The 57,671-nt window shown below is 72.3% G+C and carries 43 protein-coding genes, 6 tRNA genes and 1 riboswitch (1 of these 50 running past the window's edge); of the genes, 32 read left to right on the top strand and 17 right to left on the bottom strand.

The genetic code is table 11. The features are described from left to right. On the top strand, window positions 1-753 hold the 3' end of the coding sequence (gene purL, locus ACZ499_RS00245) for a phosphoribosylformylglycinamidine synthase subunit PurL (protein WP_468670582.1). It extends 1,497 nt beyond the left edge of the window; only the last 753 of its 2,250 coding nucleotides appear in the window; the start codon falls outside the window, past its left edge; the stop codon is at window positions 751-753. 440 nt (window positions 754-1,193) lie between these two features. On the opposite strand, the gene ACZ499_RS00240 is transcribed toward purL, so the two are convergent. Then, a complete protein-coding gene (locus ACZ499_RS00240; RefSeq protein ID WP_468672024.1) occupies window positions 1,194-2,654 on the bottom strand; it encodes an MFS transporter in 1,461 nt (486 codons plus the stop codon). Between the two features lie 209 nt (window positions 2,655-2,863). Between ACZ499_RS00240 and ACZ499_RS00235 the strand changes: the two genes are divergently transcribed. The 4 genes from ACZ499_RS00235 (at window position 2,864) to purM (ending at window position 7,430) form a co-directional block, all read left to right on the top strand. Beyond that, complete coding sequence (locus tag ACZ499_RS00235) at window positions 2,864-3,526, top strand: TetR/AcrR family transcriptional regulator (protein ID WP_468670579.1); 663 nt, start codon at window positions 2,864-2,866, stop codon at window positions 3,524-3,526. A 191-nt stretch (window positions 3,527-3,717) separates the two neighbouring features. Continuing rightward, window positions 3,718-4,518, top strand: a complete 801-nt coding sequence (locus tag ACZ499_RS00230) for a maleylpyruvate isomerase family mycothiol-dependent enzyme (RefSeq protein WP_468670577.1) — start codon at window positions 3,718-3,720, stop codon at window positions 4,516-4,518. Window positions 4,519-4,759: 241 nt separating this feature from the next. Next, a complete protein-coding gene (gene purF, locus ACZ499_RS00225) occupies window positions 4,760-6,286 on the top strand; it encodes an amidophosphoribosyltransferase (RefSeq protein WP_067162366.1) in 1,527 nt (508 codons plus the stop codon). Window positions 6,287-6,332: 46 nt separating this feature from the next. Beyond that, window positions 6,333-7,430, top strand: a complete 1,098-nt coding sequence (purM, locus tag ACZ499_RS00220; RefSeq protein ID WP_468412415.1) for a phosphoribosylformylglycinamidine cyclo-ligase — start codon at window positions 6,333-6,335, stop codon at window positions 7,428-7,430. A 107-nt stretch (window positions 7,431-7,537) separates the two neighbouring features. Here purM and ACZ499_RS00215 read toward each other — a convergent pair whose 3' ends face one another. Together ACZ499_RS00215 and ACZ499_RS00210 are read right to left on the bottom strand one after the other, a co-directional pair. Next, on the bottom strand, window positions 7,538-7,801 hold the full coding sequence (locus tag ACZ499_RS00215; protein WP_385545377.1) for a DUF3073 domain-containing protein: 264 nt from the start codon (window positions 7,799-7,801) through the stop codon (window positions 7,538-7,540). A 281-nt stretch (window positions 7,802-8,082) separates the two neighbouring features. Then, window positions 8,083-9,186, bottom strand: coding sequence for a Leu/Phe/Val dehydrogenase (locus ACZ499_RS00210; protein WP_468670574.1), 1,104 nt, complete (start codon window positions 9,184-9,186; stop codon window positions 8,083-8,085). 176 nt (window positions 9,187-9,362) lie between these two features. Here ACZ499_RS00210 and ACZ499_RS00205 point away from each other — a divergent pair, with 176 nt between their 5' ends. Both ACZ499_RS00205 and bldC read left to right on the top strand, forming a co-directional pair. After that, entirely contained in the window at window positions 9,363-10,205 is an 843-nt protein-coding gene (locus ACZ499_RS00205; protein ID WP_468670572.1) for a DUF8083 family protein, read from the top strand. Between the two features lie 543 nt (window positions 10,206-10,748). Further along, window positions 10,749-10,955, top strand: a complete 207-nt coding sequence (bldC, locus tag ACZ499_RS00200) for a developmental transcriptional regulator BldC (RefSeq protein ID WP_003949541.1) — start codon at window positions 10,749-10,751, stop codon at window positions 10,953-10,955. 360 nt (window positions 10,956-11,315) lie between these two features. On the opposite strand, the gene ACZ499_RS00195 is transcribed toward bldC, so the two are convergent. The 3 genes from ACZ499_RS00195 to hrpA all read right to left on the bottom strand — a co-directional run bounded on the left by ACZ499_RS00195 (window position 11,316) and on the right by hrpA (window position 15,872). Next, entirely contained in the window at window positions 11,316-11,537 is a 222-nt protein-coding gene (locus ACZ499_RS00195) for a DUF6274 family protein (RefSeq protein ID WP_468670569.1), read from the bottom strand. 246 nt (window positions 11,538-11,783) lie between these two features. Continuing rightward, window positions 11,784-11,858: transfer RNA gene (locus ACZ499_RS00190), tRNA-Asp, on the bottom strand. A gap of 93 nt (window positions 11,859-11,951) precedes the next feature. Further along, the gene (gene hrpA, locus ACZ499_RS00185) at window positions 11,952-15,872 is read right to left on the bottom strand and encodes an ATP-dependent RNA helicase HrpA (RefSeq protein ID WP_468670564.1); all 3,921 of its coding nucleotides are present in this window, start codon (window positions 15,870-15,872) and stop codon (window positions 11,952-11,954) included. Window positions 15,873-15,975: 103 nt separating this feature from the next. Here hrpA and ACZ499_RS00180 point away from each other — a divergent pair, with 103 nt between their 5' ends. The 3 genes from ACZ499_RS00180 to ACZ499_RS00170 all read left to right on the top strand — a co-directional run bounded on the left by ACZ499_RS00180 (window position 15,976) and on the right by ACZ499_RS00170 (window position 18,270). Then, window positions 15,976-16,341, top strand: a complete 366-nt coding sequence (locus ACZ499_RS00180; RefSeq protein ID WP_468670560.1) for a hypothetical protein — start codon at window positions 15,976-15,978, stop codon at window positions 16,339-16,341. Window positions 16,342-16,675: 334 nt separating this feature from the next. Beyond that, complete coding sequence (locus tag ACZ499_RS00175) at window positions 16,676-17,440, top strand: DsbA family protein (protein ID WP_468670557.1); 765 nt, start codon at window positions 16,676-16,678, stop codon at window positions 17,438-17,440. Continuing rightward, window positions 17,437-18,270: a cytochrome c biogenesis CcdA family protein gene (locus ACZ499_RS00170; RefSeq protein ID WP_468670554.1), complete on the top strand. Its 834-nt coding sequence runs from the start codon at window positions 17,437-17,439 to the stop codon at window positions 18,268-18,270. The genes ACZ499_RS00175 and ACZ499_RS00170 overlap by 4 nt, the downstream gene beginning before the upstream one ends. Window positions 18,271-18,314: 44 nt before the next feature. On the opposite strand, the gene ACZ499_RS00165 is transcribed toward ACZ499_RS00170, so the two are convergent. The 3 genes from ACZ499_RS00165 to ACZ499_RS00155 form a co-directional block, all read right to left on the bottom strand. After that, a tRNA-Phe gene (locus ACZ499_RS00165) sits at window positions 18,315-18,388 on the bottom strand. 24 nt (window positions 18,389-18,412) lie between these two features. Continuing rightward, window positions 18,413-18,487, bottom strand: a tRNA-Asp gene (locus ACZ499_RS00160). Between the two features lie 39 nt (window positions 18,488-18,526). Then, window positions 18,527-18,599 (bottom strand) — tRNA-Glu (locus ACZ499_RS00155). Between the two features lie 156 nt (window positions 18,600-18,755). Here ACZ499_RS00155 and ACZ499_RS00150 point away from each other — a divergent pair. The 12 genes from ACZ499_RS00150 to ACZ499_RS00095 all read left to right on the top strand — a co-directional run bounded on the left by ACZ499_RS00150 (window position 18,756) and on the right by ACZ499_RS00095 (window position 31,460). Further along, on the top strand, window positions 18,756-19,106 hold the full coding sequence (locus ACZ499_RS00150; protein WP_385545356.1) for a metallopeptidase family protein: 351 nt from the start codon (window positions 18,756-18,758) through the stop codon (window positions 19,104-19,106). After that, window positions 19,103-19,609 carry a fluoride efflux transporter FluC gene (locus ACZ499_RS00145; protein ID WP_468670550.1) on the top strand — a complete coding sequence of 169 codons (507 nt, stop codon included), beginning with the start codon at window positions 19,103-19,105 and terminating at the stop codon, window positions 19,607-19,609. The genes ACZ499_RS00150 and ACZ499_RS00145 overlap by 4 nt, the downstream gene beginning before the upstream one ends. Continuing rightward, window positions 19,606-19,968 (top strand): fluoride efflux transporter FluC, encoded by a 363-nt coding sequence (locus ACZ499_RS00140; protein ID WP_468670548.1) that lies wholly within the window; start codon window positions 19,606-19,608, stop codon window positions 19,966-19,968. Before ACZ499_RS00145 ends, ACZ499_RS00140 begins: the two co-directional genes overlap by 4 nt. Window positions 19,969-20,141: 173 nt before the next feature. Next, window positions 20,142-20,696, top strand: coding sequence for a hypothetical protein (locus ACZ499_RS00135; protein ID WP_468670547.1), 555 nt, complete (start codon window positions 20,142-20,144; stop codon window positions 20,694-20,696). A 230-nt stretch (window positions 20,697-20,926) separates the two neighbouring features. Then, window positions 20,927-23,185 (top strand): DEAD/DEAH box helicase, encoded by a 2,259-nt coding sequence (locus tag ACZ499_RS00130; protein ID WP_468670545.1) that lies wholly within the window; start codon window positions 20,927-20,929, stop codon window positions 23,183-23,185. Window positions 23,186-23,417: 232 nt separating this feature from the next. Continuing rightward, complete coding sequence (locus ACZ499_RS00125; protein WP_468670543.1) at window positions 23,418-26,396, top strand: FG-GAP-like repeat-containing protein; 2,979 nt, start codon at window positions 23,418-23,420, stop codon at window positions 26,394-26,396. A gap of 87 nt (window positions 26,397-26,483) precedes the next feature. Further along, on the top strand, window positions 26,484-28,061 hold the full coding sequence (locus ACZ499_RS00120; protein ID WP_468670541.1) for an amino acid permease: 1,578 nt from the start codon (window positions 26,484-26,486) through the stop codon (window positions 28,059-28,061). Window positions 28,062-28,174: 113 nt separating this feature from the next. Next, window positions 28,175-28,247: transfer RNA gene (locus ACZ499_RS00115), tRNA-Lys, on the top strand. A 226-nt stretch (window positions 28,248-28,473) separates the two neighbouring features. After that, window positions 28,474-28,983, top strand: coding sequence for a helix-turn-helix transcriptional regulator (locus ACZ499_RS00110; RefSeq protein ID WP_468670538.1), 510 nt, complete (start codon window positions 28,474-28,476; stop codon window positions 28,981-28,983). A gap of 242 nt (window positions 28,984-29,225) precedes the next feature. Next, the gene (locus tag ACZ499_RS00105) at window positions 29,226-30,098 is read left to right on the top strand and encodes an MmyB family transcriptional regulator (protein ID WP_468670536.1); all 873 of its coding nucleotides are present in this window, start codon (window positions 29,226-29,228) and stop codon (window positions 30,096-30,098) included. Between the two features lie 143 nt (window positions 30,099-30,241). Continuing rightward, window positions 30,242-31,309 carry a PhlD gene (locus tag ACZ499_RS00100; protein WP_468670534.1) on the top strand — a complete coding sequence of 356 codons (1,068 nt, stop codon included), beginning with the start codon at window positions 30,242-30,244 and terminating at the stop codon, window positions 31,307-31,309. Window positions 31,310-31,386: 77 nt separating this feature from the next. Then, window positions 31,387-31,460: transfer RNA gene (locus ACZ499_RS00095), tRNA-Met, on the top strand. Window positions 31,461-31,554: 94 nt separating this feature from the next. Here ACZ499_RS00095 and ACZ499_RS00090 read toward each other — a convergent pair. Beyond that, on the bottom strand, window positions 31,555-32,361 hold the full coding sequence (locus ACZ499_RS00090; protein WP_468670531.1) for a GNAT family N-acetyltransferase: 807 nt from the start codon (window positions 32,359-32,361) through the stop codon (window positions 31,555-31,557). A 55-nt stretch (window positions 32,362-32,416) separates the two neighbouring features. Between ACZ499_RS00090 and ACZ499_RS00085 the strand changes: the two genes are divergently transcribed. From ACZ499_RS00085 to ACZ499_RS00065, 5 genes are all read left to right on the top strand, one after another. After that, window positions 32,417-33,187, top strand: coding sequence for a MerR family transcriptional regulator (locus tag ACZ499_RS00085; protein ID WP_468670529.1), 771 nt, complete (start codon window positions 32,417-32,419; stop codon window positions 33,185-33,187). Between the two features lie 31 nt (window positions 33,188-33,218). After that, window positions 33,219-33,512 carry a hypothetical protein gene (locus ACZ499_RS00080; RefSeq protein ID WP_468670527.1) on the top strand — a complete coding sequence of 98 codons (294 nt, stop codon included), beginning with the start codon at window positions 33,219-33,221 and terminating at the stop codon, window positions 33,510-33,512. A gap of 106 nt (window positions 33,513-33,618) precedes the next feature. After that, complete coding sequence (locus ACZ499_RS00075) at window positions 33,619-34,767, top strand: PP2C family protein-serine/threonine phosphatase (RefSeq protein ID WP_468670525.1); 1,149 nt, start codon at window positions 33,619-33,621, stop codon at window positions 34,765-34,767. A gap of 155 nt (window positions 34,768-34,922) precedes the next feature. Next, a riboswitch (cyclic di-AMP (ydaO/yuaA leader) is annotated at window positions 34,923-35,071 on the top strand. A gap of 9 nt (window positions 35,072-35,080) precedes the next feature. Further along, window positions 35,081-36,160, top strand: a complete 1,080-nt coding sequence (locus ACZ499_RS00070) for a M23 family metallopeptidase (RefSeq protein WP_468412478.1) — start codon at window positions 35,081-35,083, stop codon at window positions 36,158-36,160. 109 nt (window positions 36,161-36,269) lie between these two features. Further along, window positions 36,270-37,214, top strand: a complete 945-nt coding sequence (locus ACZ499_RS00065; RefSeq protein WP_468670522.1) for an aldo/keto reductase — start codon at window positions 36,270-36,272, stop codon at window positions 37,212-37,214. A 39-nt stretch (window positions 37,215-37,253) separates the two neighbouring features. Here ACZ499_RS00065 and ACZ499_RS00060 read toward each other — a convergent pair whose 3' ends face one another. The 4 genes from ACZ499_RS00060 to ACZ499_RS00045 form a co-directional block, all read right to left on the bottom strand. Then, entirely contained in the window at window positions 37,254-38,660 is a 1,407-nt protein-coding gene (locus tag ACZ499_RS00060; RefSeq protein ID WP_468670521.1) for a PrsW family intramembrane metalloprotease, read from the bottom strand. Between the two features lie 55 nt (window positions 38,661-38,715). Beyond that, entirely contained in the window at window positions 38,716-39,495 is a 780-nt protein-coding gene (gene trmB / locus ACZ499_RS00055) for a tRNA (guanosine(46)-N7)-methyltransferase TrmB (protein WP_468412484.1), read from the bottom strand. Window positions 39,496-39,536: 41 nt separating this feature from the next. Further along, the gene (gene lhgO / locus ACZ499_RS00050; protein WP_468670518.1) at window positions 39,537-40,745 is read right to left on the bottom strand and encodes an L-2-hydroxyglutarate oxidase; all 1,209 of its coding nucleotides are present in this window, start codon (window positions 40,743-40,745) and stop codon (window positions 39,537-39,539) included. 70 nt (window positions 40,746-40,815) lie between these two features. After that, entirely contained in the window at window positions 40,816-42,231 is a 1,416-nt protein-coding gene (locus ACZ499_RS00045; RefSeq protein WP_385545805.1) for an MFS transporter, read from the bottom strand. A 723-nt stretch (window positions 42,232-42,954) separates the two neighbouring features. Here ACZ499_RS00045 and ACZ499_RS00040 point away from each other — a divergent pair. Both ACZ499_RS00040 and ACZ499_RS00035 read left to right on the top strand, forming a co-directional pair. Then, window positions 42,955-45,066: an asparagine synthase-related protein gene (locus tag ACZ499_RS00040; protein WP_468670515.1), complete on the top strand. Its 2,112-nt coding sequence runs from the start codon at window positions 42,955-42,957 to the stop codon at window positions 45,064-45,066. A gap of 441 nt (window positions 45,067-45,507) precedes the next feature. Further along, window positions 45,508-48,693 carry a BTAD domain-containing putative transcriptional regulator gene (locus ACZ499_RS00035; RefSeq protein ID WP_468670512.1) on the top strand — a complete coding sequence of 1,062 codons (3,186 nt, stop codon included), beginning with the start codon at window positions 45,508-45,510 and terminating at the stop codon, window positions 48,691-48,693. Here ACZ499_RS00035 and ACZ499_RS00030 read toward each other — a convergent pair. Together ACZ499_RS00030 and ACZ499_RS00025 are read right to left on the bottom strand one after the other, a co-directional pair. Further along, the gene (locus ACZ499_RS00030) at window positions 48,677-50,629 is read right to left on the bottom strand and encodes a sigma-70 family RNA polymerase sigma factor (protein ID WP_468670510.1); all 1,953 of its coding nucleotides are present in this window, start codon (window positions 50,627-50,629) and stop codon (window positions 48,677-48,679) included. The genes ACZ499_RS00035 and ACZ499_RS00030 overlap by 17 nt on opposite strands. Before the next feature lie 151 nt (window positions 50,630-50,780). After that, window positions 50,781-51,632, bottom strand: a complete 852-nt coding sequence (locus ACZ499_RS00025; RefSeq protein WP_468670507.1) for a TetR/AcrR family transcriptional regulator — start codon at window positions 51,630-51,632, stop codon at window positions 50,781-50,783. Between the two features lie 323 nt (window positions 51,633-51,955). On the opposite strand from ACZ499_RS00025, the gene ACZ499_RS00020 reads away from it, so the two are divergent. Together ACZ499_RS00020 and ACZ499_RS00015 are read left to right on the top strand one after the other, a co-directional pair. Continuing rightward, entirely contained in the window at window positions 51,956-53,386 is a 1,431-nt protein-coding gene (locus ACZ499_RS00020) for an NAD(P)/FAD-dependent oxidoreductase (protein WP_468670505.1), read from the top strand. Window positions 53,387-53,488: 102 nt separating this feature from the next. Continuing rightward, window positions 53,489-55,141, top strand: coding sequence for an ATP-binding SpoIIE family protein phosphatase (locus ACZ499_RS00015; RefSeq protein ID WP_468670503.1), 1,653 nt, complete (start codon window positions 53,489-53,491; stop codon window positions 55,139-55,141). A 19-nt stretch (window positions 55,142-55,160) separates the two neighbouring features. Here ACZ499_RS00015 and ACZ499_RS00010 read toward each other — a convergent pair whose 3' ends face one another. Beyond that, a complete protein-coding gene (locus tag ACZ499_RS00010; protein WP_468672021.1) occupies window positions 55,161-56,426 on the bottom strand; it encodes an MFS transporter in 1,266 nt (421 codons plus the stop codon). A gap of 164 nt (window positions 56,427-56,590) precedes the next feature. Here ACZ499_RS00010 and ACZ499_RS00005 point away from each other — a divergent pair, with 164 nt between their 5' ends. Beyond that, a complete protein-coding gene (locus ACZ499_RS00005) occupies window positions 56,591-57,166 on the top strand; it encodes a MarR family winged helix-turn-helix transcriptional regulator (protein ID WP_385545786.1) in 576 nt (191 codons plus the stop codon). Window positions 57,167-57,671: the final 505 nt, after the last annotated feature.

The raw sequence follows: 57,671 nt of genomic DNA, 5'->3' as shown, positions 1-57,671 counted from the left end.
GCCTCCGGCGCGAAGCCCCTCGCCATCTCCGACTGCCTGAACTTCGGCTCGCCCGAGGACCCGGACGTGATGTGGCAGTTCGCCGAGGCCACGCGCGGTCTGGCCGACGGCTGCCTCCAGCTCGGCACCCCGGTGACCGGCGGCAACGTCTCGCTCTACAACCAGACCGGTGACACGGCGATCCACCCGACGCCGGTCGTCGCCGTCCTCGGTGTGATCGACGACGTGAACCGCCGTACGCCGATCGCGTTCGCGCAGGAGGGGCAGCTGCTGTACCTCCTGGGCGACACGCGGGAGGAGTTCGGCGGCTCGGCGTGGTCCCAGGTGATCCACGAACACCTGGGCGGGCTGCCGCCGCGGGTGGACCTGGACCGGGAGAAGCTCCTCGGCGAGATCCTCATCTCCGGCTCGCGCGACGGCATGATCGACGCGGCGCACGACCTGTCCGACGGCGGTCTGGTCCAGGCCGTGGTCGAGTCCTGCCTGCGTGGCGGTCACGGCGCGCGCCTGGTCGTCCCGGACGGGCTGTCCGCCTTCACGTTCCTGTTCAGCGAGTCGGCGGGCCGCGCGATCGTGGCGGTCCCGCGCAGCGAGGAGCTCCGCTTCACGGACATGTGCGGGGCGCGGGGCCTGCCGGCGACCCGGATCGGCGTCGTCGACGGCGAGTCGGTGGAGGTCCAGGGCGAGTTCAGCGTGCCGCTTGCGGAGCTGCGGGAGACCCACGAGGCGACGATCCCGGCGCTGCTGGCGTAGTCGGCCCCTCCCCGCCCCTTCCCCAAACCCTCCGGGGGTTGGGGAAGGGTGCGGGGAGCTTTTCTGCCCGGGGGCTGCGCCCCCGGACCTCCTTGCCTGTCTGCGGGTGGGTGGGGGATGGTCGCGCACTTCCCCGCGCCCCTTCCCGGCGGCTGCGCCCCCGGGCCCCCGGTTCGTCCGCGGGCCGTGCGTGGCCGCTCGCACAGTTCCCCGCGCCCCTGAGTACCTGGGGGCGCGGGGAACTGCGCGCTCAGCCGACGACGGCTCGCAGACGAACCACGGCGTAACCAGGCACTTCAGGGGCGCGGGGAACTGTGCGACCAGCCCACGACGGGCGGCAGACGAACGGAGCGGGGTGCGGGGGGCGCAGACCCCGCTCAGGGGTCCGGGGGCGTAGCCCCCGGGAGAACCACCTCAGCTCACCCACACCCCCGGAGGGTTTAGGGAAGGGGCGGGGTGGGGCCCGGCAGGCGGGTTGCCAAGTACGCCGCCGCCGCCATCAACACCGCCCCCGCCACGAACACCACATCCGTCCCCGTCGTGAGGGCATGAACCCCTGACGCGTGCGACGGACCGTGCAGCGTGCGCAGCGCGCTCGTCGAGCCGCCCGGCCCCTTCGACTCGTACACCCGGCTCAGGATCGTGCCGAACACCGCCGCCCCCAGCGCGTTGCCCAGCGTCTGGAAGAACCGGACCCCTGTCGTCGCGACACCCAGCTGACGGGCCGGGGCCGCCGCCTGCACGATCTGGATCAGCTGGCCGATGAGCAGGCCGAACCCCATGCCCATCAGGAGCAGTTCGGCCCGGATCTGCCACAGGTTCGTGGACACCTGTGTCGTGGCCAGCAGGCCCAGCGCCGCCGTCGCCGCGACCGTACCCGTCAGCACGAACGTCTTCTGCGACCAGCCGCGCGCCCCCAGCCGCTCCGAGCCGAACCCGACGGCGGTCATCCCGATGGCCATCGGGATCAGATACAGGCCCGCCGACGTGGCCTCGATGCCCCGGACGACCTGGAGGTAGATCATCACGTACACCAGGGTGCCCATCATGGCCGCGCCGACCAGCCCCTGGATGGCGAAGCCGAGGCGGACCGCCGGGACCTTGAACATGGACAGCGGCAGGATCGGTTCGGCCGCGGTCGTCTGACGGCGCAGGAACAGCGCCAGCGAGGCCAGGCCGGCGACCGCGAGCCCGATGATCACCGGCGACGACCAGGCGTAGTCCTTGCCGCCCCACTCCGTCACCAGCAGCAGCGAGACCGAGAAGGCCGCGGCGAGCGCCGCGCCGAGGTAGTCGATGCGGTGGCGTACGGGAGTGACCGGCAGCCGCAGGACGACCACGGCCGCGGCGAGCACGGCGAGGCCGACCGGCAGGTTCACGTAGAAGATCCAGCGCCAGCTCGCGTGGTCGGCGAGTGTGCCGCCGACCCACGGGCCGAGCGCCATCCCGGCCCCGGCGACGATTCCGCCGATGCTGCCGGCCTTGCCCCGGCCGCCCCCGCCGTCCTCGTCCCCGGGGCTCTTCAGCTGGGCGAGCACCACCATGGTGACGCTCATCAGGCCGCCACCGCCGATGCCCTGCACGGCCCGCGCCGCGATCAGTTCGCCCATGGACTGAGCGGCCCCGCACAGCGCCGAGCCGACCAGGAACGTGGCGATCGCGCCCACGAAGACCTTCTTGGCGCCGATCGTGTCGCACAGCTTCCCGTACAGCGGCAGCACCGCCGCCGAGGCGAGGGCGAACGAGCTGATCAGCCACGGGATCTTGTCGACCCCGTGGACCGGGTCGAGGTCACGGACGATCGGGACGGTCGCGGCCGACACGATGTTCGTGTCGAGCACCGCGAGCAGGATCGTCACCAGGCAGACGGCGAAGCCGATCCTGACCTGGCCCGCGGACATGACCGGGGCCGGACGCGCCCCCTCCTCGGCGTTCGCCGGCCGCGCCGTTTTCGGCATGGGTGTGCTCAGGGTCTCGGGCATGGTGGATTCCCCCTCCGGTGCGGCAGTCGGGGCCGCTCGCCGTAGTCGTGGGCACCACCCTGACCCATATTCTGTACTGAGTCAACTTTTCATCCTGGATTAAAATTCATCCTGGTACAGTGGCGGTCATGGCGGAGTACGCGGAGAAGCCCGCACCGGCCCATATGGGCCTGCGGGAACGCAAGAAGTGGCAGACCCGGCGCAGGCTCATGGCCACCGCCCTCGACCTCTTCGCCCAGCGCGGCTACGACAAGGTCTCGGTCGCCGAGATCGCCGAAGCGGCGGACGTCTCGAAGATGACCGTCTTCAACCACTTCGACTCGAAAGAGGACCTGGCGCTCCGGCCGATGGAGGAGCACAGCGACGACGTGGTCCGCGCCGTCCGTGAGCGCCCGGCGGGCGAGTCCGCCGTCGCCGCCGTGCGCGCCCACTACCTGGCGGCCGTCGAGGCCCGCGACGCGTCCATCGGCCTCAGCGACGACCCGCTGGTGCTCCAGCTGCTGCGGCTCATCATGGAGACCCCGGTGCTGCTGAACCGCGCCCGCACCGCTCTCGTACGCAGCTCCGACCTGGTCGCCGAGGCGCTGGGCGAGGAGACCGGGGACCGGGTGCTCGCCCGGGTCGCGGCGGCCCAGCTGATGGGCACGCGCGCGACGCTGGTCAGCGAGAACCACCGCCGCCTGCTGCTCGGCGACCCGGCGGAGGACATCGCCCCGGACGCCGTCCGCCTGGCCGACCGCGCCTTCGACCTGGTCGAATTCGGCCTGGGCGACTTTGCGACCAAGGGGTAGCGCTTCGCTGGCTCAGTCGGGTTTTCGGCCGCGGACCGTGCTGGGTCGCTCGCGCCCGCGCGGCGGAGCCGCAAAATGTCAGAGCCCCGCGCCCCTGACTGCCTAGGGGCGCGGGGAACTGCGCGCTCAGCCCCCACCGGGCCGCAGCCGAACCTGTAAGCCCCAAGCCACCACCGCATAGGCTCGCGATCATGCCTCCCGCCAAGAAGCGCACGCGCAGCTACGACCCGGTGAAGACCCGCGCCGCCGTCCTCGCCCAGTTCGCGCACGTACGGGAAGCGGTGGCGCGTCTCGCGCCCGACGCGCTGGAGCGGCCGACCCGGCTGGTGGGCTGGACCGTGCACGACCTCGCCGCGCATCTGGCGCGGGCCGTGGACGTGGTCGCCAGGAACCTGGCCGAGCCGGCGCCCGCCCCCGGCCGCCCGGACGTCACCCTGCCGGACTGGCCGTTCGCCACCGCCACCGCCACCGCCACCGCCGCCCGCACCCCGGACGGGGAGGGCGTCCCGGACCTCGCCTCCCTCTATGCCGACGTGGCCGCCCGCACCGGGCAGCTGCTCCCGGGCGCCGAGGACACCCGGCTCGTCAGGACGGTCCTCGGCACCATGACCCTCGCCGACCACCTGGTCACGCGCACGGTCGAGCTCTGCGTCCACACCGACGACCTGAACGACGCCGTGCCCGGCCTGGACATCCCGTACGACCGCCAGGCGCTCGCCGCCTGCACCCGGCTGCTCGCCGACGCGCTCGCGGTGAAGGCGCCGGGCGGCTCGGTCGAGGTGCGCGTCCCGCCGTACGCGGTGGTGCAGTGCGTCGAGGGCCCGAAGCACACCCGGGGCACGCCCCCGAACGTCGTGGAGACCGACCCGCTCACCTGGATGCGGCTCGCCGCCGGGCGCAGGGCGTGGGCGGACGAGCTGGACGGGGGGCGGGTTGCGGCGAGCGGGGAGCGGGCGGACCTCTCCGCACTCCTGCCGGTGCTTTCCCGCTGAGGAATGCGGCCCGGCCGAGGTGGTCATATGGCTACGGCAGGTGACTTCGGGCCGGGCCCCCGCCGGGGCCCGCGCGACCTCCGTCACATTTCCCGCCCGGCCCCTTCACCGGCCTTTTCCCGTCAGGGCGGGAAAAGCCCTGCTCGACCCCGTCCGGCAGATGCCACAAACCGCCCACCACCCCCGCCTTGTCCGTATCCCCAATTCGGACCAGTGGTCGATCTCGCCTACACTCGGTGGCGTGCCACGTGGTGACGGTCGACTCAATCATGATCTGCTCCCCGGCGAGAAAGGCCCCCAGGACGCTTGCGGCGTCTTCGGCGTCTGGGCTCCGGGTGAAGAGGTCGCCAAGCTCACTTACTTCGGGCTTTACGCCCTCCAGCATCGGGGCCAGGAATCCGCGGGTATCGCGGTGAGCAACGGCTCCCAGATCCTCGTCTTCAAGGACATGGGGCTTGTTTCCCAGGTCTTCGACGAGACCTCTCTCGGTTCGCTCCAAGGTCATATCGCGGTCGGTCACGCCCGCTACTCGACCACCGGTGCCTCCGTGTGGGAGAACGCGCAGCCGACGTTCCGGGCAACCGCCCACGGCTCGATCGCGCTCGGCCACAACGGCAACCTGGTGAACACCGCCCAGCTGGCGGAGATGGTCGCCGACCTGCCGAAGGAGAACGGTCGCGCGACCCAGGTCGCCGCCACCAACGACACCGATCTCGTCACCGCCCTGCTCGCGGGGCAGACCGACGACGACGGCAAGCCGCTCACCGTCGAGGAAGCGGCCGCCAAGGTCCTTCCGCAGGTGCAGGGCGCGTTCTCGCTGGTCTTCATGGACGAGCAGACGCTGTACTGCGCCCGTGACCCGCAGGGCATCCGCCCGCTGGTCATCGGCCGGCTGGAGCGCGGCTGGGTGGTCGCCTCCGAGACCGCCGCCCTCGACATCTGCGGCGCCAGCTTCGTGCGCGAGATCGAGCCGGGCGAGCTCGTCGCCATCGACGAGAACGGCCTCCGGACCTCTCGATTTGCAGAAGCGAAGCCCAAGGGCTGTGTCTTCGAGTACGTGTACCTGGCGCGTCCCGACACCGACATCGCCGGGCGGAACGTCTACCTCTCCCGTGTGGAGATGGGGCGGAAACTCGCCAAGGAAGCGCCTGTCGACGCCGACCTGGTGATAGCGACTCCCGAGTCCGGCACCCCCGCCGCCATCGGCTACGCGGAGGCCAGCGGCATTCCGTACGGCTCGGGCCTGGTCAAGAACGCCTACGTCGGGCGGACCTTCATCCAGCCCTCGCAGACCATCCGCCAGCTGGGTATCCGGCTGAAGCTGAACCCGCTGAAGGAAGTCATCCGGGGCAAGCGCCTGGTGGTCGTGGACGACTCGATCGTCCGCGGCAACACCCAGCGCGCGCTCGTGAAGATGCTCCGCGAGGCCGGGGCCGCCGAGGTCCACATCCGGATCTCGTCCCCGCCGGTCAAGTGGCCGTGCTTCTTCGGCATCGACTTCGCGACCCGCGCCGAGCTGATCGCCAACGGCATGACGATCGAGGAGATCGGCACCTCGCTGGGCGCCGACTCGCTCTCGTACATCTCGACGGACGCGATGATCGAGGCGACGACCATCCCCAAGGACAACCTCTGCCGCGCCTGCTTCGACGGGGTCTACCCGATGGAGCTTCCGGACCCCGAGCTGCTCGGCAAGCAGCTCCTGGAGACCGAGCTCGCGGCCGGCCCCGCCGCCACGGCCGCGGCCGACGCGCTGCGCCGCCCGTAGGCGCCCGCACAAACCCTGCAGTACGACACGAAAGTTCTTCAGAGCCATGTCATCTGCTGAATCTGATCAGCGTGCTCCGCACTCGGGCACTGGTGCCAGCTACGCAGCCGCGGGCGTCGACATCGAGGCGGGCGATCGCGCCGTCGAGCTGATGAAGGAGTGGGTGAAGAAGACCAAGCGCCCCGAGGTGCTCGGTGGCCTCGGCGGTTTCGCCGGTCTCTTCGACGCCTCCGCCCTCAAGCGCTACGAGCGCCCGCTGCTCGCCTCCGCGACCGACGGCGTCGGCACGAAGGTCGACCTCGCCCGCCGCCTCGGCGTGTACGACACGATCGGCCACGACCTCGTCGGCATGGTCGTCGACGACCTCGTCGTGTGCGGTGCCGAGCCGCTGTTCATGACCGACTACATCTGCGTCGGCAAGGTGCACCCCGAGCGGGTCGCCGCCATCGTGAAGGGCATCGCCGAGGGCTGTGTCCTCGCGGGCTGCGCGCTGGTCGGCGGCGAGACCGCCGAGCACCCGGGCCTCCTCGGCCCGGACGACTTCGACGTCGCCGGCGCCGGTACGGGCGTGGTGGAGTACGACCGGCTGCTCGGCGCGGATCGCATCCGTACGGGTGACGTCGTCATCGCCATGGCGTCGTCCGGACTTCACTCGAACGGGTACTCACTCGTCCGGCACGTGCTCTTCGACCGGGCGAAGATGTCGCTGGAGCAGCAGGTCGAGGAGTTCGGGCGGACCCTGGGCGAGGAGCTCCTGGAGCCGACCAAGATCTACTCGCTGGACTGCCTGGCCCTGACCCGTACGACCGAGGTACACGGTTTCAGTCATGTCACCGGCGGCGGTCTCGCCAACAACCTGGCCCGGGTCATCCCCGACCACCTGCACGCCACGGTCGACCGTTCGACCTGGGCGCCGGGCGCGGTCTTCGACCTGGTGGGCACGGCCGGCAAGGTCGAGCGGCTGGAGCTGGAGAAGACGCTGAACATGGGCGTCGGCATGATCGCGATCGTCCCCGAGGCATCGGTGGACGTGGCCCTGACGACCCTCGCGGACCGCGGTGTGGACTCCTGGGTCGCGGGTCGGATCACCGAGCGCGGCGAGCACGCCACGGGCGCCGAGCTGACGGGTGACTACGCCAAGTAAGCCACTACAGGCAGCACGAAACCCGGTCTGGGGCGAAGGCCCCGGACCGGGTCGTTGTGCTCAGAGCAGCAGAAGTGAAAGTTGCTGCGAAAGCGGGAACAGCGAAGTCAAGCGCCGCGGCGCTGCGACGACGGGCCGGACTCTTCGTCCTCGTCCTCGTCATCGGTGCCGTACAAATCCGCATAGCGGGCGTACGGGTCGTCATCCTCGTCGTCCTCCAGTGGCTCCGCGTTAGGCGGTTGGCTCACTGCCGGATTCGGAGTAGATGCGCCCAGCTCGTTGGCCAGACGCGACAGATCAGTCCCGCCGCTGCTGTACTTCAGCTGGCGGGCGACCTTGGTCTGCTTGGCCTTTGCCCGGCCGCGCCCCATGGCTCGACCCCCTCGGTGACGGGGCTCAACGGCCCCAGAGTCTTGACACGCGTTCATGAGTCGGAACGGGCTCTCCGTGGAGAGACCGTGTCCGTAGGGCTTCAACGGTACCTGCTTCCGCGGCCATACGGTACGCCGCCCGCATGACGTGCCACTTGGCAGAACCCGCAAGGAGCCCTTTCCTCGCTGGTCAACCGCGATTTTAACCCCTTCTTGGCGTCCGACCCGCCGACCGGCGTGAGTCTTCTCTCGCCGGTCGGCGGATCGGCCGCCGGGGGGCGTCAGCGCCGACGCGCCTCGGCCATGCGCTGCTCGGCGATCCGGTCGGCCGCGGCGGCCGGCGGAATGCCGTCTTCCTTCGCACGTGCGAATATGGCCAGCGTGGTGTCGAAGATCTTCGCGGCCTTCGCCTTGCAGCGGTCGAAGTCGAAGCCGTGCAGCTCGTCGGCGACCTGGATCACGCCACCGGCGTTGACCACGTAGTCGGGCGCGTAGAGGATCGCGCGGTCCGCGAGGTCCTTCTCGACGCCCGGGTGCGCCAGCTGGTTGTTGGCCGCGCCGCACACGATCTTCGCGGTGAGGACCGGGACGCTCTCGTCGTTCAGGGCGCCGCCGAGCGCGCAGGGGGCGTAGATGTCCAGCCCCTCCACACGGATGAGCGCGTCCGTGTCGGCGACCGCGGTGACGCTGCCCGGGTGCTTGTCGAGGATCCGGCGTACCGATTCCTCACGCACATCGGTGATCACGACCTCGGCGCCGTCCGCCACCAGGTGCTCCACCAGGTAGTGGCCCACCTTGCCGACGCCCGCGACGCCGACCTTGCGGCCGCGCAGCGTCGGGTCGCCCCACAGGTGCTGGGCGCTGGCCCGCATGCCCTGGAAGACGCCGAAGGCGGTGAGCACGGAGGAGTCGCCCGCGCCGCCGTTCTCGGGGGAGCGGCCGGTCGTCCACCGGCACTCGCGCGCCACGACGTCCATGTCCGCCACATACGTGCCGACGTCGCACGCCGTCACGTAACGGCCGCCGAGCGAGGCCACCATCCGCCCGTAGGCGAGGAGCAGTTCGTCCGTCTTGACCGTCTCCGGGTCACCGATGATCACGGCCTTGCCGCCGCCGTGGTCGAGCCCGGCCATGGCGTTCTTGTAGGACATGCCGCGGGAGAGGTTGAGCGCGTCGGCGACGGCCTCGGCCTCGCTCGCGTAGGGGTAGAAGCGCGTTCCGCCGAGGGCCGGGCCCAGGGCGGTGGAGTGGATGGCGATGACGGCTTTGAGGCCCGAGGCGCGGTCCTGGCACAGCACGACTTGTTCATGGCCGCCCTGGTCCGAACGGAACAGGGTGTGCAGAACGTCTGCTGAGCTGACAGCGTCGCCGGTCACATCGGTCACGGTGGTGACTCCCAAGTACGAAGCGGCGTTTGGCGGCCCGCTTGTGGGTGGGGCGGGCCACGTCGCGGCCCGCCCGGGGCCGCGCTGGGAGCAGAGTAAGTCCTACGCGTCCGTAGATCAGGCGCAGTGCCGAGGATCACCCTCCGTCCCCGCGTGCGCGTGGGACGATTCGACACATGGCGGTGGTGTCCTCGGTGATCGTCCCGTACGCGTCCTATCTGCGGGTGTACGAGCCGCTGGCGGCCTTCCCCGAACCGGAGCGCGCCCACTGGACCCGTTACGCGGAGCGCGGGCGTACCCCGGATGCCCAGGACGAACTCCGGCGCGCGCTGGCGGATCTGCTGCCGACCCCGCCGGTGGCGGTGCCGGTCCACGAGAGCGCGGACGCGTTCGTGGCCGAGGTCGACGGAGTGGTGTGCGTCTGCCCGTGGCGGACCCGGCTGCGCGGCTGGCAGGCCCTGGAGGGGCTGCCCGGCCAGTTCCCGGCGCCGGTGCTCGACGCGCTGCTGCCGCCGGTGGTGCGCCGGCAGGCCGCGGCGGACTACGAGCGGTGGCGGGAGCAGAACCCGGACGCCCGGCCGTGGATCCTGACAGCGGTCTGGCACATCCCTGTGAGCTGGTTCACAGTCTTTTCGGACGAAGAGAGGGAGTATGTCCGGGCGGAGAGCGGTGCGGCGCCCGTGCTGCGCTACCGCACCCCGATGGTCCAGGCCCGGCGCCGCCTCGCGCGGGCGCTCAGGACGCTGCGCGACCACATCGACGAGGGACCTCTGACCGAGGAGCTCGTCGAGGTGGGGAGCTGGCTGGAGGAGTTCCATCCGCGCTCGCTGGTCGAGCTGGATTACGGGGGTCTGGTGCACGCCCTGCCGCAGGCGCGCCTGGAGGAGGACCGCTCGGCGGCCGACGTGGCCGAGGGGATCGCCGCACTGCGCGCCGGGGACGACGCGGGGGCGGCCAGGGCGTACGAACGCTTCACGGAGCGCTGGCGGGCCGTCAGAGAGCGCCGGCTCGCGAACTGAGGGACCGTCGGACGGAGGGGGCGTCGGCAACGGGCCGCGCGCTGACCCGTTCGGGTGAGCGCCTTCGTACGGCTGAGTGACCTTTCCGGCCGTGTGCTCGGGACGTAGGTCCCGATCCGGGCCTTTGCCTCAAGCGTGATGGACCGCACTTTCTGGGCCCTTGCGTCGATCCCCCACCCTCGTGCCAAAATAGGACAAGGAGTCCGGCGAGGGCTCCTTCCGTCCAACTCTGGGCGGATTGCTTGGTATTGCCTGCTATGGGGGGTCTGATGACTCCTGATCGCTCTGTGACTGATCGTCACTGTGGCGTGACTGTCCGCTATGGCATGGTCCATCGGCTTCCGTCGCTGATGAACACCTGGGAGGGCAATTCCATCGGTTTGGCCGACGTGGCTGGACGGATGGTGTAGTTGTAGTGCCGAGGACAAGCCGTTCGTCCTATAACCGACTCGGCTCGCGTCCGCCATTTCGGGCAACGCGGGTCAAGGTGCAGAATTTAGAGGAAAGAACCGAGAAGGTTCGGTTCTCCCGAGGAGGCCGCTCATGACCGCTCGCACCCCTGATGCCGAGCCGCTGCTGACCCCGGCTGAGGTTGCCACGATGTTCCGCGTGGACCCGAAGACGGTCACCCGCTGGGCGAAGGCGGGCAAGCTCACGTCCATCCGCACGCTGGGTGGACACCGCCGGTACCGCGAAGCAGAGGTCCGTGCGCTGCTTGCGGGTATTCCGCAGCAGCGTAGCGAGGCCTGAACAACACCCCAATAACGGGCATTCCGGGACCCCCATCCCGGTCGCCCACCCCATAGCTCCACTGGCGACAGGCCTGCCCCAACGGGCTCACCGTCATCGGCCGCGCTGGACTCCGCCGGGTCCAGCGCGGTCTTTTTTATGCCCCGATCCGGGACGGTCCGGGCCGTCTGGGGGTGCTTCGCGGGGCTTGCCACAGGCCCCTCCGGAGGTGGTGCAATTGCACATATTAAATTGGGAGGTTGTAGGTACGGTGTAAGTTCCCCGCTTCCCAAAACTCGTTCGGTGACTCCCGTCACACCCCCGCGACGGTCCTCTGAACAGAGCCTGCCACCGTCGGGGGCGCGGCCAACCCGCCATTGGTCACCGCTCGGCGGGACTTTCGTCCTCGGGCAGAGGCTCGGACAGTGCCTCGGGGCGCGGCTCGGGGCGCGGCTCAAGGAGTGCGAGGAGGGGTTCGGGCTCCGAGGGCTCCATGGCGAGCCGCAGGAGGCGCGAACAGACGGGGCAGTGCCGGGTGACGTGCCGGTAGCCGCTCGCGGCCGACAGATGGGCGCGCAGCAGCGCCCGAGTCTCGTGCCTCACGGACGACGCCGTCATGCGCCACCTCCCGGGTGGGACCCGCTGCCTTCTCCTTGGGTACCGGGGGCAGATGACTCCGTCAAGACGGCCGGAAACGCCAAGTGGGCCCGGATCCGTATGGATCCGGGCCCACTTGGTACTGCGGTCCTGACGGGATCTGCCGTGTCTGATTCGCGGCTCCGCCGTGGGCGCGGCCCCGAACAGCACCGGAGCCCGCATCCAGGAAGGATGCGGGCTCCGGTTTCACTGCGGTCCTGACGGGATTTGAACCCGCGGCCTCCACCTTGACAGGGTGGCGAGCACTCCAAACTGCTCCACAGGACCAGGTTTCGCAGCCTGTGCTTGCTCCTTGGCTGCGAGAGAAACTGTACAGCAGGTCAGCTGGTCAGGTCGAACTCACTCAGGGAGAGGGGTCCGTCACGGCGCCGCCGCGTCGATCGCCTTCACGATCCGCTTGTCCGAGACGGGGAACGCGGTGCCCAGGGCGTGCGCGAAGTAGCTCACCCGCAGCTCCTCGATCATCCAGCGGATGTCCAGCACCTCCCGCGGCACCGGCCGCCCCTGGGGCATCTGCTCAAGGAGCCACGCGTACTCGTCCTGCATCTCGTGGACCTTCTCCATGCGCGTGGTGTCGCGCTGCACGGACGTCGGCATCTGCTGCAGGCGCCGGTCCACCGCCACCAGATAGCGCATCAGGTCCGGCAGCCGGCGCAGCCCCGTCGCGGTCACGAACCCGGCCGGCATCAGGGCCGCCAGCTGCTCCCGTACGTCCTGGAGGTTGTTGATCAGGACCAGGCTGTTCGTGGCCTTCAGACGGCGCTCACAGGCCTGCCAGGCGGCCAGGATCTGCTGGACCTGTCCGACGGTCCGTACGGTCGCGTCGACGAGGTCGGCGCGCACCTTGTCGTACAGCTTGCGGAACGACTCCTCGTCCCACGCCGGGCCCCCGTGGTCCGCGATCAGCTTGTCGGCGGCGGCCATCGCGCAGTCGTCGAAGAGCGCCTGGACCGAGCCGTGCGGATTGCGGGACAGGGCGAGCTTGTGCTGGTTCGTCAGCTTGTCCGAGGCGAACTTCGCCGGGTTCACCGGGATGTTCAGGAGGATCAGCTTCCGGGTGCCGCGCCACATCGCCTGCTGCTGCTCGGCCTCGGTGTCGAAGAGCCGTACGGAGACGGTCTCGCCGGAGTCGACCAGCGCCGGGTACGCCTTCACCGGCTGGCCCGCGCGCTTGGTCTCGAAGACCTTCGTCAGGGTGCCGATCGTCCAGTCGGTGAGGCCCGTGCGCTCGATGGACACGCCGCCCGAGGGAGCGGCCGCCGCGGCGGCCTGGGAGAGCGCCTGACGGGCCCTGGGGCGCAGCTGGAGCTTGAGCGCCTCCAGGTCCTTGTCCTCGGCCAGCTTGCGGCGCCGCTCGTCGACGATCCGGTACGTGATCTTCAGGTGGTCCGGGACGCGCGTCAGGTCGAAGTCGTCGGCCGTGACCGGGACCCCGACCATCCGCTGGAGCTCGCGCGCCAGCGTCACCGGCAGCGGCTCCTGCAACGGCACCGCACGCTCCAGGAACTTCGTCGCGAAGTTCGGCGCGGGCACGTAGTGGCGGCGGATCGGCTTGGGCAGCGAGCGGATCAGCTCGGTGACGACCTCCTCGCGCAGGCCCGGGATCTGCCAGTCGAAGCCCTCGTCCGTGACCTGGTTGAGGACCTGGAGCGGGATGTGGACGGTGACGCCGTCCGCGTCCGCGCCCGGCTCGAACTGGTAGGTGACCTTGAACTTCAGCCGGTCCTGGCGCCAGTTGTCCGGATAGTCGTCCTTGGTGACGGCGAGCGCCGACTCCCGGATGAGCATCTCCCGCTCGAAGTCCAGGAACTCCGGCTCGTCGTGCCGCTTGTGCTTCCACCAGGAGTCGAAGTGGGCGCCGGAGACGACGTGTTCGGGCACCCGCTGGTCGTAGAAGTCGAAGAGCGTCTCGTCGTCGACCAGGATGTCGCGGCGCCGCGCCCGGTGCTCCAGCTCCTCGACCTCGGTCAGGAGCTTGCGGTTGTCGGCGAAGAACTTGTGGTGGGTGCGCCAGTCGCCCTCGACCAGCGCGTTGCGGATGAACAGCTCGCGCGAGGCCTCCGCGTCGATGCGGCCGTAGTTCACCTTGCGGTTGGCGACGATCGGCACGCCGTACAGCGTGACCCTCTCGTACGCCATCACCGCGGCCTGGTCCTTCTCCCAGTGCGGCTCGCTGTAGGTGCGCTTGACCAGGTGCTGGGCGAGCGGCTCGATCCACTCGGGCTCGACCTTCGCGTTGACCCGCGCCCACAGGCGGGAGGTCTCCACGAGCTCGGCCGACATGAGGACCTTGGGCTGCTTCTTGAAGAGCGCGGACCCCGGGAAGATCGCGAACTTGGCGCTGCGGGCGCCCAGGTACTCGTTCTTGTCGGTGTCCTTGAGCCCGATGTGCGAGAGCAGACCCGCCAGGAGCGAGGTGTGCACCGACTGCTCGGGGGCGTCCTCCTCGTTGAGGTGGATGCCCATGGTCTTGGCGACCGTCCGCAGCTGGGAGTAGATGTCCTGCCACTCCCGGATGCGCAGGAAGTTCAGGTACTCCTGCTTGCACATCCGGCGGAAGCTGGAGGAGCCGCGCTCCTTCTGCTGCTCGCGCACGTACCGCCACAGGTTGAGGAAGGCGAGGAAGTCGCTGGTCTCGTCCTTGAAGCGGGCGTGCTGCTGGTCGGCCTGCGTCTGCTTGTCGGACGGCCGCTCGCGCGGGTCCTGGATGGAGAGCGCGGCCGCGATGACCATGACCTCGCGGACACAGCCGTTCTTGTCGGCCTCCAGGACCATCCGGGCGAGCCGCGGGTCGACCGGCAGCTGCGCGAGCTTGCGGCCCATCGGGGTCAGCCGCTTGCGGGGGTCCTTCTCCGCCGGGTCCAGCGCGTGCAGCTCCTGGAGGAGCTGCACGCCGTCGCGGATGTTGCGGTGGTCCGGCGGGTCGATGAAGGGGAACTTCTCGATCTCGCCGAGCCCGGCGGCGGTCATCTGGAGGATGACGGAGGCCAGGTTGGTACGGAGGATCTCCGCGTCGGTGAACTCCGGCCGGGAGAGGAAGTCGTCCTCGGAGTAGAGCCGGATGCAGACGCCGTCGCTGGTACGGCCGCAGCGGCCCTTGCGCTGGTTGGCGCTGGCCTGCGAGACCGCCTCGATGGGCAGCCGCTGCACCTTGGTGCGGTGGCTGTAGCGGGAGATACGGGCGGTGCCCGGGTCGATCACGTACTTGATGCCCGGGACGGTCAGGGAGGTCTCGGCGACGTTGGTCGCGAGAACGATCCTGCGGCCGGAGTGCTGCTGGAAGACGCGGTGCTGCTCGGCGTGCGAGAGCCGGGCGTACAGCGGGAGCACTTCCGTGGACCGGAGGTTCTTCTTGTTGAGCGCGTCCGCCGTGTCGCGGATCTCGCGCTCGCCGGAGAGGAAGACCAGGATGTCGCCGGGGCCCTCGGACTGGAGCTCGTCCACGGCGTCGCAGATCGCGGTGATCTGGTCGCGGTCGGCGTCCTCGGAGTCCTCCTCCAGGAGCGGGCGGTAGCGGACCTCGACCGGGTACGTACGCCCGCTGACCTCGACGACCGGCGCTTCCCCGAAGTGGCGCGAGAAGCGCTGGGGGTCGATGGTCGCCGAGGTGATGACGACCTTCAGGTCAGGCCGCCTGGGCAGCAGCTGGGCCAGATAGCCCAGCAGGAAGTCGATGTTGAGGGACCGCTCGTGGGCCTCGTCGATGATGATCGTGTCGTACGCGCGCAGCTCGCGGTCCGTCTGGATCTCCGCGAGCAGGATGCCGTCCGTCATCAGCTTGACGAAGGTCGCGTCCTGGTCGACCTGGTCGGTGAACCGGACCTTCCAGCCGACCGCCTCGCCGAGCGGGGTCTTCAGCTCGTCCGCGATCCGGTCCGCGACCGTACGGGCGGCGATCCGGCGGGGCTGGGTGTGCCCGATCATGCCGCGCACGCCCCGGCCCAGCTCCATACAGATCTTGGGGATCTGGGTGGTCTTGCCGGAGCCGGTCTCACCCGCGACGATCACGACCTGGTGGTCCCGTATCGCCTCCAGGATCGTGTCCTTCTTCTGGCTGACCGGGAGCTGTTCCGGGTACGTGATCTCGGGCATGCGGGAGGCCCGCCGGGCGACGCGCTCGGCGGACTTCGCGGCCTCGGCGGCGATCTCGTCGAGCACGGCCTGCCGGGCCTCGGGCTTCTTGATGCGGCGGGCGCCTTCGAGACGACGGCCGAGCCGATGGGCGTCACGCAGCGAGATCTCGGCCAGCAGGGTCTGGAGATCGGCAAAGGAAGTAGACATACCTGGTTCAGGATCTCACCCGCCGACGACGAGTGGCGAACGCATTTCGGGTGCCGTCACCGGCTTGGCGCGCGGCCACCGGCCACCCCGTACCATTTCGGGCATGCCCCGCACCCACGCCCCGCACCGCCGCCTCGCGGCCGTGCTGCTGATGGTGCTCGGGGCCGTGACGGTGCTGCTGTGCGGTCCGTCCCCGGCGGCGGCCGCCCCGGGTGGGGCGCCGCGTACGCAGGTGTCCGCCCCGGTCGACGGCTCGCCCGGCTGCAAGCAGGGCGGCAAGCAGGACAAGGGCGGCGATCCGGCCGCGCCGGTGCGGGCCCGTACCGCGTACGACCAGGCCCCCGCGCTCGGCGGGCGGACCGTCCCGGCGGGACTCGTCGCCCAGGACGCCCACCACCGCACCCCACCGGCCCGCGGCCCGACGCTTGCCGCGCCCACCCCCGTCGAACTCTCCGTACTGAGGGTCTAGGACCTGTCCGGCGGATCTGGTCGGCACGCGAGGCCCTGACACGCCCTCCCCCAAGGCCTTGAGGGCCAGGGGGACCCCCGGCCGCGTTGTCGTCGGTTGCCATGGCTCCGCCATGTCGCCCTCCTCCGCCTTGCAGCATCGGGGTCTCCCCTGCTCGAACGAAGTCGAGAGCTTGGGGAAGCACCAGACCCCCGCTCACCAGAACCGAAAAGGCGCCCAGGGCCGAAGCCGGCCAGATCCGCCGGACAGGTCCTGGCGGCCGGTCGTTCACGACCGGCCGTCCCTTTCCCCTTTCCCGCCGCATCCCTGCCGCGGTACGTACACGGAGACCCGTATGTCCAAGTCCAAGGGCACCCCTGCGCCCAAGTCCAAGAAGCCGTTTCTGATCGGTGCGGCGGTGGTCGTGGCCGTGGCCGTCCTCGGGGTCGCCTCCTACCAGGCGACGTCCTCCGGCCCGAAGAAGAGCGGCTCCTCCTCCTCCGACGCCGCCGAGCCGCCCGCCGGCACCTTCCCCGAGCTGGAGAAGCTGGCCCGCCGCGACGGCAAGGACCCGCTCGCCCAGGGCCGCGCGGACGCGCCCGTCGTGATGATCGAGTACGCCGACTTCAAGTGCTCGTACTGCGGCAAGTTCGCCCGCGACACCGAGCCCGCGCTGGTGAAGAAGTACGTCGACGCCGGCACCCTGCGCATCGAATGGCGCAACATGCCGATCTTCGGCGCCGAGTCGGAGGCCGCGGCGCGCGCGGCCTGGGCGGCCGGGCAGCAGGGCCGGTTCTGGCAGTTCCACACGGCGGCGTACGCCCGGGGCTCCAAGGAGAAGGGCTTCGGCAAGGACCGGCTGCGGGCGCTGGCCGGGCAGGCGGGCGTGGCCGACCTCGACCGTTTCGTACGGGACGCGGACGGCGACGCGGCGAAGGCAGCGGTGAAGAAGGACCAGGACGAGGCGTACGCGCTGGGCGCGAGCTCGACGCCGTCGTTCGTGATCAACGGCCGCCCGCTGGCCGGCGCCCAGCCGCTGGCCACCTTCGCGCAGGCCGTCGATGAGGCGGCCAAGTACAAGGCAGCGCAGGCCGCCGCCCCGAAGGGGACCGGAAAGTGACCTCGGACATCGGCTATCTGGCCGCGTTCCTGGGCGGTCTGCTCGCGCTGCTCAGCCCGTGCAGCGCGCTGCTGCTCCCGGCCTTCTTCGCGTACTCGATCGACTCCGCCTCCCGCCTCCTGGCCCGCACCGGCATCTTCTACGCGGGCCTGGCCACCACCCTGGTCCCGCTCGGCGCGGCGGGCTCGTACGCGGGCCGCCTCTTCTACGGCCACCGCGACCAGCTGGTCCTCTTCGGCGGCTGGCTGATCATCGCGCTCGGCGCCGCCCAGATCCTCGGCATGGGCTTCGCCAGCCGCCGTATGACCGAGCTGTCCGGCCGCATCCGCCCGACCACGGCCGCCTCGGTCTACGCGCTCGGCGCGGTCTACGGTCTGGCGGGCTTCTGCGCCGGGCCCATCCTGGGCAGCGTCCTGACGGTGGCGGCGGTCAGCGGCAGCCCGGCCTACGGCGGTCTGCTGCTCGCGGTGTACGCGCTGGGCATGGCGGCTCCGCTGTTCCTGCTGGCGCTGCTCTGGGAGCGCTTCGGGCTCGGCCGCCGCCGCTGGCTGCGCGGCCGGGCGGTGCGGCTCGGCCGCTTCGAGCTGCACACCACCTCGCTGCTCTCGGGCCTGTTCTTCATCGTCCTGGGCGGCCTGTTCCTTGCGTACGACGGGGCCACGGGCCTGCCCGGGCTGCTCGACGTCGACGACTCGTACGCGGCCGAGCAGTGGGCCCGCTCGCTCGGCGACACCGTCCCGGACTGGGCCCTGCTGGTGGGCGTGGTGGCGGTGGCCGGGCTTGTCCTCGGCGTACGCGGACGGCGCGGCCGGGAGCGCGCGCCGGAGTGAGGAACGCGGAAGGGCCCCGTCCGGTGGACGGGGCCCTTCTGTTGTGGCTGGGGCCGGGGTCGAACCGGCGACCTATCGCTTTTCAGGCGATCGCTCGTACCAACTGAGCTACCCAGCCACGCGGTTCACAAGTGAACCGCAGCGGTCCTGACGGGATTTGAACCCGCGGCCTCCACCTTGACAGGGTGGCGAGCACTCCAAACTGCTCCACAGGACCAAGCTATGTGCGAGCACTAGTCTCGCACACGGTAAAGCGTGCCCCCAACGGGATTCGAACCCGTGCTACCGCCTTGAAAGGGCGGCGTCCTGGGCCACTAGACGATGAGGGCTAAGGGCCCGCCTGGGCGCTTTGCAGCGCGTCGGGGACGTCAGAAGCATATGGGATCGGAGGAGCTATCGCCAAAACGGTTTCCCGGGGGCCGGTCGGCGGCCCCCGGCCCGGGCCGACCGGGGCGGGTCCGCGCCCCATGCGTGACAATGGCCGCGTGCTGGAGATGACGCGCGAGGAGTTCGAGGAACTGGTCGCCGAGGCGCTGGACCGCATCCCGCCGGAGCTGACGCGGCTGATGGACAACGTCGCCGTGTTCGTCGAGGACGAGCCCGCCCCCGACGACCCCGAGCTGCTCGGGCTCTACGAGGGGACTCCGCTCACCGACCGCGGCGAGTGGTACGCGGGCGTGCTCCCCGACCGGATCACCATCTACCGGGGTCCGGCCCTGCGGATGTGCGAGTCGCGCGAGGACGTGGTCGCCGAGACCGAGGTGACCGTCGTCCACGAGATCGCCCACCACTTCGGCATCGACGACGACCGGCTGCACGCCCTGGGCTACGGGTGAGCACGCCCGAGCGGCCGGAGGCGATCGACTCCGACGTCGACCTCCACGTTCCCGCCCAGCGCGCCGAGACGGCCGGGGGCGCGAAGTGGCCGGTGCTCGCGGTGATCTCGGCGGGCGGGGCGCTGGGGGCGAGCGCCCGGTACGGGCTCGCGCTGGCCTGGCCGGTGCGGGCCGGCGGCTTCCCGTGGTCGACGCTGCTGATCAACGTCCTGGGCTGCGCCCTCATCGGCGTCCTGATGCCGCTGATCAGCGAGGGCGGGCGGCGCGCTCACCATCTGGTGCGGCCGTTCCTCGGCGTCGGCGTGCTCGGCGGCTTCACCACCTTCTCGACGTACGCCGTGGAGGTCTCGCGGCTGCTCGCCCGCCAGCAGGCGGGGCTCGCGATGGCGTACGCGGCCGGGACGCTCCTGGGGGCGCTCGGCGCGGTGTGGGCGGCGGCGACAGTGACCCGGCGGATGCCGGCCGCGCGGGCCGGGGCGGAGTACGAGGTGCCGACGTCGTGACCTGGCTGCTCGTGATCCTGGGCGCGGCCGTCGGCGCGCCGCTGCGCTATCTGACGGACCGTGCGGTGCAGGCCCGCCACGACTCGGTGTTCCCCTGGGGAACGTTCGTCGTCAACGCGGCCGGGAGCCTGCTGCTCGGCGCGCTCACCGGCGCCGCCGCCGCCACGGACACGTACGCGCTGCTCGGCACCGGCCTGTGCGGCGCGCTGACCACGTACTCGACGTTCTCGTACGAGACGCTCCGACTGGCCGAGCGCGGCTGGAAGTTCCTCGCGGCGGCGAACGTGGCGGCCTCGGTGCTCGTCGGGCTCGGCGCGGTGTTCCTGGGGGCGGGGCTGACGGGCGGCACTCTGGCGTGACGCGGCACTCTGGCGTTACGCGACCGGGTCCCGCCGCGACCTGATCGGGTGGGGACCGGATTCGCCGTCACCGGACCACCCGTCGGAATCCCGTTCGTACGGGCGTGTCCCCGGCGGGGAAAAGGGAGTTGGGCAAGGAGACCCTGCCCCGCCCCGCGCCCCGGAGGCCGCCCGTGCGCCAGTTGTCCGCCCCCGTTCGTTTGGCCGTGACCGCGCTGGTCGTCGCGGCGTCGGCGGGCTGCATGAGTGTGAGCGACGACGGGAAGGCCCCCAAGCCGTCGGTCTCCGCCGGGCACCACGGGGCGGCGGCCGAGTCGGACGGGGTCGCCGCCGTCTCCGCCGGGGCCGGCAAGGGGCGGCCCGGCAAGCACGGCGGGAAGGCGTCCCCGGGGGCCTCGACGGCCCCGAGCCCGAGCGGGTCGGCGAGCGGTGCGGGCCCGGCCTCGCCCGGCGGGCGCCCCCGGCCGCAGAACCCGGCGCCCCCCGGCGGCACCGTGGGCGGCCCCTCCGCGCCCCCGCAGCAGCCCTCCCAGCCGCCCGCCTCGCCGACCCCGCCCGCGCCCCCGACGAGCCAGCCGCCGCCGGACCCGCCGGTGACCCCGAAGCCGGGCGACTCGCCGTCCGCCTCCCCGGCCGCCGACACCCGCACCACGGCCCTGCGCGACCTCGGCCAGGGCCCCGCCACCCGGACCGAGCCGGCGGCATCTCCGCAGGTGGGACCTGTCTAGAGGGGGTGTAGCGGACCCTGTGTGACGTGGATCGCAGGGAAGCGGTTTGCGCTCCCGTGGGGGGAGTGCGTATGGTGGTAGATCGTTTGATCCCATTGCCCGGCGCCGACACAGAAGAGCGCCGTGTGGCGCGTACTCTCCCTAACCGTGGCTGACCGCATTGAGGCGGTCGAATTGCGATTCACGGAGTTTGGGCGCGTGCCGAGACTCCGGAAGGTTTCGCATTTCGCATGTCCATTTCCAGTTCTGACCACGCCGTCATGCCCGAGAACGACGAGATCACCGAGATCGTCGTCGTCGACGAGGCCGTCGAGATCGTAGAGGCCGTCGAGGCCGAGATCACCGAGATCACCGAGGCCGACGAGGCCGCCGAGCCGACCGTCACCTTCTCGGACCTCGGTCTGCCCGAGGGCGTCGTGCGCAAGCTCGCCCAGAACGGCGTGACCAGCCCCTTCCCGATCCAGGCCGCGACCATCCCGGACGCCCTGGCCGGCAAGGACATCCTCGGCCGCGGCCGCACCGGCTCCGGCAAGACCCTCTCCTTCGGTCTGCCGACCCTGGCGCAGCTCGCCGGCGGCCACACCGAGAAGAAGAAGCCCCGCGCGATCATCCTCACGCCGACGCGTGAGCTCGCGATGCAGGTCGCGGACGCCCTCCAGCCGTACGGCGACGTGCTCGGCCTGAAGATGAAGGTCGTCTGCGGCGGCACCTCGATGAGCAACCAGATCTACGCCCTGGAGCGCGGCGTCGACGTCCTCGTCGCCACCCCGGGCCGACTGCGCGACCTCATCAACCGCGGCGCCTGCTCGCTCGCGAACGTCCAGGTCGCCGTCCTCGACGAGGCCGACCAGATGTCCGACCTGGGCTTCCTGCCCGAGGTCACCGAGCTGCTCGACCAGATCCCCGGCGGCGGCCAGCGCATGCTCTTCTCCGCCACCATGGAGAACGAGATCAGCACGCTGGTCAAGCGCTACCTGTCGAACCCCGTCACGCACGAGGTCGACAGCGCGCAGGGCAACGTCTCGACCATGACCCACCACGTCCTCGTCGTGAAGCCGAAGGACAAGGCGCCGGTCACGGCCGCGATCGCCGCCCGCAAGGGCCGCACGATCATCTTCGTCCGCACCCAGCTCGGCGCGGACCGCATCGCCGAGCAGCTGTGCGAGTCGGGCGTGAAGGCCGACGCGCTGCACGGCGGCATGACCCAGGGCGCGCGTACCCGAGTCCTTGAGGACTTCAAGAAGGGCTACGTCAACGCGCTCGTCGCCACCGACGTCGCCGCGCGCGGCATCCACGTCGACGGCATCGACCTGGTCCTCAACGTGGACCCGGCCGGCGACCACAAGGACTACCTGCACCGTTCGGGCCGTACCGCCCGGGCCGGCAAGTCCGGCGTCGTCGTGTCGCTGTCCCTGCCGCACCAGCGCCGCCAGATCTTCCGGCTGATGGAGGACGCGGGCGTCGACGCCTCGCGCCACATCATCCAGAGCGCCGGCGCCTTCGACCCCGAGGTCGCCGAGATCACCGGCGCCCGTTCGCTGACCGAGGTCCAGGCCGACTCCGCGAACAACGCCGCCAAGCAGGCCGAGCGCGAGGTCGCCGAGCTCACCAAGCAGCTGGAGCGTCTGACGCGCCGCGCCGGCGAGCTCCGCGAGGAGGCCGACCGCCTGGTCGCCCGCTCCGCCCGTGAGCGTGGCGAGGACCCGGAGGCCGCCGTCGCCGAGGTGGCCGAGGCCGCCGAGGCCGAGGTCGCCGCCGCCGTCGTGGCCGCCGAGCCGGTCACGCAGGAGCGCCCGGCGTACGACCGTGAGCGCCGTGACGACCGGGGCAGCTTCGACCGCCGCGAGCGTCGTGACGACCGCGGTGACCGTGGTGGCTTCCGCCGCGACGACCGTCCGTCCGGTGGCTTCAACCGCGACCGCAACGACCGTGGCTTCGAGCGCCGTGACGACAACCGTGGTGGCGGCTTCCGCCGCGACGACCGTCGTGACGACAACCGTGGCGGTGGCTTCCGCTCCGGTGGCGGCGACCGTCCGTCCGGTGGCTTCAACCGCGACCGCAACGACCGTCCCTCCGGCGGTGGCTTCCGCTCCGGTGGCGGCGACCGTCCGTCGGGCGGCTTCAACCGCGACCGCAACGACCGTCCCTCCGGCGGTGGCTTCCGCTCCGGTGGCGGCGACCGTCCGTCCGGTGGCTTCAACCGCGACCGCAACGACCGTGGCTTCGAGCGCCGTGACGACAACCGTGGTGGCGGCTTCAACCGTGACCGCAACGACCGTCCCGCCGGCGGTGGCTTCCGCTCCGGTGGCGGCGACCGCCCGTTCAACCGTGACCGCAACGACCGCCCCTCGGGCGGCTTCCGCTCCGGCGGCAGCAGCGACCGCCCGTACGGCCGCCGCGACGACCACCGTGGTGGCACCGGCACCGGCACGAACACCGGCTCCTTCGGTCGCCGTGACGACAAGCCGCGCTGGAAGCGCAACGACTGACGCTGAGTCCCAGTAGCGAGTGAAGGGCCCGTACGGCACCCACCAGGTGCGGTACGGGCCCTTCCGTTTCCCGGTGTCATCCCAAGTCCCCGTACATGTGGCTGCTGTTAAGGTCAAACCACTCGTATGGGGGGTTTCAGAGAGCCGGGGGGCTTTTCTGCGCATCGCTGCCGCGCGGCAACACCGCGCGCCGTGCGCCCTCCCATGCCTGAACGGCTTCGGGAGCATCAACTTGAGACGTAGCACACTCGTACGGAACGCGATCGCCGCAGTCACCGCGCTCGGCATCGCGGCCGCCGTCGCCCCGCTGGCCACGGCGCCGGCCTTCGCGGCGGACACACCGGCGGAACTCACCGTTCCCGCCGAACGCACGCCCGACTACAACGCGACCGTGATCAACGGCGCGGGCGAGACCGGCTATCTGTCCGGCTGGGCCCAGGCCGGGTTCAACTGGACCTCGTACGCGGACGGCTCCACCGCGCCGGTCGTCATGCCGCAGGGCATGACCACCGCATGGGGCACCGGCACGGACACCCTCGTCCTCACCGGCAAGGACGACACCGCGGTAGTCCAGCGGAACATGAAGGACGGCTCGGAGCGGACCCTGCCGCTGCCCAAGGGCCAGCGGTTCGCGGGGACCTTCGGGGATGTCGTGGTCACCGACGGCGTACTCGGCATGAGCCTGCTGTACTGGGAGGACGGCAAGGTCCAGGAGAAGGCGGTCGGCGGGGGCGGCCAGCTCCACTCGCTCTACCAGGGCAACAAGGACGGGATGTTCGTCCAGAAGGACCTGTCCGGCATGACCATGATCTGCTGGCTCGGCCGTGACGGGATCGCCCGCTCCACCCACCTCCAGGCGGAGCAGTTCGACAACGGCAAGATCGAGGTCGGCGGCGACCGCGCGGTCCAGTGGACCAAGGACGGCAAGGCCACGGTCTGGAAGACCTCGGACTTCTGGGCGTCCACGGACCAGCTGACGATCCCCGGGTACGAGAACTCGCAGCTGCTCGGCGCGGTCGGCGACAACGTCCTGGTGGCGCGCAGCGTCTCCACCGGCGGCCAGGAGCGGTACTCCTCGCTCAACTACCGCGTGGTCGCCGTGCCGCTCAAGGGCGGCCCCGAGCGGGTCGTCCTGGAGAAGGCGACCGCGATGGCCCGCTTCAAGGCCGACGGCACGATGCTGATCGGCGCGGTGGTCGACGGCCACCAGGGCGTGTACGCGGTGGGCTCCTCGCTGGAGGTCACCAAGGTCCGCGAGTCGCCCGCCCTCGCGTCGGTGCCCACGGCGCTCACCCTGGCGCAGGGCCGGCTGAACACGGTGGACCGGGTGCCGGGCGAGGACGGCCCGAGCACGCGGCTGCGCGGCATCGACCTGTCGGTCACGGGCCCGCTGACAGCCGGTGAGCGCACCGACCGGGGCGCGGACGCCCAGGACTTCCCGGCGTCCCCTGCGGGCGGCACCCCGGCCATCCAGGCCACCGGAGACGGGCGCCTGGTGTACCGGCTCGCCGACGGCACGGTGAAGGTCCTCGACGAGGGCGGCAAGCTGCCCGCGCGCACGCTGGGCGTGAAGGCGGACGAGCTGCGCGTGTCGGGGCGCTACGCGGCGACGCGCAAGCAGGGCGACTCCGTGCGCGTCACCGACCTCGACACGGGCGCGGTCGTCTACACGGGCACCGGATCCTCCGCGTTCGCCCTCTCGGGCAGCACCCTGTGGACCGGCAGCGAGCCGGGCGACGCGCAGGCGGTCGACGTCCGTACGGGGAAGGCCCTGGGCAAGCGGATCACCGTCCCCTGCCTGATGACGTCCCTCCAGGCGCAGGGCGGCGACGTCTACTGGGAGTGCGACCGGGACAAGTCCGGGGTGTACGACACGGCGGCCGGAAAGAACACCGACCTGCCCGCCCACCAGGGCGCCCTGCTCGGTGACGGCTATGTCGCCTGGCAGAAGGACGGCGAGCTGAGCGTCACGGACCTGCACGGCGGGACCGGCACGCACAAGGTCGGCAAGCCCGCCGTGGCGAAGCCCGGCCAGGGCTGGACCGTCGACCGCTTCGGCGGCGCGGTGGCGTACGTGGACGCGCAGGGCGACACGCATGTGGCGCCGTCCGGGGTCCAGAGCGCTCCCGTACGCGCGCTGGACGAGGACTTCCCGGCGACGGTCGACGCCAAGTCGGCGGCGCGGACGGTCCGTTGGTGGGCCTCGAAGCCGCTGGTCTCCTGGGAGATCGACCTGGTGGACCTGGCGACGCGGAACACGGTCCGCACCGCCACGGGCACCGAGACGCGTGGCCCGGTGCGGCTGGACTGGGACGGCAAGGACTCCTCCGGCAAGGACCTGCCGGGCGGGAAGTACGCCTGGAACGTGACGGCGGTCCCCGCAGACGGTGGCCCGGACCAGACGTTCACCACCCCGTTCGAGGTGAAGGGCAGCACCGCTCCGGCCCCGCGCGACTACGTGGGCGCCGACGGCCTGGGCGACCTGCTCGCCGTCACTCCCGCCGGGGTCGCGGACTTCCGCGCGGGCGCCGACGGCAAGGTCGACGCGAAGGTGTCGGGCAGCGGCTGGACGGGCGCGAACGAGGTGTCGGCCGCGGTTCCGTTCGACGACGTGGACGGCGACGGCAAGAACGACGTCCTGGTCCGTCTGACGAGCGGCGAGCTCCGCGCGTACAAGCCGGCGGGCAAGGCCCTGACGCCGTCTACCCCGTACGCGAAGATCGGCTCGGGCTGGAACGCCTTCGACGCGCTGACGTCCCCGGGCGACACGACGGGCGACGGCCGGGCGGACCTGCTCGCCCGCGAGGCGTCCACCGGCGACCTCTACCTCTACGAGGCGAACGGCGCGGGCAACTTCAAGGCCCGCGTGAAGATCGGCAGCGGCTTCAAGAACTACCTGCCGGCGTCGGGTGCGGGTGACCTGAACGGCGACGGCAACGCCGACCTCCTGGCCCGCGACTCCTCCGGCGTGCTGTGGCTGTACCCGAGCGCGGGCAACGGCACCCTCGCCACCCGTGTGAAGATCGGCGGCGGCTGGCAGGCCTACAACGCGCTGGTCGGTGCGGGTGACCTGAACGGTGACGGCAAGCCGGACCTGCTGGCGCGCGGCACGGACGGCGTCCTGTGGTCGTACGCGGGCGACGGCAAGGGCAACTTCGGCGGCCGGGTGAAGGTCGGCGGGGGCTGGCAGATGTACAAGTTCCTGTTCTAATACGCGGCCCCAGGGCTCACCCTCTGGGCCGTTTTTTGGCCAACAGTTGGCGCATGTCATGCCCCCGGCGAGGGAATCGCTGGGGGCATGACAAGTGACGCGAGTACGAATCCGGACGCCCACGGGGCTCCGGACGGTCTCGGTCCGGCGGGCGGCGACGCGGTGCGCGGGAGTGGCAACGGCGCGGCGACGTCCGACGAAGAGCGGCTGGCGCAGCTCGGCTACACCCAGGTGCTGGCCCGCCGGATGTCCGGCTTCGCCAACTACGCCGTCTCGTTCACCATCATCTCGGTGCTCTCCGGCTGTCTGACGATGTACGCGTTCGGCATGAACACCGGCGGCCCGGCCCTGATCACCTGGGGCTGGGTCGGGGTGGGCCTGATGACGCTGCTCGTCGGCCTGTCGATGGCCGAGATCTGCTCGGCGTACCCGACGTCGGCGGGCCTGTACTTCTGGGCGCACCGGCTGGCGCCGGAGCGGAGCGCGGCGGCCTGGGCCTGGTTCACGGGCTGGTTCAACGTGCTCGGCCAGGTCGCGGTGACAGCCGGGATCGACTTCGGTGCGGCGTCGTTCCTGGGCGCGTACCTCAACCTGCAGTGGGACTTCGAGGTCACACCGGGCCGCACGATCGCCCTCTTCGCGGCGATCCTGATCCTCCACGGCCTCCTGAACACCTTCGGCGTCCGGATCGTGGCGATCCTCAACAGCGTCAGCGTGTGGTGGCACGTGTTCGGGGTCGCGGTGATCGTAGGGGCGTTGGCCTTCACCCCAGACCACCATCGATCGACGACGTTCGTCTTCACCCACTACGTGAACAACACGGGCTGGGGCAGCGGCTTCTACGTCGTCCTGATCGGCCTGCTGATGGCCCAGTACACCTTCACCGGCTACGACGCCTCCGCGCACATGACGGAGGAGACCCACGACGCCTCGACGGCGGGTCCGCGCGGGATCGTGCGCTCGATCTGGACGTCGTGGATAGCGGGCTTCGTGCTGCTGCTCGGCTTCACGTACGCCATCCAGTCGTACGACGACGAGCTCGGCTCGGCGACCGGCGCGCCGCCCGCCCAGATCCTCCTGGACGCCCTCGGCGCGACGACGGGCAAGCTGCTCCTGCTGGTGGTGATCGGGGCGCAGCTGTTCTGCGGGATGGCGTCCGTGACCGCCAACTCCCGGATGATCTACGCCTTTTCGCGCGACGGCGCGCTCCCGTTCTCACACGTCTGGCACACGGTGAGCCCCCGCACCCGCACGCCTGTGGCGGCGGTCTGGCTGGCGACGTCGGGCGCCCTGGCGCTCGGCCTCCCGTATCTGATCAATGTGACGGCGTACGCGGCGGTGACGTCGATCGCGGTGATCGGCCTGTACATCGCGTACGTCATCCCCACGCTGCTGCGGCTGCTGAAGGGCGACGCGTTCGAGCCCGGCCCCTGGCACCTGGGCCGCTGGTCCCGCCCGGTCGGCGTGGCGGCGGTGGCCTGGGTGGCGCTGATCACGGTCCTGTTCATGCTGCCCCAGCTGTCCCCGGTGACCTGGAAGAACTTCAACTACGCCCCGGTCGCGGTCCTGGTGGTCCTCGGCTTCGCGGCGGTGTGGTGGGCGGTGTCGGCCCGCCACTGGTTCCTCCGCCGGACGCCCACGCCCGCGGTCACCGGGCCCCGATGACCTGCGCATCCGCTCCCCGCTGACCGCCGAATGGGCCCCGCCGGGCCCGGAAGCCGATACCCGATCGGCTGCCGGGCCCTGTCGGGCTATGCTGCGGGGGTGCGGTATGCCAGGGGCCATTAGCTCAATTGGCAGAGCAGCGGACTTTTAATCCGTTGGTTGTCGGTTCGAGTCCGACATGGCCTACGCCATCGCCCCCAGCTCAGAGGTAGTTCGAGCTGGGGGCGATTCCGTTTTGTGCCGGTCCCAGGATCGCTGGCTGGCTCGTGGCTGGCCCGAGAGTGCGGCGATCATGCTTCCCGAGGCGCAGTGGGCGTGCAGCGGCCCCAGCCGGACCGGCGTCCCGCTGGGGCCGTCTCCCCTGGGGGTGGGGAGCGGGCGGCCGCCTCGCAAGGGCCGGTGGCATTGACGGGTGCCGCCGGCCGATCCGCCCGCCTGGGTCCTCACCCGCCGCCGGGCCATCGGAGAACGCATCCGCGCCGCCCGACTCTGGGCCGACGTGACCCAGGAAGGGCTCGCGGAGCGCGTCGGCGTCGACCGGCAAACGATCAACCGCGGCGAGCAGGGGCATCACGCCGCCCACATCGACAACCTCGCGGGAACGTCGAACACCGCGTCCAGGCCGCCCTCATCGCCGAACGGGCGGGGCTGGTTCCCCCGGGGGACGCGTAGGGCTCCGCAAAAAAACACGCCCGGCGCCGTGGATCCGCCCGAGAGGGGCGGGCTCCACGGCGCCGGGCGTTCAACTCCGGCCCGCATGCCGGAGCTGGCCGGAGACGGGGGAATGTTGCTCTCCGGCGCGCCGCGGGCGGCCGGTGTCGAGGACGCGACGTGTTGGCGATTGTCGACACCGGCCGCTGATTCGGGTACGTGTACGCCGGCCGTCCCCGCGGCACAGGGACAGCCGTCGCGTCCCGGGTGAGGGGGCGGGATGCGGCGTCCGGAGAAGGACACCAAGCAACCGCTTTCACCTGGGCCGATACGTACGAGACCCGTGAGGGCTTCGTGCGGAACATTCTGGAGGGGTACCCCGCCCCCTTTCCAGGGGGCTGAATTGCAGATAATGATCCAGCCATCAACATTCAGCCCCGGCCCCTCCGGGCAGCAGCGTTCCTGAACAGGAGATCGCCCGCCGCGACGACAGCCGTTCGTCCCCGTCCCCCCGTGAACGAAGGTCTCGTTTTGCCGCTCGCCGCCCGTGACCGCGTGTCCCTCAAGACGCTCCTCCAGGAGCGGCGCGCCGCCATCCACCCGGAGTCCGCCGGGTTTCCGCCGCGTCAGGCGGGGCCGGGCCGACGGGTCGCCGGGCTCAGCCAGGAGCAGATGGACATCCTCCTTGAGCGCACCCCGGGTACGTACAACCGGTTTGAGAACGGGCAGCTGAACCCCACTGCCGAGTTCCTGACCAATGTGGCCCGCACCCTGCGTCTCAACGAGCAGGAATGGACGTTCCTTTGGCGGCTCACCCGGCGCGAGTACCCGCCGTACACCCTGCACCGCGACTCCGGGATGTCGGTCCCCGGGGTCTGGCAGCGGGTCGTCGAGCAGATCGACGGGGCGATGGCCTACATCACCGACGCCGCCTGGAACCTGCTCGCCCACAACGGGGAGTTCGCCGCGCTCTTCCCTCGGGGTGAGGTTCCGGCCAACACCATGCGGTGGATGACCCTCGACCCCGAGGCGCGCGAGGACGTACTGACGGACTGGGCGGACCGGTGGGCCCCCATGGTGCTGCCGCAGCTGCGGCACGGGGTCGAAATGCGGCCCAACCACGTGGAGTTGCGGCGCCTTGAGGCCGAGGTGCAGGCCGACCCCGTCGCCGGGCCGCTCTACCGGGAGACCGGGGCGACCCCGATCCCGTACCCCGACGGCTCCGAACGGCCCATCCGGCACAGCGAGTTGGGGCCCGGCTGGGTCACCACCTGCGTGGCCGAGCCGGTCACCTCGCCGGGGGCCCGGGTGATGCTGCTCCTCTACACCCCGGGGGCGTCGCTCGTGAGCCGTCACCCGGTGCTGAGCGCGCCGTTGACGAGCTGAGCGTACGACCGGCGTGCCCCAGGGCGGGGCAGTACGCGGAACGACTCCCTCCGGCTGAGCTCTGTTCGAATTCCCAGGAACGAATTCCAGCCGCCTCAAGTAGGTTGAGGATTCGCTCGTCGGCCACCCGAGGGAGCCCACTCGTGCCCGCTCACATAGCCCTCCCCGCCATAGTTCTGCCGGACCACCTCATCGCCACGGATGAGATCTGCGCAGACATCCGGCGTGCCAACCCCGATCGGCCGCGGCTGGAGGCGCACCTGCGAATAGCCCGGGCGACCACCGTCCGCACCCGCCGGTTCACCCGCCCCCTCGACTCCCCGACCGTGGCCGGAAATGCCACCATCGAGGAGCGGAACAGGGCGGCGTACGAGGACGCGCTGCGGCTCGCGGTCCGCTCCGGGCGACAGGCCCTGGCCCACGCCGGCCTCGCCGCCGACGACATCGACTGCCTCATCACCAGCCACACCACCTCCTGGACCGTGCCGTCCCTCGACGTCGCCCTCGTCCGGGAGCTGGGCCTGCGGCCGGACGTGCGGCGCTTCCCCATGGGGACCGTCGGCTGCGCGGGCGGCGCGCAGGGCCTGGTCCGGGCGCACCAGGACATCGCCGCGCACCCGGGCTCCCACGTCCTGGTCGTCGTCTCCGAGTGCCTGTCGACGGCCACGTACAACCACACCGACACCAGCCGGGAGTCGATGATCTACAAGGTGCTCTTCGGGGACGGCTCGGGCGCGGTCGTCGTCTCGGACAGCCCGGCCTGGAGCGGGCCCAGCTTCGTCATCGAGGACACCTTCGAGTACGTCCTGCCCGACAGCATCGACCGCTACCAGGGCCGCCTCTCGGGGGCCGGGCTGCACTTCGACTCCACGGCCGCCGCCACCGCCGCCCTCAACGACAGCCTTCCGGCGGTACGCAAATGGCTCGGCGGCAGCGGCCCGGCCCTCCGGTTCGCGGTCGTCCACCCGGGCGGGCCCCGGGTCCTGGAGGACGCGGCGGCCGGGTTCGGCCTGGACGGCGACCGCGACCACGGAGATCTGCGGCACGCCTGGGCGAGCCTGGCCACCAACGGGAACCTGGGCGGCTCCGCCGTCCTCGACGTGCTGGCCCGCACCTTCGGGCAGGCCCCCGGCGACCGCCAGCCGGGCCTGATCATCGGCTTCGGCCCGGGGTTCGTGCTGGCCGCCTCGCGGGGCCACTGGTCGGCGTGAGCGGAGGGTCCCGGGGGCGGTCCCGCGTCAACCGGTACGGAGCACCGCCCCGCATGCCGTACAGTTGTGTTTACCGACGCGGGGTGGAGCAGCTCGGTAGCTCGCTGGGCTCATAACCCAGAGGTCGCAGGTTCAAATCCTGTCCCCGCTACTGAAGTCCTTGGGCCCGGCACATGAGAATGTGCCGGGCCTTCGGCATTCCCCGGGCTCCCGGCCCGAGGGCTTCGGCATCCCCGGGCCCCGCCCTATGGCTTCGGCTCTCCCAGGGCCGACGCCCACCCCGTGCGCCCGCCCGGCTGTCCCTCCGGCGCCAGCTCCGCCGCCAGGAACCGGCGGTATTCCAGGCCCAGGCCCTCGTACAGGCGTATCGCCGCGCGGTTGGCGCCCTCCACCATCAGGGCCGCCGTCCCGTGCACGGCCAGCGCCTCGGCGAGCACCTTGGCGACGACCGTACGGGCCAGGCCCCGGCCCCGTGCCGACGGGTGCACGGCGACGCCCGCGAGCAGCCCGACCTCGGGGGACGGCCAGGCGAGCGCGGCGACGGCGGTGAGGCGGCCCGCGTCGTCCCGGGTGCCCGCCCACCGCTCGACGCCCGGCGCGCCCGGCACCGCGTACGAGCCGGGGAAGGCCTCGGCGAGCAGCGCGGTGATCTCCGCCGCGTCGTCGTCCGCCAGCCACCGCGCCTTGCCCTCGTCCGCCGCGCCTGCCTCGGCGGACGACAGGGGGCGCGTACGGCTCATCCAGCCGAAGGCTGCCACCGGACGCAGGCCCGGCAGCGCCTCCACCAGCGCGTGGACGGTCGCCTCGTCGCCGAGCGGGCGGTAGCCCGGGCCGGTCTCGGCGAGCACCCCGGCCACCAGCGGGGCCAGCGATCCGACGGGCCCCGAGACGGCCAGCCGGTCGTGGCGGGACAGATCGGGGACGGCGACGGCGAAGGCGCGGCCGTCCCCGCTCGCCCAGGCGCGGGCGCGGGAGGCCCCGGTCAGGCCCTGGGCGGCCCACAGCAGCGGCGGGTCGCAGGGCAGGGCGGCGGGCGAGCGAAGTTCGTGCATGGGCCACGAGCCTGCGCTTGACCTTTACGCAACGTCAAGTTCTAGCGTGAAGGACATGAAGGGCACGGAGTGGTCCGCCAAGGAGTGGTCGATCCAGGAGATCGCCCGCAGGGCCGGGACGACCAGCCGCACGCTGCGGCACTACGGCGAGCTCGGCCTGCTGGAGCCCAGCCGCGTCGGAGCCAACGGCTACCGCTACTACGACCAGGACGCCCTGGTCAGGCTGCAGCGGATCCTGCTGCTGCGCGGGCTCGGGCTCTCGCTGCCGGTCATCGCCGAGGTGCTGGAGGGCGAGCGCGACACCGCCGCCGCCCTGCGTACGCATCTGGGGCTGCTTGAGCAGGAGCGGGCGCGGATCGGACGGCAGATCGCGTCGGTGGCCACCACGCTGCGCAAGACCGAGAGGGGAGAGGAACTGATGGCCGAGGAAGTGCTCGACGGCTTCGATCACACGCGGTACGAGGAGGAGGTGACCCGGCGCTGGGGCCGCGAGGCGTACGCCGAGGGCGACCGCTCATGGCGCTCGCTCACCGAGGAGCAGCGCACGGCGTTCCTCGAACAGCACGAGGACATCGCCCGCGACTGGGGCCGGGCGCACGCGGAAGGGCTCGCAGCCGACGGCGGGGCGGCGCAGGACATCGCCCGCCGCCATGTCGCCTGGCTGTCCACGACGATGCCGGTGACCAGGGCTTACGTCATCGGCCTCGGGCAGATGTACGTCGACGACCCGCGCTTCGGCGCCCACTACGACCGGCACGGCGAGGGCACCGCCGTCCTCGTCCGGGACGCCCTGAAGGTGTATGCCGGACGGCACCTCACCGACTGAGGGGTATACGTACAGTAGTCTCGCGTGTGCTATGCGCGAGCATGTGGCGGGACTGCTGCGAGCGGCGACGCGGCGGAAGGTGCCGGCCGTGCCGCTGTTCATCGGCCTGTGCGCGCTGCTGATGTGTCTGTCGCTGCCCCTGTCGCTGCCCCTGTCGCCCCCCGCGCCCTGGGTGACCGCGCCCCCGTACACGAAGGGCGGCGTCCCCTCCGTGCACGGCGACCCGGCGGCCCGGCGGCACGCCCGGGGGACCTGTGTACGGGGCCGGGCCGGGCCCCGCCGATGCCGGGCCCGGCTGATCGCCACGGGCGCCGACCGGCACTGAGGCCGCACCCGGTTGGCCGAGGTGGGCTCGCCGCGTGCGGCGGAGCCGGGCACCCTGGGTGGGGCGCGGAACGTCGGCGGCCCTGCGGACGGGCAGGAGACCACAGGTGCGGCAGCGATCGGACGGCGGCGGCCGGGAGGGCTCCCGGCGCCTCGGCCTGGTGCGCGTCCTGCCCGCGCTGCTCCTGGTCGCCGGGGTCGTTCTCGACGCGGCGACGCCGCCCGATCTGACCGCCGCCGCCCTCTTCGCGGCCGCGCCGCTGATCGCGGCCCCGTTCTTCGGGCCGGCCGGCACCGCCGTCGCGGGCGCCTCGGCGGTCGGGGCGGTGCTGCTCACGGAGTATCTGCACGACGTCCCCAGCACGGGCGAGGCGGTCAGCGAGCTGTTCACCGTCACCACCGTCGGCGTTCTCGCCCTCTTCACCAACCGCATGCTGCGCCGCAGCGGCGAACGCCTCGCCTCGGCCCGGGTCATCGCGGAGACCGCCCAGCGCGCCGTGCTGCCGACGCCCGCCGAGCGCATCGGGGGCCTCCAGGTGGCCGCGCGGTACGAGGCGGCCCAGGCCGGCGCCTTCATCGGCGGGGACCTCTTCGCCGTCCAGGACACGCCGTACGGGGTGCGCCTGGTCGTCGGGGACGTGCGGGGCAAGGGCCTGGAGGCGGTGGAGGCGGTGGCCGTGGTCATCGGGGCGTTCCGGGAGGCGGCCGAGCAGGAGTCGACCCTGGAGGCCGTGGCCGGGCGCCTGGAGCGCGCGCTGACCCGGGAGGGCACCCGGCGCGACGGCCTGGACGCCGTCGAGGGGTTCACCACGGCCGTGCTCGCCGAGATCCCGCGCGGCGCCGGGGCCGTGCGGCTGGTGAACCGGGGCCACCCCGAGCCGCTGCTGCTCCACGCCGACGGGGCCCTGGACGCGCTCACCCCGTCCGACCCCGCGCTGCCGCTGGGGATGGCGGACCTGGGGGTGTGGCCGGACCGGGCGGACGCGTACCCCTTCCCGGCCGGGGCGACGCTGCTCTTCTACACCGACGGCCTCTCCGAGGCTCGCTCGGTGGAGCCGCCGGGGGTCTTCTACGACCCGCACGAGCGGCTGCGCGGCCGCATCTTCCCGGGGCCCGACGGGGTCCTGGACGCGCTGATCGACGATGTGCGCAGACATACGGGCGGGGGCGCGAACGACGACATGGCGCTGCTCGCGGTGGGGCGGCCGGGGGTGCGGCAGCCGGAGCGGCGGCGGACGATGCCCGTGGTGCCGTGACGTTGTGTAGCCGAACAACCCCCCTGTGCATAACAACTGACACACCGTCAACTGTTGTCCCCGACGATCAGGGGGAACTGCTTGGAATCCGGTCCCCCTGTCTATTAACGTTCGATAACGCAGCGCGGTCGTCCCAGCCGTCGCAGAGGCGGCACCGTGCGCACGCGCCGAATCCCGAAAGGGAACCGGGGAACCACCAACTTGGGGTGAATCGGGCACCTTTGTACCTTCGAAGAGGTGCCCGTAGGAGACCTTCCTGCTCCGAACCCGTCAGCTAACCCGGTAGGCGAGAAGGAAGGAAAGGAGCGCCCCCGTGGCGTCCAACGAGCCTGCCCTCGGCACCCAGCCGGTTCCCCCTGTCTCCCTGTACGGGACCGCGCCCGGTGACACCGAGGTGTGGGAGGAGTGGAACCCCACCGAGGAATCGGTCGCCTCCGTGCGCGGCCGGCACCGCGTCGCCAAGCAGCGCGGCGGGCTCGCCCGCAGCTCCACCGTCCTCGGCGTAGGCGTCATCGCGGCCGTCGGCGCGGGCGGCATGGCCAGCGCGCAGAGCAAGCCGCCGGTCTCCATATCCCTGCCCGACTCGGTCGCGGACAACCTCCCCGACGTCAAGTCCCTGCCGGGCGTGGGCACGCTGATCTCCGACATCGCGGGCGACGAGAAGCCCGACGCCTCCCCGGCCGCCCAGGCCGACAGAGCCGTCGCGAGCGCCCCCCTCACCATGGCGGGCGTCTCCCGGGCCGACGCCGAGCAGGGCGCCACCGGCGCCGGCGAGGCCCTGCGCGCCCGTATCCTCCAGCAGGCCGAGCAGCAGCAGAACGACGCCGAGGCCGAGGCGAAGGCGGTCGCCGAGAAGGCCGCGTCCCAGCAGGCGGCGGCCGAGGCGAAGGCCGCCCAGAGCGCCGCGGCGCAGAAGGCGGCGGCCGCGAAGAAGGCCGCCGAGGAGGCCGCCGCGAAGAAGGCGGAGGAGGAGCGCCTGGCCGAGCTCGCCAAGAGCTTCTCGCTCCCGGTCGCCTCGTACACGATCACCTCGACGTTCGGCGAGGCCGGCTCGATGTGGTCCTCCGGCCACCACACCGGCCTCGACTTCGCCGCTCCCACCGGCACCCCGCTCAAGGCGATACACGGCGGCACGGTCAAGTCGGCGGGCTGGTCCGGCTCGTACGGCTACCGCACGGTCATCGAGCTGGAGGACGGCTCGGAGCTCTGGTACTGCCACCAGTCCTCGATCGCGGTCAGCGCGGGCCAGAAGGTGACGACCGGCGAGACGATCGGCCGCGTCGGCGCCACCGGCAACGTGACGGGCCCGCATCTGCACCTGGAGGTGCACACCCCGGGCGGCACGGGCATCGACCCGATGGCGTGGCTGCAGTCGAAGGGCCTCAACCCGTAGGGCGTGCTCGCCGTGGGCGGAGGCGTGGGCGGAGGCGTGGGCGGATGCCCAGAAGGGGGCGCAGGTGGGGGCGCGGAATAGCCGCGCACCGCCCGCCCGTTCACCCTCTATGACCTCTCTGCGCCCCCTGGGCGCCTCCGACCTCTCCGTCTTCCCGCTCGCCCTCGGCGGCAACGTCTTCGGCTGGACCGCCGACGAGGCCGCGTCGTTCGCGGTGCTCGACGCGTACACCGAGGCGGGCGGCAACTTCGTGGACACGGCCGACACGTACTCGTCCTGGATCCCCGGCAACGAGGGCGGCGAGTCCGAGAAGATCATCGGCAAGTGGCTGGCGGCGCGCGGCAACCGCGCGGACGTCGTCGTCGCCACGAAGGTGGGCGCGCACCCCGGGTTCAAGGGGCTCGCGGCCCCCACCATCAAGGCAGCCGCCGAGGCCTCGCTGCGCCGGCTGGGCACCGACTACATCGACCTGTACTACACGCACTTCGACGACGAGTCCGTCCCGGTCGAGGAGATCGTCACCGCCCTCGACCAGCTGGTTCAGGACGGCAAGGTGCGCGCCGTCGCCGCCTCCAACATCTCCCCGGAGCGGCTCCGGGACTCGCTGGACTTCTCCGACCGCGAGGGCCTGGCCAAGTACGTCGCCCTCCAGCCGCACTACAACCTGGTCTCGCGCGGCACCTACGAGGGCCGCCTCCAGGACACCGCCGCCCGCTCGGGCCTGGCCGCGGTCCCCTACTTCTCGCTCGCCGCCGGGTTCCTCACCGGCAAGTACCGCCCGGGCCACAACGTGCAGAGCGCGCGGGCCGGGAGCGCCGCCAAGCACCTGGAGACCGACCGGGGCGCGAAGGTGCTGGCCGCGCTCGACCGCGTCGCGCAGGCGCACGGCGCCGAGCCCGCGAGCGTCGCGCTCGCCTGGCTCGCCGCCCAGCCGACCGTGGTCGCCCCGATCGCCTCGGCCCGTACGGTCGAGCAGCTGCCCGCGCTCCTCGCGGTCGCGGACCTGGAGCTCACGGACGCGGAGCTGAGCGAGCTCAAGACCGCCTCGGCGTAGCTCCCGGCGAGCCCGGGGCTTCCAGCGCTTCCAGCGCTTTCAGCGCAGATAGGGGTTGTACGGGGAGGACTGGTTGTACCCGTAAGGAGTCTGCTGTCCGTAAGGAGTCTGCTGTCCGTACGGCGCCTGGTGTCCGTACGGGTACGGCTGGGCCGGGATCCAGATGCGGCCCGCCGCGCCCGCCGCGTAGTGCAGCGCGGGCCCGGCCACCTCCCTGCGCTCCCACAGGTGGTGCAGCAGCTCCTGCTCGCGGGCCGTGAAGTCCGGGCCGGCCTGGGCGCGGCGGGCCCGGCGGCGCAGGAACGCGAGGGCCGTCGCGAACGCCTCGTACTCTGCGACCGTCCGCGCCGCCCGCCTGCCCCCGTAGGTGCGGTGCGCGAAGTCCCGGGCCATCGAGCGGGCCCGCATCGAGGAGAGCGCGAGCGGTTCGGCGGCGCCCAGCCAGCCCGCCGCCGCGTACGCGGGCAGCTCGGCCGCGACCGTGCGCAGCTCCCGCTGGCGGCTCCAGACCGCCAGCCAGGTGAGCAGGCCGAAGACGGGGACCATGAACGCGGCGTAGACGAGGTAGAAGCCGTACGTCCCGAACGACGACGAGCCGTTCCACAGCGCGTGCATCCCCATCGCGGACAGCAGGCCTAGCAGCGGCAGGCCGATGCGCCGCCAGCGGCGGCCCGGCGCCGCGAGCGCCGCCGCCCCGAAGCCGATGCCGGTGCACACCGTGAACAGCGGGTGCGCGAACGGCGACATCACGATCCGTACGAAGAACGTCGCCGCGGTCGTCGAGGAGAGGCCCGCGGTGTGGCTGACCTGGTCCTCGCCGAAGGCGTTGCCCAGATAGAGGATGTTCTCGGTGAAGGCGAAGCCGGTCGCGGTGAAGCCCGCGACGACGACGCCGTCGACTATCCCCTTGAAGTCCCTTCTTCGGAACAGGAAGAGCAGCAGCACGGCCGCCGCCTTGGCGCTCTCCTCGACGATGGGCGCGATGACGGTCGCACCGAGGTGGTCGGCGGAGGACGGGTCGGCGGTCGCGGTGGCTATCCACTTGGTCGCGAACGAGTTGGCGATGATCGCCACCAGCGCGGCGGCGCACGCGCCCCAGGCGAAGGCGAACAGCAGGTTGCGCCACGGGCCCGGATCCACCCGGTCGAGCCAGCGGAACGCGGTGCCGAGCAGCGGCACGGGCAGCACGGCCAGCGCGAGCCCCACCAGGAACCCCTCGGTGCCGGTCTGCTCCCGCACGATCGCGAGGATGACCAGACCGCACAGGGCGAGCAGGGTGATCAGCGCGCCGGCCCGGACGGCCTTGGAGCGCCAGAAGTCGCGCCGCGGCCGGTAGCGCCACTTGGCGCGCTCCGGCACGGCGTCGAACCGCGGCTCGGCGCCGCGCTCCGGGACGGGCTGGAGCGGGCCCGGCGGCTGGCGTTGCGGAAGCGACTCGGACGACACCAGACGACCCTAACGAGGGGTACGGACAATCCGCGACGGTGCGTGGGGTCGGCCGTCAGGCGGACGGCAGCTCGGCCACGCGGGTGAAGAGCAGGTCGTGCACCACATGGCCCTTGTCGAGGCCCTGTCCCTCGAAGCGCGTGAGTGGCCGGAACGCGGGCCTCGGCGCGTAGCCGCCGTCCGGCTGGGTGTTCTCGAACGCGGGGTGCGCGTCGAGCACCTCCAGCATCTGCTCGGCGTACGGCTCCCAGTCGGTGGCGCAGTGCAGTACGGCGCCGGGCTTGAGCCGGGGTGCGGCCAGCGTGAGGAAGTCGGGCTGGATGATGCGGCGCTTGTGGTGGCGCTTCTTGGGCCAGGGGTCCGGGAAGTAGACGCGCAGCCCGTCCAGCGAATCCGGCTCCAGCATCTCGCGCAGCAGGATGACCGCGTCGCCGTTGCCGACGCGGACGTTGGTGAGGCCGCCGCGCTCGGCGAGGCCGAGGAGGTTGCCCTGGCCGGGGGTGTGCACGTCGACGGCGAGGATGCCGGTGCCGGGGTCGGCGGCGGCCATCTCGGCGGTCGCCTCGCCCATCCCGAAGCCGATCTCCAGGACGACGGGCAGCCCGTCGAACATCTCCTTCAGGTCGAGCTTGCCGCGCCCGTCGATATCGAGCCCCCACAGGGGCCACAGCCGCTCCAGATACTCGCCCTGGCCGGTGGTCACCCGGCTGCGGCGCGGCTGGAAACTGCGGATCCGCCGCTCGTGGTGCGATCCGGCGGGATCGGCGACGGGACCCCCGGGAAACCGGGGCTCGCCCTTGGGGCGACGGGCGGAGGCGGCGGGCTGCTCAGACACAATTACCGGATTCTACGTGCCCGGCCCCCGGGCCCGCCCGCTCACACCCGCGCCGCCCCCAGCACCTCCAGTGCCCGCCGGGCCACCTCGCGGCCGATCGGCAGGGACGCCGTCGCCGCCGGGGACGGGGCGTTCAGGACGTGGATCGTGCGGGGGGCCTCGCGGATGAGGAAGTCGTCGACCAGGGTGCCGTCGCGCAGGACCGCCTGGGCGCGGACGCCCGACGAGGTCGGGTGGAGGTCGGACTCCTCGACCCCGGGGAGCAGGCGGCGGACCGCGGCCGTGAAGGCGCGGCGGGACAGGGAGCGGTGGATCTCGCCCGCTCCGTACCGCCAGTGGCGGCCCGCCATCCGCCAGGAGCCGGGCCAGGTCAGGGTCGAGGCCAGCTCGGCCGGGCGGACCGTGCGCCAGTCGTAGCCCTCGCGGGCCGCCGCCGGCACCGCGTTCGGACCGACGTGGACGCCGCCGTTCACCCCACGGGTCAGATGCACCCCGAGGAAGGGGAACGCCGGGTCCGGGACCGGGTACACCAGGCCCTTGACGAGCCCCGGCCGCGCCAGCTCGTAGTACTCGCCCCGGAACGGCACGATCCGCACCCCCGGCTCGTCCCCGGCCAGCCGTGCCACCCGGTCGCAGTGCAGCCCCGCGCAGTTCACCAGCGCCCGCGCCCGCAGCACCGCCCCGGGCGAGGTGCGCACCGCCACGCCCGTGCCGGGGCGGCGCGATATCCGGACCGCCTCCGTCCCGTACCGGATCTCCGCGCCCGACAGCTCGGCCAGGCGTGCCGCCACCGCCGGGAAGTCGCACACCCCGGTCGTGCCGACGTGGATCGCCGCCAGGCCCCGGACCTCCGGCTCGTACTCCGCGATCTGCGCGGGGCCCAGCTCGCGGACCGGTATCCCGTTCTCCCGGCCCCGCTGGACCAGCGCGTGCAGCCTCGGCAGCTCCTCGCGCTCGGTCGCCACGATCAGCTTGCCGGTCACCTCGTGCGGGATGCCCTGCTCGGCGCAGAACGCCACCATCTCGGCCGCGCCCCGCACCGCGTACCGCGCCTTCAGGGAGCCCGGGCGGTAGTAGATCCCGCTGTGGATCACCCCGCTGTTGCGCCCGGTCTGGTGGCGGGCCGGGCCGTCCTCCTTCTCCAGGACCGTCACACGGGTGCCGGGCGAGGCCTGCGTCAGGGCATACGCCGTCGACAGACCGACGATCCCGCCGCCGATCACCAGCACGTCACAGTCGTACGCGGTCACCACCACACCTCCCACCCCAGATAGTGCACTGGCCCACTGACAATGCCCGTAAACCCGTGGGGGAAGTGATCTACGCCGGGGCGACCAGGAGCGGCCGCGCCCGTTCCCGCAGCTCCACGACGCGCGGCTCGTCCCCGTACGGCTCCAGGCGGTGCAGCAGGTCCCGTACGTACTCGGTGGTGCGCGCCGACGAGATCCGCCCGGCGACCTCCACCGCGCGCGTGCCCGCCGCGCACGCCGCGTCCAGGTTGCCCGACTCCAGCTCGGCCACCGCCGACACCACCAGCCGCAGGCCGTGGGAGCGCACGAACTCCTCGGTGGGCCGGGACAGCGCCTGCTCGGTGAAGCGGCGCACCTGGCGCGGGGCCTTCAGGTCCCGGTAGCACTCGGCCGCGTCCGCCGCGAAGCGGTCGTACGAGTAGAAGCCCAGCCAGGACGGGTCCGAGTCGCCGTCCCTGGAGCGCTCCAGCCACGCCTCGGCGGCCTTGAGCGCGGCACCGGCCGCGAGTGCGTCACCCGCCTTCGCGTGCGCGCGTGCCTCGACGAGCCGGAAGAAGCTCATGGTGCGGGCGGTCGCCAGGCCCCGGTTGCGTTCGACGGCGGCCTGCGCCAGGTCCACGCCCTCGTCGGCGAAGCCCCGGTAGGTGGCCTGGAGCGACATCGAGGCCAGTACATAGCCGCCCAGCGGCACGTCGGCCGCCGCGCGCGCCAGGCGCAGCGCCTGGATGTAGTAGCGCTGGGCGGCCTCCTGCTGGCCGGTGTCGAAGGCCATCCAGCCGGCCAGTCTGGTCAGTTCGGCGGTCGCGCCGAACAGGCCCCGGCCGACCTCGTCGGTGTACGAGCCGAGCAGCAGCGGTGCCGCGTCCACCCGTAAGCACTCGGGAACCATCGACGAACGCCAGTCCCCGCCCCCGTACTTGGAGTCCCAGCGGCGCGCGTCCTCCGCCGCCTCGCGCAGTTTGGCCACATCGCTGTGGCCGACCTTCAGCGGTGTCCCGGCCGCCCCGTCGTGGTCGCGTGCGACCGACGAGTCGGCGGGGGTTATGAGCCAGCGGGATGCGGGGGTCGCGTACGCGGTGACCGCGAAGGATCCGGCCAGCGACTGCCAGATGCCGCCGCCCGCCCGCCGTCCGGCCAGATCGAGCCGGTAGAGCTCGGTCGCGGAGCGGACCGCCTCGCCCACGTCGCGCGGGAACGCCAGACCCACCTCGGGCGCCGGGTCGGCGTCGGCCAGCCCGATCTCGTGCAGCGGCACCGGGCGGCCCAGCTTGGCGCCGATGGCCGCCGCGATCAGATGGGGCGCGGCGCCCTGGGGCACCATGCCCTTGGAGACCCAGCGGGCCACGGACGTCTTGTCGTAGCGAAGGGTCAGGCCGCGCTGAGCTCCGAGGTCGTTGACCCGTCGTGCGAGTCCGGCATTGCTGATTCCCGCGAGGGCGAGAACGGTGCCGAGCTTCTCGTTCGGCCCGCGTTGCTCCCTGGACATGCGCCACCCCTCGACACAGACGGCGTCCTCCGGGGCGGCGCCCCGGGTCCGTCCGGCCGCACAATCGTGTGGCCGAGCCCCCAGGAATATGCCGCCCGCGGAGAACAGCAGTACACCCAGCGTAGTTCGCCGCATCCCGACCGTTAAGGGGCGGTGTTCCGGATGGCGAGATTGTTTTCCGTACGGACGAGTTCGGGCGCTGTCCGTGTGCTCCGGGTGTGTGGCCGTGCGCGGTGCGTGCGCTCTGGCCCGCGGGGAGCCGGGAGCGCTTCCATGGCAGGTGCGTGGGTCGGCCCGCTGAACTGGATCCAGTGGGCTGGGGGACACCGTCGCCTCAATCCCCGCGGGCGGCGGACCGGTCCGGGAGGCGGACAGCGCCTCCCGGACTGTGGGTCTTCTCCGCCGGCTTCACTGCCGGTTTCATGCCCGCTTCGAGGCGCCCGCCACGCGCGCCCGGGGTGAAGTTGGCCGAAAAGCGACGGTCCCGCACCACTCGGAAATGTCGCTTCCGCTCTCCTTGAGAGCTGTCAATCGGCCATCTGCGGGGGCGCGTTCACTTTTTGCGCGCGCTACCCCGAGGCCCCTCTCGTACGCCATTGTCATGGCAGCATGGTCCCGAGCGACCTCAGAACCGCCGGACACACCCCGCCGTACGTCCGCGTACGGCCGGTCCCGGTTCTGTCGGCGCGTGCGACGGGTTGTCCACAGGCTGTGGAGGCGGCGATGCGGTGGCTGGTGGGCTGGAGCAGTGTCGCCGCGAGGTTCGGTGCCGTGGGGACGGCCGGCGCCGTGGGCGCGCCCGAGGAGGGGCGCACCGTCCACCCCGTCGGCTCCCAGCTGCTGTGGGGCGACCCGGACCCGCTCTGGGCGGTCGGCGACTGGCGGCCCGACGAGATCCGCGTGGTCAGCGTGGGGGCGGACACCCGGCTCGCGGTCCTGGGCTGCTGCGCCGCCAGTGACGAGCAGCTGCGGGTAGGGCTGTTCGCGGCACGCGGGGGCGCACTGCGGCATCTGTCCGCCTGGCCGGGCAGCTATACGGCGGTTGCCCAGGTCGGCCGCAGGGTCACTGTCGTCGGTGACCTGGCCGGCGCACGCCCCGTCTTCTACACGCCGTGGGCGACCGGGACCGCGTACGCCACGGCCGCCCTGCCGCTCGCCGACCTCATCGAAGCCCAGCTGGACATCGGCCACTTGGCGGCGCTGCTGGCCTGCCCGGACGTACCCGAGGCGCTCGGCGACTCCACCCCCTACGCGGGAGTGCGGCGCATCCCGCCCGGCCACGCGCTGGTGCTGCGGGAGGGCTCGCGGGAGATCACCGGGTACGAGCCGGTCGCCTCGCTCGCCGTCGCCGCGGCCCAGGTCGACGAGGAGAGCGCGGTGAACGGCGTACGGGAGGCCCTGGTCGCGGCCGTACGGGCCAGGCTCACCGCGCCGCGCCACGCCCCCGAGACGCTGCCGCCGGACCCCGGTCCGGTCCCCGGTATGGGCCCCGCCGAGCGGCGCGCCGCACGCGGGGGCCCGGCGCCCGGCATCGGCGCCGACCTCTCCGGCGGCCCGGCCTCGGCCACCCTCGCCCTGCTCGCCGCCGGGCTGCCCGGCAACCCCGGCACGGTGCTCGGCCACGGCACCGGCGCGGGCGAACGGCTCCTCGCGGTCACCTTCAACGACCTTGCCGTGCCCGGCCGCAGGGGCGAGGCCGAGCTGGAGCGGGCCGGGGCGATCGCGGCCAGCCCGCGGCTGCACCACGTGGTGGTGGCCGGCGACGAGGACGCCCTGCCGTACGCGGAGCTGGAGGGCCCGCTCACGGATGAGCCGGGCCCCTCGCTGGTGACGGCCGAGCGCCACCGCCGCCGACTCGCCGCGGGCAGCGCGGACCACTTCACGGGAAGCGGGGCGCGCCAGGTCCTGGACGCCCACCCGGCACGCCTGGCCGACCTCCTGATGGACCGTCAACGCCGCCACCTCCTCCGCCCGGCGGCAGCGCTCGCCAAGGCGGGCGGCCCCTCGGCGCATTCCCTGTTCGTCCCGCTCACGGTGTACCGGGCGGCGCGGAAGCTGGCGCGCACGCCGTACCGGACGGGCATCGAGACGGCGGCGGAACACCTGCGCCGCGACGCGGACGGCGCCGACACGGATGCGGAGAGCCCGCTGGACGCCTCGCTCGCGTCCCTGGCCTGGACGCGGCCCGGGCCGGCGGCGCGCTGGCTCACCGGGGAGGCGCTGGCTGAAGTATCGATCCGGCTGATGGCGTCGGCGACCCGCCCGGCGACGGTGCTGCGACCCGGCGAGGCACGGGCGCGGGCCGCGCTCGCCCGTTACGCCGCCGACCACCGCGTCCTTGAACAAGCCGCCGAGATCCGCGGCCAGCGGCTGCACGCGCCGTTCCTGGACAACCAGGTGGTACGGGCGTGCCGCGCCCTGCCCGAGGCGCTACGGGTGCAGCCGGGCGCCCGGGCGGCGATCCTGCGGACGGTGCTGGCGGGTTCGGGGGTGCGCGACCTGCCCGCCGGCTGGGGCGCGACGTCGCACGCTTCGTCGTCGGCGGCGGTACGGGCCGGCCTGCGCCGCTCGATCGACCCGCTGATCGCGCTCTTCGAGGCGCCGCTGCTGGCGGACGCGGGCCTGATCGAGGCCCGCACGGTCCGCCGCGCGCTCCGCGCGGCGGCCTCGGGCGAACGCCTCCCGCTCGACGGCCTCGCCGACCTGATCTCCACGGAGCTGTGGCTGCGGCGTCTGCTGTCCCGGCGGGGCACGTGCTGGACGGGGGCGGCGGCGCCGAAGCAGCGGGCCGTGGCGGGAGGGGTAACGCCTGCGCGGCCACCGCTGCGGGCGTAGCCCGCAGACCCCATGTTCGGCTGCGGGCCCCTGTTTGTCTGCGGGTCCGGTGGGGGCTGGTCGCGCAGTTCCCCGCGCCCCTTAGGCAGCTCCAGCTCCTCCGGCAGGTGAGGCACGGGGTGCCCCTCCAGGGGCGCGGGGAACTGCGCGACCAGCCACAGACGACCCGCAGACGAACGGGGCCCGGGGCCGCAGCCCCCGGGAAACCCACCTCCACCCCCACCCACCCTCTTGCCGGGTCCGGGGCGGAGCCCCGAAGCGGGGGCGGGGGCGCAGCCCCAGCGGGGGTATCGGGGGCGGAGCCCCCGCAACGGGGTCCGGGGGCGCAGCCCCCGGGAAACGAGCCTCAGCCCTCCACCCACCCCCGGAGGGTTAAGGGAACGGGCGGGGTGGGGAAAAAACCCCGCCGCAACCACCGCGCCCCCAAGACACAATGACCCCGTGCGGTACCGAATCCTGGGCGTCACAGAGGCGCAAGACGAGCACGGCCGGCCGGCTCCCCTCGGAGGGCCGAGGCTGCGCGCCCTGCTCACCGCCCTCGCCGCCCGAGCCGACCGCCGCACCCCGGTCCCGCTCCCCACCCTCATCGACGCCATCTGGCCCGACGACCCCCCGCACGACGCTCCCGCCGCCCTCCAGGCACTCGTCGGCCGCCTCCGCAGAACGCTCGGCCGCGATGCCGTCGCCTCCGAACCCGGTGGCTACCGGCTCGCCGTCGACGCCCCGCACGACATCGACCTCTTCGCGTTCGGGCAGCAGCTGGCGGCCGGCACGCGCCAGCTCGAAGGCGGCGACCCCGACACCGCCGCCGAAACGCTCCGCACCGCCCTCGCCCTGTGGCGCGGCCCCGCCCTCGCCGACCTCCCGGACCGGGCGGCGGCAGCGGCGGGCCCCGACGCCCAGCGCCTCGCCGCCCTGCGCGCCCGCATCGAGGCGGACCTGCACCGCGGCGCCACCGCCCACCTCCCCGCCGAGCTCACCGCGCTGATCGAGAGCCACCCGTACGACGAACCCCTCCACGCCCAGCTGATCCGCGCCCTGCGGGCCGAGGGGCGTACGGCCGACGCGCTCCTGGCGTACGAGACCGCCCGCCGCACCCTCGCCGACGCCCTCGGCGCCGACCCCGGCCCGGAACTGGCCGCGCTGCACCAGGAGCTGCTCAACCCCACCCCCGAAGTCCTCGGCAATCTGCGGCCCCGCCTGACTTCCTTCGTCGGGCGCCAGCCCGAACTCGCCGCGATCAGAGCCGACTTGGCCGCTCACCGGCTCGTCACCCTCACCGGGCCCGGCGGCTCCGGCAAGACCCGGCTCGCCGAGGAGTCCGCCGCGTACACCCCCGCCTGGCTCGCGGAGCTCGCCCCGCTCGACCACCCGGACGCCGTCCCCGGCGCCGTCGTCTCCGCGCTCGGGCTGCGCGAGACCACCCTGCTCGGGCGGGACGGGCAGCCGCACCCGGACGACCCCGTCGCCCGGCTCGTCGACCACTTCGCCGCCGCCCCCCGTACCCTCCTCGTCCTCGACAACTGCGAGCACGTCGTGGACGCCGCCGCCCGGCTCGCGGAGACGCTGCTCACGCGCTGTCCGGCGCTGCGGATCCTCGCCACCAGCCGAGAACCCCTCGGCGTGCCCGGCGAGCGGGTCCGGCCGGTCGAGCCGCTGCCGCCCGACCCCGCGCACCGGCTCTTCGCCGAGCGCGCCCGTACCGTACGGCCCGACTTCGACCCGGCCGACGACCCCGAGGCCATCGCCGAGATCTGCCGGCGGCTCGACGGGCTGCCGCTGGCGATCGAACTGGCCGCCGCCCGGCTGCGGCTGCTCGCGCCGCGCCAGATCGCGGACCGGCTCGACGACCGGTTCCGCCTCCTGACCAGCGGCAGCCGGACCGTACTGCCCCGCCAGCAGACCCTGCGCGCGGTCGTCGACTGGTCCTGGGACCTGCTCGACGAGCGCGAGCGCGCGGTGCTGCGCCGCGCCTCCGTCTTCGCCGGCGGCTGGGACCTGGCCGCCGCCCAGGCCGTCTGCGGCTCGACCGACGATCTGGCGGCCCTGGTCGACAAGTCCCTGGTCGTGGCCGCCCCCGACCCGGACACCGGCGGGATGCGCTACCGGATGCTGGAGACCATCCACGAGTACGCCACCGAGCGCGCGGCCGAGACCCCGAGCCTGCTCGACGACGCCGCCCGCGCCCACACCGCGTACTACCGCGAACTGGCCCAGGAAGCCGACCCGTTGCTCCGCTCGCACCGGCAGCTGTCCTGGATCCGGCGCGTCGAGCGCGAGCTCGACAACATCCGGGCCGCGCTGCACCGCGCCACCGCCACCGATCCCGACCCCGTCGAGGCCCGTGACCTCGCCCTCGCCATGGGCTGGTTCTGGTGGCTGCGCAACTACCGCAGTGAGGGGGTCGGGTGGGTCGACCGCGTCCTCGGCCGGGAGGGGAGCGGCGAAGGCGCGGACGCCTGCCCCGGCGATCCCGACGCGCCCGACTACTGGCCGCTCATGCGGCTCGCCCTGCTGCGGATCTTCCTGATCGAGGAGTCCGGTGGCCCTGCCGAGCGGCTGCGCACGCCCGAGGCGCTGGCGGAGATGGCGCGGCTGCGCGAGGCGTTCGGGCGGGGCGGCCCGGAGGCGGCCCGGTTCCCCGGGCTGCTCTGGCCGTTCGCCGTGTTCCTCGCCCAGGGCCCCGGGCAGGCGCGCGAGTCCATGGACGTTGTGGTCGCCAACTGCCGTGCGTACGGCGGTGAATGGGAGATCGGCGTCAGCCTCATGTTCCGTACGCACATGGTCATCGACATGCCCGGCGGGGTGTGGGACGTCGACCGCGACCTCGCGGAGCTGCGAGAGCTGAGCCGCCGCGTCGGCGACCGCTGGATGCGGGCCCAGGTGGCCAGCGCCGCCGGGGAGGCGGCGATGATGCGCGGGCTGCCCGCGCGGGCACGGCCGGAGTACGAGGAGGCTCTCGGCCTCGCCCGCGAGGTCGGCGCCCACGCCGAGGCGCCGTTCCTGCTGGCCCGCATCGCCGAACTCACCTATCGCGCGGGCGACTTGGACGGAGCCGTCGAGATCCTCGACGAGGCCGAGGCGGAGGCCGTCCGCTACAGCGTCCGCGACAGCGCCTCGTACATCCACTATCAGCGCGCCTGCATGGCCCTGGACGCCGGTGATGCCGTCACCGCGCGCGCCGAGTGCGTCGCGGCCCAGGCGGCGAGCGCCCGCAGCACCCCGCCGCCACACTTCACCGCGATCCTGGAGGGCCTCGATGCCCGGGTCGCGGCCATCGAGTCCGGCCCGGCAGTCGGCGTACGCGGCCTGGCCTCGGCACTGCGCACCGCCGACGCCGCGGGCTGCGCCGAAATCCTCCTCGCCCACTTCGCGGAGGGCGCCGCCCAGCTACTGCCCGACCTGGGAGAACTCGTCCTGACGGTACGGGTGCTGGCAGCCGCAGAGACCTGGCGCGCGGGGATCCCCCTGTGGGCCCCGGACCGCGCTGCCCTGGAAACCCTGCGCGCCCGACTCCTCGACGAGCTGGGCCCTCACGTCTGCGGGGAGCAGCACGCGGCGGGGTCCGGGCTCACGACGTCGGAGGTCGCGGGGCTGCTGGAGGCAGCCGTCAACGACAGGCGATGACCGACTTCGCCCAGTCCGCCAGCGCCACCGACCCGAACGGCGTGTGCGGGTCGACCATAAGCCGGATCGTCCGGTGTCCCGTCAGGTCCGCGTGGACCGGCACCGCCGGATCCCCGCCGTGCATCACGGGCGAGCGCCACAGCAGGGTGTGGTCGCCGTACACCGAGAACCGCACCGCGCCCAGCCCCATGGTCAGGTCGTCCACCCCGGCGAACGCGTCGTAGCTGGAGCACTGTCGGTTGAGATCGATAGTCACCGAGGAGCGGGCGTGCACGGTCACGCCGTGGCTGTACGGCTTGCCGTCGATCTCCATGCCCCAGCGCTGCCAGAGCCAGCTGGACGCGCCGAGCCGCACCTCGGGCTTGGTGTGGTCGCCGAACGCCCCGTACTGGAGCCGGTTGATCTGGTACACCGCCGCCGGCGGGGGCGCCGGAGGAGGCGGCGTCGGCTTCGGCGTCGGCTTCGGCGTCGGCTTCGGCGGCGGAGGCGTCGGCTTCGGCGTCGGCTTCGGCGGCGGAGGCGTCGGCGTCGGCGTCGGCTTCGGCTTCGGTCTGGGCTTCGGCGGCGCGGGCTTGGGCGGCTTCGGCGCGGGCTTCTTCGGCGGCGGTACGGGCGCGGGCGGCGCCGGGGGCTCCGGCGCGGGGGAGGGCGGCGGCTTCTGCGGGACCACCGGCACCACGGCCGACGGCTTGGCCCGAGGCTTGGCGGCCGGCTTGGTGTCGTTGCCGCTGAGTGCGAAGACGACGCCCGCGGCCACCGTGACGGCGACCGCCGCCGCGATACCCGCCTTGGCGGGCGCGCCGAGCCCCTCGGATGCGGCGGCCCCGCCGGCCGCGCCCCCGGACGAACTCCCGCCCGTTGCCGTTGCGGCGGCACCGGCGCCCGCCGCACCGGCGGCGCCTCCCGCCACGATCCCGGCGGCCTTGAGCGAGTACCCGGCGGCGAACCAGCCGACCATCGCGACCGGCAGCAGCGCGGGGATCCCGGCGTTGACGTCCTTGAGCTCGACGACCGCGACCCGGCACTTGGCGCACTCCTCCAAGTGCTTGCTCAGGCCCCGCTCGGCGCGCACCCGCAGCCCGCCGCGCGCGTACGCCCCGAGCCGGTCCGCGTAACGGGCGCAGTCGCCGCCCTCGGTGAGCGAGGTGGAGACGTGCGCCTGCAAGTACGCCTGCTTGAGGCCCTCCCGGGCCCGGCTGGCCAGGACCGCCGTGGCGTTGGCGCTGACTCCGAACAGCGGGGCGATCTCGCTGGGCGACTCCTCCTCGACGGTGGTGTGCCAGAGCACCGCCTGCCACCGCTCCGGCAGCGACCGGAACGCCTGCATGGCCAGCGACTGCTCGGCCTCGTGCATCGCCCGTACGTCCGCGCCGAGGTCGACCGTGTCGTCGTCCCGGCCGTCCGAGGTACGGGCGGCCTGGTCGGCGAAGAGGGCGAAGTCCTCGACCAGTTGCTCACGCTTCGCGGTCTTCGTCCAGGAGGCGGCGACACGGCGCACGGTGGTCATCAGATAGGCACGCACGGCCTGCTCCGGCCCCGCGCCGCCGCGCACCGCCTGGAGCGTACGGGCGAACACCTCGGCCGTGAGGTCGTCGGCCGTGTGCGCGTCCCGGCAGCAGCTGCGGGCGTACCGGTGGACCGCGTCCGAGTGGCGCCGGAACAGCTCCTCGTACGCGGTGTCGTCGCCCGCCCGCATCCGCTGGATCAGCTCGGCGTCGGCGGTGGTCCGCCCACGCTGCTGCGGAACACCGGGTGTGGGCGGGGCGTCGGACTCCTGGGCGGGGTCCCACGGCCCGGACAGCACGGTCCCGCCGGGCTCGCCATCGCCGTCCGTACGGCCACCGGGGCCGCCCTGGCTCGCAACCTGCCGCGAGGGCAGACCGTCCGGCTCGGTGCCGCTGGCGCCGCCGAGCTCGTCCCGCCCGTCAACGTTCACCGCGGAAGCCCCCGTCAGCACGCTCAGACCCAACCACGCGCCAAGCGTCCCACAGAGCCCCACACCCGAGGAGCCCCCTCCCCCCAACCACAGTGGACCAGGGGCGGTGGGCGCCCGGCAAAGGCCCGCAGCCCCCGCCCCGTACAGCCCGTCACGCAGGCCGCGACCGCAGCCCCTCCAGCAAAATGTCCAGCAGCCGGGAAGAAGCCGCAGCCTGCTGATGCGGATCCGGCAGCGACGGCGCCGCCGTGGCTATCACGAGCAGTACGTCGGCCACGGTCACATCGCCCCGCAGCTCCCCCGCCTCCCGAGCCCGGTCGACCAGCTGCCCGACGACCGCGAGCAGTTCCGCCGCCCCGGGGTCGTCCAGCTCGTCCGCCGACGCCGGACGCGGCTCGACGACCCGCAGGCCGGGCACGCCGGGCAGTCCGGCCTGCCGCTGCTGCGGCACCCGTGCCTCAGGTGCGATGGAGCCCGGCGAGTCCAGCGACTCGACCGGCTCCAGCACGGGCACGGGCACGGTGCCGGCCCCGCCGACCACCGTCGACTCCTCCGCGTCCGCGTCCACCCCGACCCGCAGCACCTGCGGCGGCAGCAGCCGCCCGGCACCCGACGCCACGGACGTCCGCAGGAACCGGGAGAGCGCCGACCACGGCTCCTCCTCCTGGCCCAGCGCGGTCCGTGCCTGGTCGGTGAGACGCGCGGTCTCCTCCTCGGCTATCCGCCGCACCAGCACGTCCTTGCTCGGGAAGCGCCGGTACACCGTGCCCACGCCGACGCGGGCACGGCGCGCCACGTCTTCCATCGGCGCGCCGTACCCCAGCTCGCCGAAGACCTCGCGCGCGGCACGCAGCACGTGCTCCAGATTGCGCTGAGCGTCCACCCGCAGCGGCGCGGAGCGGGAGGCGGAAGCGCTCCCACCACCGCCGACCGCGCCCACACGACCAGTGCCGTCCGCCGATGCGACGACAGCGGACTGCCAATGAGAGTCCTGAATATGCATAACCGTTCCCCCGGTAATGACGTCTCCCCCCGGAGACTCCCCGCCCTGACAGTCGGGTGGCCGGACCCGACACCCCGACGAGGTACGAACATAGTTGAGCCGGAGTCAATTCAGAAGGGGGTTGTTCCGCACGGTGTGCCCCCCGATCGGAGCAAGGACCGGAACCTTCCCGATTCGAACCCCCGCGCGACCCCTATCTCCCCGCCCTGACCTGCGTATTCTCCTCGACTGGCGAGAAAACACAGCACCTGTTCCAGCCACATCCGTCAGTCATACAATTTGCCGGGCCTGTGGACAAACGCCGGAGGCCGATGCCTCATGGGATGGTGAAGGCTGCGATCAATCGGGGGTCGAGCCCCGAACCACCGCCCGGCACGCACATTCTCGTGGTCGGCGGCGGCTACGTCGGGATGTACACGGCGCTGCGTCTGCAGCGCGAGCTCAAGGCGCAGTTGCGCGACGGCCGGGTGCGGATCACCGTGGTCGCCCCGGACCCGTATATGACGTATCAGCCGTTCCTGCCGGAGGCGGCCGCCGGATCCATCTCGCCGCGCCACGTCGTCGTACCGCTGCGCCGCGTCCTGGACCGCTGTCACATCGTCATCGGCGAGGCGCAGCGCATCGATCACGCCGCGCGGACCGCGACCGTCACCACCCTCGCCACCGAGGAGGAGGGCACCGGACCGGTCGAGATCGAGTACGACGAACTGGTCCTCGCGCCCGGCTCGGTCTCCCGCACCCTCCCGGTCCCGGGCCTGGCCGACTACGCCATCGGCTTCAAGACCGTCGAAGAGGCCATCGGACTGCGCAACCACGTCATCGAGCAGATGGACATCGCCTCCTCCACCCGCGACCCCGCCGTCCGCGATGCCGCCCTCACCTTCGTCTTCGTGGGCGGCGGCTACGCGGGCGTGGAGGCGCTCGCCGAGCTGGAGGACATGGCCCGCTACACCGCGCGGTACTACCACAACATCAAGCCCGAGGACCTGAAGTGGATCCTCGTGGAGGCCAGCGACCGGATCCTGCCCGAGGTCGGCGAGGAGATGGGCCGGTACGCCATCCGCGAGCTGCGCGGCCGCAACATCGACGTACGTCTTGAGACGCGCCTCGACTCCTGCGAGAACCGGGTCGCCGTACTGAGTGACGGCTCCCGCTTCCCCACCCGTACGGTCGTGTGGACCGCCGGGGTCAAGCCCGCGCCCGTCCTCGCCGCCACCGGTCTGCCGCTCAACGAGCGCGGCCGGCTCAAGTGCACCGCGCAGCTCCAGGTGGAGGGCGTCGAGCACGCCTGGGCGGCCGGGGACGCGGCCGCCGTACCGGACGTCACCTCGGACGAGAAGGACAAGGAGTGCGCGCCCAACGCGCAGCACGCGGTGCGCCAGGCCAGGGCGCTCGCCGAGAACGTCGCCGCGTCCGTCAACGGACAGCCCCTGCGCGAGTACGCGCACAAGTACGTGGGTTCGGTCGCCTCGCTCGGCCTTCACAAGGGCGTCGCCCATGTCTACGGCCGCAAGCTCAAGGGCTACCCTGCCTGGTTCATGCACCGCGCCTACCATCTGAGCCGCGTCCCCACCTTCAACCGCAAGGCGCGCGTGCTCGCCGAGTGGACGCTCGCCGGCCTGTTCAAGCGGGAGATCGTCTCGCTCGGCTCGCTGGAGCACCCGCGCGCCGAATTCGCGCTCGCGGCGGGCGGCGGCCCCGCCAAGCCGGGCCCCGAACCTGGGCCCAAGCGGCCCGGCGGCAAGGAGAACTGACGGTTGTCAGTGCGGTCCGCCACACTGGACGTGTGACCATAGGTGGGCCCACACCTGCACAGAGTGACCCAGCAGCCAGCGACACACGAGGCCAAGAGATCCGTGAACTTCACGCGTTGGAGCGCCCGGCTCCCCTGTACGCAGCGGCGCGCCGCCGCACGGACCGACCGGGGCTCCGTGCCCGCCGCGCGCGGTGAGTACGGGCCGGGGCCCGACACCTGGCCGGACGACGACGGGGCGGACGGCCCGGCGGCGCCCGCCCTGGAGGAGCTGTCGGTGCGTCAGCTCCTAGGCCAGCTCCCCGCCCTCGCCGCCCTGGTGTACGGCCCGGAGCACCGAGTGGCGTACGTGAACGACGCGTACGCGACGACGTTCGGCCCCCGCCCCGTGGGCGCCCCCGCCGCCAAGGCCCTGCCCGAGCTGGACGAGCTGGGCCTGCTGCCGCTGATGGACCAGGTGCTGCGCAGCGGCAAGCCCCGTACGGTCAAGTCCCGCAAGGCCCAGGGCGGCGGGTCGTACACGGTCACCTGCACTCCCGTCGAGATCCCCGCGCGCGGGGCGGCGGGCGGCGGGGTGCTCGTCTTCGCCGCCGACGTCACCGACCACGCCGAGGCCGCCGAGCGGCTGCGCGCCAGCGAGCGCCGCCACCGCGAGACCGCCGTGACGCTCCAGCGCTCCCTGCTCCCGCAGGAGCTGGAGCAGCCCGACGACCTGCGGGTCGCTGTCACGTACCAGCCGGGCGGCACGGACGCGGCGGTCGGCGGCGACTGGTACGACGTGATCACCCTGGGCGCCGGGCGCACCGCGCTGGTGATCGGGGACGTGATGGGGCGCGGGGTCCGCGCGGCCGCCGTGATGGGCCAGCTCCGCACGGCGGTGCGGGCGTACGCACGCCTGGACCTGCCCCCGCACGAGGTGCTCCAGCTCCTTGACGGCCTGGCCGCCGAGATCGACGCCAGCCAGATCGCGACCTGTGTCTACGCGGTCCACGACCCCAACGAGGGCCTGCTGGTGTACGCCTCGGCGGGCCATCTGCCCCTCCTCGTACGCCATGCGGACGGCAGCGTGCACCGCGCGGCGGACCCGACCGGGCCCCCGCTGGGCACCGGCGGCTGGCTGCACACCTCCGGCACCATCGCCCTGCCGCCCGGCGCGACCGCCGTCCTCTATACGGACGGTCTGGTCGAGCGCAGGGAAGAGGACATCGACGAGGGCGTCGCCGCCCTGGAGCGCGCGCTGTCCGGCGCGGCCGGCACCCCGCAGGTCGTCTGCGACCGACTGATCCGCTCGCTGGGGGTGACCGCCGAGCACGACGACGACGTGGCGGTCCTGGTCCTCCAGCACCCGGCCCGCACGGGCCCGGACGCCGAGCTGTTCCACAACGCGGCGCTCGACCTGCTCGGCGGCGTGGAAGCCGCGCCACGCGCGCGTGCCTTCGCGTCCGGGGTGCTGGCCTCCTGGCGCTTCCCCGTGGAGCTGCGAGACCTGGGCGTCCTGGCGGCGAGCGAGCTGGTCGCCAACTCCCTCCAGCACGGCACCCCGCCGATGCGGCTGCGGCTGCGCCGCACCGACCGCCGGCTGATCATCGAGGTGACGGACGGCGACGATCACCTGCCGCGCCGCCGCCGCGCCGAGCCCGGGGACGAGTCAGGACGAGGCATCTCGATCGTCGCGACGATCGCCTCGTCCTGGGGTTCGCGCCGCACTCCGGGCGGCGGCAAAGCGGTGTGGTGCGAGTTCGCCCTGCCGGGCTGAGGGCCGTACGGCCGGCGGCTCAGGCCGCCGCGCCGACCTGCTCGTTCCTGTGCACGGCGACCACCCGCGACGGGGCCGCGAGCATCGGCTGGTCCTGCGCGGGCGTCAGCTTCTTGCCGAGCCGCAGCGCGAGCACGGTGATGCCGAGCGAGAACAGGATGAACGTCACGATGTACGGGCCGTGCAGCGTGGCACCCATGGGCCCGCCCACGAACGGGCCGAGCGCCAGCGCCATCTGCTTGACCAGCGCGAACGCCGAGTTGTACTGGCCGACCATCGCCTCGGGCGCCAGGTCCGCGACGAGCGGCGCCACGGTCGGCGACAGCATCGCCTCACCGAGCCCGAAGAGCCCGTACGTCGAGATGAACGCGGCGGTCGCCATGGTCTGGCTGCCGTGGCCGAGCCCCGCGTACCCGGCGAAGAGCCAGGCCACGGTCCAGATGAGCCCCACGGACGCGATGACGCGGCTGCGGCGGCGGCGCTCGACGAAGCGCAGCACCAGGAACTGGGCGACCACGATGACGGCGGTGTTGGCGGCCAGGGCGATGCCCAGGGTCGACGGCTCGATCCCGGCGGCCTCGGTGCCGTACGCCGCGAGACCCGACTCGAACTGCCCGTAGCAGGCGAAGAACAGCACGAAGCCGAGGACGCAGAGCTGGAGCATGGCGCGGTGCCCGAGCACGGCCCGGAAGCCGCTGCCGCCCTTGCCGCCCTTGGGGCGGGCGTCCGCGATGACCGCGTTGTGCGGCAGTTTCACGGACAGCGCGATCGCGGCGAGGACCAGGAACATCCCGGCCTCGATGGCGAAGAGCAGGGTGAAGGACGACGGACGGCTCTCGTCGACGATCTGGCCGCCGAAGAGCCCGCCGATGCCGAGCCCGAGGTTCTGCAGGAAGAACTGCGTGGCGAAGGCACGGGTACGCGAGGTCGGCGACGAGGACCACACGATCATGGTGGCGAGCGCCGGCTGCATGACGGCGGTGCCCGCGCCGAGCAACGCGGCGGACCCGAGGACGGTCACCAGGTTGTTCGCGAGGCCCAGCGAGAGCGCGCCCACGGCGGCCGTCACGGCGGCGCCGACCAGGACGGGCAGGGGGCCGCGCCGGTCGATGACCCGGCCGGTGAAGAGCAGCGCGACGAGCGCGGCCAGGGCGAAGACGCCGAGGACGATCCCGGCCCAGAAGGAGCCGAGCCCTCGCACCGAAGCCACGTAGATGTACAGATACGGAACGGTGAACCCGAGTCCGAACGCGCTCAGCGCGTTCCCCGCCTGGATTCGGCGCATCGCCGCGCCCATCACCTTGGTCACACTCACCACCTTGAGGTCTCGAAGTGGAAGTCCTCGAACCTGAAGGTCTCAGATGCGAAGACTTCAACACTAAAGTTAGAACCTCAACAATACACACTCAAGGACTTAGATGCCAACGCGCCCCGTGCGATACTCGCCGCATGGCTGAGACCACCGAGCGCGGCGGGCCCACCGGCCCAGCCGGCCCCGAGGAGCCGACCCTCGACGAGCAGATCGCGGCGTACCAGCGCGAGTTCCGCGACCTCGACCCCCAGGTCGAGAAGGTCGTTTCGGCCCTGGGCCGGCTGAACCGCCGGATGAACGTGGCGTACGGACGTCAGGTCGCCGCACTCGGCATCAGCAACGCCGAGTGGGAGGTCCTGAAGACCCTCGTCCTGGCGGGCAAGCCGTACCGCCTGGGCCCGGGCGAGCTGGCCAAGCGCCTCGGCCTCACCCCCGCCGCCATGACCCACCGCATCGACCGCATGGCGGGCGAAGGCCTGGTCACGCGCGACCGGGACGAGAACAACCGGGTGCGGGTCATCGTCGAGCTGACGGACGAGGGCCGGACGAAGTGGCTGGAGGCCATGCAGATGGCCACCGACTTCGAGGAGGACCTGCTCCAGGACCTCACCCCGGACGAGCGCGGGGCCCTCGGCGAGATGCTGATCCGCCTGCTGCGACGGGTGGAGCACGCCCAGCCGGACGCCGGGGGACGGCTCACGGACCTGGACTGAGGAGGTCCGGCCGGGGGATCCGAAGGGGGCTCGGCCGGGGGTCCAGCCGGGGGTTGACATGCCTCTTCCAGGTGCGTAAGGTTCTTCGAGTTGTCACGGAGCCGGAACGGTTCTGCGGCAGCCATCCGCCGCAGATTTGCGGCAACCCCATCTCAGTACGACCTCCCGATCGGGATGAATTTCGGCATGCCGAATTCCATTCGAAGGGGGTTGGATGGATCGGTCGGCCCGATTAGGAGCCGCCCGGGAAATCCGCTAGAGTTTGGGACGTCGGAACGGCCCAACGGCCGGGAAGACAAACCGACTTGACCCGGGAGACCGGAAAGCAGGCCCGAAAGGATCTGATAGAGTCGGAACCGCCGGAAAGGGAAACGCGAAAGCGAAAACCTGGAAAGCGAATCCCGCTGACTGGGAATCGGACGCGAAAGAGTCTGATAGAGTCGGAAACGAAGGAAGCGCCCGGAGGGCCCGGAAACGGGAACAAAGGAAGCGTCCGTACCTTGAG

This window comes from Streptomyces sp. NPDC031265 (assembly GCF_055570295.1).
Note: the sequence above shows the minus strand (reverse complement) of the source record. Positions and strands in the feature narration are given on the sequence as shown.

What these genes read in the sequence shown, in the direction of transcription:
- ACZ499_RS00240 (WP_468672024.1), bottom strand. Translation starts at nt 2,654, where the DNA reads ATGTCCGCGGGCCAGGTCAGGATCGGCTTCGCCGTCTGCCTGGTGACG.
- ACZ499_RS00235 (WP_468670579.1), top strand. Translation starts at nt 2,864, where the DNA reads ATGGCGGAGTACGCGGAGAAGCCCGCACCGGCCCATATGGGCCTGCGG.
- ACZ499_RS00230 (WP_468670577.1), top strand. Translation starts at nt 3,718, where the DNA reads ATGCCTCCCGCCAAGAAGCGCACGCGCAGCTACGACCCGGTGAAGACC.
- purM (WP_468412415.1), top strand. Translation starts at nt 6,333, where the DNA reads ATGTCATCTGCTGAATCTGATCAGCGTGCTCCGCACTCGGGCACTGGT.
- ACZ499_RS00215 (WP_385545377.1), bottom strand. Translation starts at nt 7,801, where the DNA reads ATGGGGCGCGGCCGGGCAAAGGCCAAGCAGACCAAGGTCGCCCGCCAG.
- ACZ499_RS00205 (WP_468670572.1), top strand. Translation starts at nt 9,363, where the DNA reads ATGGCGGTGGTGTCCTCGGTGATCGTCCCGTACGCGTCCTATCTGCGG.
- bldC (WP_003949541.1), top strand. Translation starts at nt 10,749, where the DNA reads ATGACCGCTCGCACCCCTGATGCCGAGCCGCTGCTGACCCCGGCTGAG.
- hrpA (WP_468670564.1), bottom strand. Translation starts at nt 15,872, where the DNA reads ATGTCTACTTCCTTTGCCGATCTCCAGACCCTGCTGGCCGAGATCTCG.
- ACZ499_RS00180 (WP_468670560.1), top strand. Translation starts at nt 15,976, where the DNA reads ATGCCCCGCACCCACGCCCCGCACCGCCGCCTCGCGGCCGTGCTGCTG.
- ACZ499_RS00175 (WP_468670557.1), top strand. Translation starts at nt 16,676, where the DNA reads ATGTCCAAGTCCAAGGGCACCCCTGCGCCCAAGTCCAAGAAGCCGTTT.
- ACZ499_RS00130 (WP_468670545.1), top strand. Translation starts at nt 20,927, where the DNA reads ATGTCCATTTCCAGTTCTGACCACGCCGTCATGCCCGAGAACGACGAG.
- ACZ499_RS00120 (WP_468670541.1), top strand. Translation starts at nt 26,484, where the DNA reads ATGACAAGTGACGCGAGTACGAATCCGGACGCCCACGGGGCTCCGGAC.
- ACZ499_RS00090 (WP_468670531.1), bottom strand. Translation starts at nt 32,361, where the DNA reads ATGCACGAACTTCGCTCGCCCGCCGCCCTGCCCTGCGACCCGCCGCTG.
- ACZ499_RS00085 (WP_468670529.1), top strand. Translation starts at nt 32,417, where the DNA reads ATGAAGGGCACGGAGTGGTCCGCCAAGGAGTGGTCGATCCAGGAGATC.
- ACZ499_RS00080 (WP_468670527.1), top strand. Translation starts at nt 33,219, where the DNA reads ATGCGCGAGCATGTGGCGGGACTGCTGCGAGCGGCGACGCGGCGGAAG.
- ACZ499_RS00065 (WP_468670522.1), top strand. Translation starts at nt 36,270, where the DNA reads ATGACCTCTCTGCGCCCCCTGGGCGCCTCCGACCTCTCCGTCTTCCCG.
- ACZ499_RS00045 (WP_385545805.1), bottom strand. Translation starts at nt 42,231, where the DNA reads ATGTCCAGGGAGCAACGCGGGCCGAACGAGAAGCTCGGCACCGTTCTC.
- ACZ499_RS00040 (WP_468670515.1), top strand. Translation starts at nt 42,955, where the DNA reads ATGCGGTGGCTGGTGGGCTGGAGCAGTGTCGCCGCGAGGTTCGGTGCC.
- ACZ499_RS00025 (WP_468670507.1), bottom strand. Translation starts at nt 51,632, where the DNA reads ATGCATATTCAGGACTCTCATTGGCAGTCCGCTGTCGTCGCATCGGCG.
- ACZ499_RS00020 (WP_468670505.1), top strand. Translation starts at nt 51,956, where the DNA reads ATGGTGAAGGCTGCGATCAATCGGGGGTCGAGCCCCGAACCACCGCCC.
- ACZ499_RS00010 (WP_468672021.1), bottom strand. Translation starts at nt 56,426, where the DNA reads ATGCGCCGAATCCAGGCGGGGAACGCGCTGAGCGCGTTCGGACTCGGG.
- ACZ499_RS00005 (WP_385545786.1), top strand. Translation starts at nt 56,591, where the DNA reads ATGGCTGAGACCACCGAGCGCGGCGGGCCCACCGGCCCAGCCGGCCCC.